This window comes from Paenibacillus castaneae, from assembly GCF_002884445.1.
Classification (GTDB): domain Bacteria; phylum Bacillota; class Bacilli; order Paenibacillales; family Paenibacillaceae; genus Pristimantibacillus; species Pristimantibacillus castaneae.
This window is the reverse complement of sequence record NZ_KZ614144.1, coordinates 5,953,263-6,010,933: the sequence shown is the minus strand read 5'-3', so window position 1 is coordinate 6,010,933 and position 57,671 is coordinate 5,953,263. Positions and strand designations below refer to the sequence as shown.

Sequence of the window (57,671 nt, the reverse complement as noted above, 5' to 3'; positions counted from 1 at the left end):
ATGCCTCTTGGTATAAGGGAGCCCAAGCTCAGAATGGCCAGGAGAGTGGGAACTTTGAGCTGAATGGCTCTTTATTTGTGTATGAACGTGTACAAACAGCAATAGCTGGCTGGACGATCGTCAAATGTATTCCGACGACTTCCCTTATCCAGCAGGCGAATGAAGCTGTTACGATTAGTCTACTGATCCTTGCAGTCTCGCTTATCGTTATCGTAACGGCAATCATTATAGTCTCGCTGCGAATTACAGCGCCAATCAAACAGCTTGTCCATTACATGAATCAAGTGCAGGCTGGTAATTTGAATATCCCGATTCAATCGTCTGGCAATGACGAGATTGCTCTCGTCGTCATTCGCTTCAGAGGAATGATGGATACGATTAACAATCTGATTTTACGGGAATATAAGCTGGAGCTGGCGAATAAGACGAATCAGCTGAAGGCGCTGCAGGCACAGATCAATCCGCATTTTCTGAATAATACGATACAGATCATCGGAACATTGGCGCTGGAGCTAGGGGTGCCGCGTATTTATGCCTTATTATCTGCGCTGGCTCGCATGATGCGCTACAGTATGGATAATGAGACAAGAACAATTACGCTGCGCGATGAATTATCCCATTTGAAGGCCTATATTGAATTGCAGAAGGAACGTTATGAGAACAGCTTTGAATTTCATACGGATGTCCAAGAAGAACTGCTCGATGCGGAAATGCCCAAAATGATTTTGCAGCCCGTACTTGAAAATTATTTCAAGCATGGGATGGACAAGTCCGGAAAAACCGGGAAAATGCTTCTATCCACTCAATCTATTGATGATGAATGGTTTGAGGTTGTGGTTGAGAATAACGGATATGCCATTCCTGACAAGCGATTAGCCGAATTGCGCCTTGAGCTGGCAAGCGCATCCTTAGTGAAAGAAACTCATCTGAATACCACGCCGTTAAATGACAATGAACCAAGAGAGTCGATTGACGGAGATATAGACGTAAACCATTTCATCAAAAAAGCGCAAGAAGGCGCCAATACAAGAATAGGCTTGCCTAACGTCTTCGCACGCATGCTTATGGTTTATGGAGATGGAGCGAAGCTTGAGATTGAGAACATTTCGCCTCAGGGCGTGCGAATAAAGCTAATGATGAAGAAAAAAATAGAGACGCAGCATGGCGGAAAGGAACAAGGATGAAGGTATTAATCGTTGATGATGAAGCACGCGTACGCAAAGCGGTGAGGCTTCTTGTGGAATGGGAGAAATACGGCATTAATGAAATCGAGGAGTCTGAGGGCGGATTTGATGCCATTGCGCGAATGCGGGAGAACAAGCCTGCCATTGTCATTATGGATATGATGATGCCGGAGGGAAGCGGAGTCGATCTAATGGAGGCGTTGAGTGAATTCGCAGGTTCGGTGAAATTTATTGTCGTCAGCGGGCGCGGTGATTTCGATTTCGTACGCGAGGCAGTACGCCATGGCGGGATTGACTATTTGCTGAAGCCGATTGAGCCGGAGGCGATCAATGCTGCGATTGCGAAAGCGGCTTCACAGTGGCAGCTGGAGGAACGGGAACGAACAGATCGGCAGCAGCAGAGAAAACAGCTGAACGAGTTCAAGCCTATGTATGGAGAAAAGCTGCTTACAGGATTAATAGACGAGCCGGTTACGGCACAGGCTGCTCTTCGAAGGTTGAAGTCGGAAGGGCTCGTTCCTGAGGAAACCGCCGATGTTCAGCTTGCGCTGCTGCAAATGGACTTAAACGATAAGCAGCTTCTTGAGCGGTTCGCTAGGGACAGTGATCTGCTTCTTTTTGCCATTATTAATATATGCAATGAGTTCCTGCTTCCGAAACAGCGCGGCGTAGCCTTTCGTCATTGGGGAGCACCAATGGAAATCATTATTGCGGTCTGGAATGAGACGGAGAAATTGCCGTCCATTCTCCATGACATTAATGAGGGCTTATTTGTAACGCTGCAGCGGCGGATGCAAATGGGAGTGAGCCAAAAAGGTTCATTTCCTGAGGAAATGCCCAGTCAGTACGAAGAAGCGCTATCCGCGTTATGGAATAGAAATGTATTGGATACTCATGTTTATATACATTCATCTGAAGAAACAAAGGCAGGGAAAATGGGTGTAATTTCGGATTGGGAGGAGCAGTGGAAGGTTGCTTTGCTTAGCGGCGATAATGCTCTCCTTGCGATAGCATCGAATAAGTGGCTCGAAGCGCTGCGTCTAGCTGGTACAATCACTCCGCATATGCTGGAGGAATATAAGACGCGGACAATGCTGTTATGCGAAAGGGTGCTGCGAGAAGAAGCGGGACGGCAAACAGAGGATGGAATGGAGTGGAATGATGAAGCTATAGCGATTCAAGCGCCTTATGCGAATGCAAGCACATTTTCAATACAGGCTTGGCGAGAATGGTCGCATCAGCTTATGCAGCGCTGCTCGCAAGCTATGCAGCAGCGTCACGTTCAGGAGAAGGCCAAGATGAGCGATATTGCGAGCTTCATTGAACAGCATTACCAGAAGGAATTGTCGCTGCAGGATATAGCCAAACGTTTTTTTGTCAGCCGAGAATATGTATCCCGTAAATTCAAGCTAGAATACGGCATTAACATTACAGATTATATATCAGGCGTTCGCATTGATAAAGCGAAGCTTCTTATGGTCAATCCTCATTTGCGCATTGCAAAAATCGCTGAAATGGTCGGTTTTCATGATGAGAAATATTTCAGCAAGGTGTTCAAAAAACAAGTGGGCATGTCTCCAAAAGCCTATCGCAATGATTTGTTGCCATAATGGGGCTCATTTTTTCTCTGGATATTGATTTGCAGTCCATTTTATTTTGCAGTACGATGGAAGGAATAACACAATTTCATTATTAAGGAGGCAGAATGCGATGCTGTTTTCTACAACATTCATCCAGGTTGGCTCGGTTGTCGTATCGATTCTAGCCGGCCTCATGCTAATCGTTATTAGACTGCGCGCAGGGAAAAAACCGACCACCTTGCGCAAAATTATTATACCGCCGCTTGGTATGGCGACTGGCTTTATGATGTTTGCAGTCCCGTATACACATATTCCGTGGATTTGGGGTTTATCTGCATTCGGCACGGGCATGCTGATCTTCTCCTTCCCGCTAGTCGTAACGACGCGCTTAGAACGGGTAGAATCCGACATTTATGTGAAACGATCGAAAGCATTTATCTTTATTCTGCTCATCTTGTTTGCAACAAGGCTATTCATGCATGGAATGGTTGAGCAATACTTATCCATCCCGCAAACCGGGGCAATCTTCTATCTGCTAGCTTTTGGCATGATTATTCCGTGGAGACTTGCGATGGTCAGTGATTATATGAGGCTGCAAAAAATACAAACATAAACGCATTTGTCATACACATCCTTGTTTGTTTGACACCATGTCTTCTGGCATGGTATTCTTTTTATATTAATCAATTGTATACAATTAAATTTCACGTAATTAATAAAGGGAGGTAATATTAATGAGTATTTATTCGTATGATGTAGAAACGATTCAAGGTAAACAAACGAGCATGGGGCAGTATAAGGGGAAAGTGCTCATCATCGTCAATACAGCAAGCAAATGCGGCTTTACGCCGCAGTATGCAGATCTACAAAAGCTGTATGAAGAGTATCACGATCAAGGACTAGAAATTCTCGGGTTTCCTAGCAACCAATTCGGTGAACAGGAGCCAGGGGCCAACTCGGATGTACAAAGCTTCTGTCAGCTTAATTATGGAGTAAGCTTCCCGTTGTTCAGCAAAACAGAAGTGCGCGATGAGAACGCTCATCCTTTATTCAGCTACTTAACGGAGGAAGCCCCTTTCGGCGGTTTCAATACAAACGAGGCCAGTGGGAAAATGCTAAATGCATTCCTTGAAGAAAAGCTTCCTCATTTCCTTGAGGGCAACTCGGTGAAATGGAATTTCACTAAATTTCTGGTAGACCGCGAAGGGAACGTCATAAGACGGTTCGAATCAACCGACGAACCGATGGATATGAAGGCGGATATCGAGCGCCTGCTTTAATGCTCCCTCAGTTAAAAATGAAATAGATGCGGCCTCCGGGCGACAAAAAGCCCAATTTATGGCTAATATCGTCGTTTTGAAGGAAAAGGTGACGGTTGTCGGTATAATGTGGTGCTTTATATGGAGGTAATTTGGAGAAGGCTGCTGAATCATGAGATGCGAAGCTTTGATTCTGTTCTCTCCTTTGCATGAACACAGTTCACCAGTCTTACTGCATTCTTAAATGAGCTTTCGTTTTTTTTCAGACCTCATGCAGGAATGAAACATCGGATATGATCAACGTGCACCATCTGCTCGACATACGGTCTTCTTATGCAGCTTCCTTATACAGCTTCTCTTCCTCTTTTCATCTAAATGCTCTACTAACATTAGAGGTTGAAAATGGACAGAAACGACATTGTCGTTCTGTCCATTTTTTTGTGTGGTGGGAAGAATGTGAATGAATGCTTTATTATGATACAACTCTTAAATTAATAGTTTAAAATATGCAAATTTATTTGAGTGATTTATATCTTTAATGTTGATTATAAAAGTTATTTGTTTAATTGTTATTATTTTTAATTGGTTTAAAATATATAAAAATAGGATTGGTGATTGTTCCAGATTTAATAAGGGAAAGATAACTTTCCTCTAAGGAAATTGCTGTGTGTGAAATCTGACGGATTATAAAACGAGGGGGTTCGCCGCGATTAGTCGTGCATAATCAGGGTATATAGTACTTATGCAGATTAATCTTACTTAATGGTCATACTACCTTAAAGAGTAAAGGCTGTAGGCTTAAACATAAAGCATGAGGTGAACGGTATATGAAGAAAAATCAGTCAGCATCATTGCAAAGCGGCGGCAAGGGAGCTGGCGAACGATTTTCTTCGTCTGGCTTTATTTTAGCGGCTATTGGAAGCGCAGTTGGGCTCGGAAATATGTGGAAGTTTCCATACATAACGGGTCAATATGGGGGAGCAGCTTTCTTCTTGCTCTTTGTTATTTGTCTGCTTATCGTCGGGCTGCCGGTGCTTCTCGCTGAGCTGGCAGTAGGGAGAGGTGGCCGCGGGAATGCATCAACATCGCTTATCCGTCTCAGCGGCCATAAATTGTGGGGCGGCTTCGGCTTTATAACCATACTAGGCGCTTTTGTGATCTTATCCTTTTATGCGATTGTGGCTGGTTGGACGATGCACTACGCCATGCTTTCATTTACAGGCAAATTATTTGCAAGTGAGGATTATGCAATGCTGTTTAGCCATTTCAACGACAGCTGGCTTCCTGTTTTCTGGCAATTTCTCGTCATTTTCTTAACCGGATTTATTATCATGCGCGGCGTGTCAGCCGGGATTGAGAAGTTTAATAAGGTGCTTATACCTGGGCTCGTTATTTTGCTGGTTGTTCTTGCGATACGTGCATTGTCGCTTGAAGGCGCAGGGGAAGGGGTTTCTTTTTTCTTAAAACCCGACTTTAGTAAATTATCGGCTGAATCAGCACTCGTTGCACTCGGACATGCCTTCTTCTCCTTATCGCTTGGCATGGGGACGATGATGACCTACGGGGCATATGTCGACAAAAGGCAGTCGCTGGGACTAGCCACACTCGCTGTAGGCGGAGGCGATCTGATTTACGCATTTCTTGCGGGCTTGATTATATTTCCGACCACTTTTGTGTTTGGCTTGGAGGCTTCACAAGGGCCAGGCCTTGTATTCGTCGCGCTGCCTGCGGCGTTCTCAGCGATGCCGTTCGGATCGCTGTTTGGCGGCCTGTTTTTTGTATTGCTTGCATTTGCGGCGCTCACCTCAACCGTATCGCTACTAGAGGTTCCGGTTGCTTTTGTCCGTGAGGCATTCAAATGGAGCCGCGGTGTGTCAGTATTTGTGGTTGCCAGCTTATGCTTTCTGATCGGCCTGCCTTCGGCAATGTCTCTAGGCAATAAAGTGTCGTGGCTGACGTTTGGCGGAAAATCTTTTTTTGATTGGATGGACTTTGTATGCTCCAATATCGTGCTCCCGATGGGAGGACTCGTGGTGACCTTGTTTGTAGGGTACGCCTGGAAAGGAGCTGCGAAAGAGGCTGGATTAAGGGGCTGGTGGCTGCAAACCTGGCTGTTTATGCTCCGTTATGTCGCACCCTTGCTTGTCCTTCTCGTATTTCTATACTCAGCAGGTATAATCAAGCTATAGGGCCTTTCGAGCCTTATTAATGAAGCTGAGTTTATACTAAATGGCTATCCTATTAGAGAGTATTATAATTTCAACCGATTTTGTGTATGATAAGAGGATAACTATTTTCCGTGGAAAGGTTGGTCGCGAGTGGAGAACACAATAGAAAACAAGTCCTCATCCTCCAATTTTATTAAAACCATCGTTATTGAAGATTTGAAGAGCGGGAACGTGCAGGAAGTCGTAACTCGCTTTCCGCCTGAGCCGAACGGCTATTTGCATATTGGCCACGCCAAATCAATATGCTTGAATTTTGAACTTGCAGACGAGTTTAAAGGAAAAACGAATCTTCGTTTTGACGATACGAACCCTGTGAAGGAAGATACCGAATACGTGGAATCGATTCAAGAGGATGTTCGCTGGCTCGGATTCGAATGGGACAGCCTTCGGTTTGCTTCGGACTACTTTGAAGAGCTTTATAATCGTGCGGTGCTTCTTATCAAGAAAGGCAAAGCATATGTATGCGATCTTTCTGCTGAACAAATGCGCGAGTACCGCGGTACGCTGACAGAGCCGGGCAAGGAAAGTCCTCATCGTGATCGCAGCGTGGAGGAAAATCTTGATTTGTTCTCGCGTATGCGTGCAGGTGAGTTTAAAGATGGCGAAAAAGTGCTTCGGGCCAAGATTGACATGGCTTCGCCTAATATTTCTTTGCGTGATCCTGTTTTATACCGTATTTCGCATTCGCATCATCATCGGACAGGCGACGCTTGGTGCATTTATCCCATGTATGATTACGCGCATCCGATAAGCGATGCGATTGAAGGCATCACGCATTCGATTTGTACGCTGGAATTTGAGGACCACCGTCCTTTGTATGATTGGGCTATTGCGGAATGCGAGATGGAGTCGGTACCTCATCAATATGAATTCGCACGTCTGAATGTAACGAACACCGTTATGAGTAAACGAAAGTTGAAGCAATTGGTGGACGAGTCAGTTGTAGACGGCTGGGATGATCCGCGCATGCCTACGATCAGCGGACTTCGCCGTAAAGGCTATACACCGGAAGCTATACGTACATTCTGCCGCGAGATTGGTGTATCGAAGAGCAATAGTCTTGTCGATGAACGGAATCTGGAGCATTTCATCAGAGAAGATTTGAAGCTTAAGGCGCTTCGTACGATGGCTGTCCTTCGTCCTCTCAAGGTTGTCATAACCAATTATCCAGAAGGCCAAACCGAGCTGCTGGATGCAGAGAATAACGCAGAGAACGAAGCGATGGGTATCCGTCAAATTCCGTTTTCACGCGAGATTTATATTGAGCAGGACGATTTCATGGAGAATCCTCCGAACAAATATTTCCGTCTCTTCCCTGGCAATGAGGTGCGTCTCAAGCATGCCTACTTCATTACATGCCAAGAAGTCATTAAGGATGAGAATGGTAATGTAATCGAGCTGCATTGCACATATGATCCTAAGACGAAGAGCGGTTCCGGCTTTAATGAGCGGAAGGTAAAGGGAACGATTCACTGGGTAGAAGCTTCACAAGCGGCTGCTGCTGAGTTCCGTTTATTCGAGCCTCTTATTACAAGTGAAGCGGAAGAAGAAGGCAAGCCATTCTTGGAATGCATTAATCCGAATTCGCTTGAAGTGCTGCAAGGCTTCGTTGAGCCGAACATGAAGAGTGCAGAAGGCGGCGATAAGTTCCAATTTTTCCGTCATGGCTACTTCAATGTGGATCCTAAGGATACGACGTCAGACAAGCTAGCTTTCAATCGAATTGTTTCATTGAAAAGCTCGTTCGACCCGTCGAAAGCATAACGAAAGACGTGAAAGCCCGCCAAGCATAATTGCTCGGCGGGCTTTCCTTATTTTATTCCTTCAAATGCCCTCTAATATGATATAATCTGTGAAAATTGGATGAGTAAGAGGTGGCGGTCATGTTTAGTCAGCACTATGATATTGATGATGCGCAGATTGAGGATTTGGAGCGGATCGTCGCTATTTATAATACAACAATAGCAAGCAGAATGGTGACGGCGGATGTGGAGCCGGTGACGGTTGAAAGCAGGCTGGCCTGGTTCCATGAGCATTCAGCAGAACTGAGACCGTTATGGGTGCTGCGCATCAATGGCGAAATCGCCGCATGGTTTAGCTTCCAATCCTTCTATGGAAGGCCTGCTTATCAAGCAACGGCAGAGATCAGCATCTATATCGCTGAGGAATATCGCTCGCAAGGGCTTGGCAAGATACTGCTTGAGAAAGCGATCAAGGAGTGTCCGCGTCTAGGCCTGAGCACGCTGCTAGGTTTTGTATTTGGGCATAATGAGCCCAGCTTAGCGCTTCTGCGGAAATTCGGCTTCGAAGTATGGGGGCAGTTGCCAAAGGTAGCGGTGCTTGACGGAGTGGAACGCGACCTCGTCATTGCAGGTAGACGCGTATGAAGCGTACATTAGTAGTCAGTGATATTCATGGCTGTTACTCACCCTTCAACGACCTGCTGGAGCTGATGAATTATCGTCCAGGAGAAGACCAACTGATCCTGCTCGGCGATTATGTCGATCGCGGACCAAGAAGCAGGGAAGTGGTAGAGCAGATCATCGGCCTTGTCGAGAAAGATGGCGCAATTGCAATTCAAGGCAATCATGATGAGCGTCTAGTTGACGTTATGCTGGAGCGGAGCGAGCAAGCGCTTATGAAGTTCTCGGGGCATGGCGGCAGGCAGACGGCGGAGAGCTATGCGGGTATCAGGCAAGGGACGATTGACCACGTCATTGAGCGCGCTAAACAAAATATCCAGCAACATTATATGCATCATATGAATTTTCTGGATGAGCTGCCCTACTATCATGAAGATGAGCATTTCATCTATGTGCATGCGGGTCTCAACCCGTCTTTCTTGAATTGGCGTGAGCAGCCGACTAGAGATTTCCTCTATATAAAGGAACCGTTTCTCAGCCGGCCTACTGTAGTGAACAAGACCGTTGTATTCGGTCATACGAAAACGATAGACATTCAGGGAAATGCCGGCATTTGGTTCGGAGATGGAAAGATTGGAATTGACGGCGGCTGTGCAACCGGTCATCAGCTCAATGGACTTGAGATTACGGGACCGAGCGACTTCCAATTCTACGCGGTGCCTTGGCGGCCGTAGAACATTTATGAGGAAGGGGCAACAAACCGAGTGTTCAAATCTGCTTATTTCAAAAGCTTGCCATTGAATGTCATTTTATTTGTGGCAGCGCTAATTTACGCATTGATCATGGGCTTCTTGTTGTTTCATCGCCCACGTTATTATGGCGACGGATTCATGTACAACCTTGTCCCATTTCAAACGATCAAGCAATATATATTTTCGAGAAACCACTATAATTCGGATATTTGGGTTAAAAATCTTTTCGGAAATATTGTTTTATTTATACCGATTGGCATATTCCTTCCCATGCTTCAACCTTTTTTTCGCAAAGGATTCGTACTACTTATTGCTACAATTGTTCTTATAACAGGCGTTGAGCTCACACAAATGCTAACAAGAGTCGGAAGCTTCGACATAGACGATATCATTCTCAATACGTTTGGAGCAATGGCGGGACTGCTGTTGATAAAGGCTGTTTTTCGCCGCTATTAGTGTTAATATATAAGCAATTGTGATAAAGACCAAGCATGAGAGGATGATCTTCCATTGAGTAAATTTTGGAACCCGCTGACCGCCTCGCTGGTGCCATATGTACCGGGCGAACAGCCTAAGGATAAATCGTATATTAAGCTGAATACGAACGAGAACCCCTATCCGCCGTCTCCGAAAGTAATGGAGGCTATAAAAGAAGCGGCGAATGCCGATTTACGCTTATATCCTGATCCTACCTGTGAAAGTCTTGTGCAAGCGACTGCGGACTATTATGGCTTGCCTGCTTCCCAAGTATTTGTAGGCAACGGCTCTGATGAAATATTGGCTTTCGCCTTTGCGGCTTTTTTTGATCCGAAGAAGAAGATCCTTTTTCCGGATATTACTTATAGCTTCTATAAAGTTTATGCCAAGCTATACGGCTTGGAAGCAGAGCTTATTCCGCTGGACGAGCAGTTTAAAGTGCAGATCGATCAATACCATTCGGATAACGGAGGTGTTATCTTACCGAATCCAAATGCGCCTACAGCACAATTAATTTCCCTTGATGAAATAAGAATGCTGTTGGATCGAAATTCAAATCAAGTTGTTATTATTGATGAGGCTTATATTGATTTCGGCGGGCAATCCGCTATAGAGCTGGTACAAAGCTTTCCGAACTTGCTAGTTGTTCAGACTCTTTCGAAGTCGCGTTCATTAGCTGGCTTGCGCGTTGGTCTTGCCTTTGGCAGCGAGGAGCTGATCGAGGGACTCAATCGTATCAAAAATTCATTCAACTCCTATACGCTGGACCGTCTTGCTTTAGAGGGTGCCGTCGCTTCGTTTCAGGATGAAGCCTATTTCCGGGAAATGACGGCTAAAGTTGTGGCTACACGGGAAAGGGTAATGGAGCAATTGGTAGCCCTTGGCTTCAAGGTAACGGATTCGAAATCCAATTTCGTATTCATATCACATCCGTCGATTGCGGCAAAAGGAATTTTTCAACAGCTGCGCGATAAGGGAGTGCTTGTCCGCTATTTCGACCAACCGCGTATTGATGAATATTTGCGTGTGAGCATCGGCACCGATGAAGAAATGGATGCTTTTGTTCATGCACTCAAAGAGATTGTAGAACCATAATGGAAAAAGCTCCGAAAGAGGAACTGCTGATCAAACGGTCGATGCGGTCGGTACTGTTATTGAGTGCGATATACGCAATAGTCAGCAATATCTATCTTTATACGGCTTACTATAACAACGTAATTATTAAGTGGAGCTATCCCATTTGCACAATCCTAGTGATTGCCTTCGCTTTCCCGATTGTAAAGTTGTTTCGCAATCGACACTGGTATTTTCCAGCCTTAATCTTTATATTCTGGATTCCAATTGGCGTTCTCCTTGGTTATTTGTTAAGTAAAATATTGCCTAATTCGACTGACAATTATGATTTTGGCCTTTTGCTTGTATACTTCTTCATTCTAAATGTCAGTGTTATGTTTCTTGGTGTAGCCTTAGGCATGTTGATTAATGCTTGCTGGATGCTGTGGGTAAAATTTCGATCGCGTTCTAAGTGAATATGATGTATTGAAGTAAGCAGGGCAGCTCTTGAGGTCAACCACCTTAATCGCTGCCCTGCTTTTTTATTGACTTTTTAATAAAACCGTTTTAAAATTCCAATAGACTAACTAACGTTCGTTAGGTTAATGTAAATGCTAATGCACAGAGGTGATCATAATGAGGGCTGGACCTACTACAGCGGAGCGAATTAAGCTGTCCGCATTAACGATGTTCACAGAATTAGGCTATGAAGGAGCATCTTTGTCCAATATTGCGAAAGCCGTCGGTATCAAGACGCCTTCTATTTATGCTCATTTCGAATCGAAGGAGCAGCTTTTTCTTCAGCTTATCGAGGATGTTATATCGGAGGAAAGAGAACAATATATGGCGCTCCTTCAAGAGATCCAGCAGGAAACGATAGAGCGGCAGCTTTATCAGCTGTTTGACTTTTTCACAAATTTCAACCATTTATCGACAGGTCAGACCTTCCTAAAGCGAACAATGCTTGTACCGCCGTATCATCTAAGGGATCAACTGCGGAAGGACATAATGGCGTATGAGCTGGAGCTCACTGAAGGAATTGTCTCCGTATTGCGCAGAGGAGTATCAGAGGGTGTTTTTCCTGTCTTTCATACGGATGACGAGGAGCGCTTGATTGCGGCTTTTTATGTGTGCGCTGATGGATTACTTGTTGAGTATCAGATATATGATGAAGTGCTGTATGGAAGAAGAAAGCAGATGATATGGCAATCATTATGGCAGCTTTGGACAATGACAGCTAGAGAGGGTTGAATAACAATGCAGTGGATTTTGTTATTGCTGGCGGGTATTTTGGAGGTAGGCTGGACGCTTGGGCTGAAATACTCCCATGGCTTCACGATTTTGGTTCCAAGTCTTATTACGGTGGTATTGCTTGTTTTAAGTTTTATGTTATTTGCTCGGGTTATGCGTACCATTGAAATCGGTGTTGCTTATGCGATGTTTACGGGAATAGGGACAGCAGGCACAGTTATTGTGGGTATCCTTGTGTTGAACGAGCCTGCTGATTTTTGGAGATTGTTTTTTATCGTGTTATTGGTTGGGGGCATCATCGGTTTGAAGCTCATCTCGGAGGAAAAGCCTTCAGAAGGCTCAGTTGGTATTGCAGCGAATAGCACCGGCAAGCCTAAACATGAGAAAGTAGGTTCCTAATATGTCATGGATTTTCTTAATTATATCCGGCTTAGGCGAGGTCGGCGGCGTTACGTTTATGAAAATGTCGGACGGCTTTAAGAAGTGGAAGGGTACAGTTGGGGCGATAGGAGCGGGCTTTGTCAGTTTTTTCTTTCTATCGAAGGCGCTGCAAACCATTCCGATCAGTACGGCTTACGGCATATGGACGGGTATTGGATCAGTTGGTAGCGTTGTGCTAGGCATGTTCGTATTCGGTGAATCAAGGAATTGGCGTAAAATGCTGTTTCTAGCGATGATTATTTCAGGAGTTATTGGCCTAAAGGTCGTTAGCGGAGGACATTAATGCCCACTGCTTGGGTATCTGCTTGTCCATGTTCTAGAGTGAAGCAACGGCTGCCTTGCAGGCAGCCGCTACGGCTGAAGCCTTTTTTTGAACGGTCGTGGTATTCATTAGTGTTCCTTGTCAAAAGCAGCAAGAAGCGACTCGGCCAACTCCGCATCCTTCTTAAGAACGTGAATCCGTTTTAAGGAGTTGCCTTCAGCAGTGATTTTTGTTTTCAGTCCGTTCGCTTTGAAATGAGCTTGCAAGCGATCAATGAGCTCAGACCTGGATCCGCCTTCTGCACGAACCGAAATCCAACGATTCCAAAATGCCACTATTCGTCACCTCCTTAAAGTTTTGCGAAGCAAAACTCACTTCGAAAGCAGTCGCTTAGTTTTGCGAAGCAAAACTCACTTCGAAAGCAGTCGCTTCGAAAGCGAAGCATCATTCATATGTATTCAGGGAAAGCGCTCTTGCATGACTGAAAATATTATAAATAGTCAATAATCTATGAAATATTTACATGGTGATTGACATCCGTCCCATTATCTAGCAGCGAATAAGAGCCGGAGCCCTGCGCATGCTAAGTAAGTGATTTGGTGAACATGGCTATTGACAAATGTAACTGTAACGTTTAAGATTACAGTACAAAGCAGGGAGGCCCGTTCACAGTGAACAGTGAATTTACAATTGCCGTACACAGTCTCGTTTACTTAGCTTATTTGCCGGAAAGAATGGCGAGCAGTGATATGATCGCCGAGAATGTCGGCACACATTCTGCACGTGTTCGGAAAGTGATGAGCGGTTTGCGCCGCAGTAAATATGTGGATACGCGTGAAGGCTCAGGCGGCGGATATAGGCTGACCATTGAACCAAGCGAAGTAACATTAGCCGATATTTATCGTGTGATGGCACAAGGCTCGCTAATTCCTAGCTGGTGCTCAGGCCATCCAGAGATGGATTGTGTAGTGGGCTCGAATATGAATCAAGTCATGTTCGGTATTTTTTGTACAGCAGAGAAGCAGCTTGAAAGCCATTTGAGCGCGATAACGATTGAGGATGTTCTTAAGCAAATCCACGCCTGTGGCTAGCAAGATGTTTCATTAAGCGGTGAGACGGGTATTCCCTTAATCATACAGATTGTTTAGAGAGGATGATTGAAATGGCAGTAGCATTGACGAAAGAAAACTTTAACGAAAGCATTCAAAACGGCGTTTCTCTTGTAGATTTTTGGGCACCTTGGTGCGGACCTTGCAAAATGCAGCTTCCTATCATTGAGGAGTTGTCAACTGAGCTTGAAGGCCAAGCTGTAATCGCAAAAATCAACGTTGACGAGCAGCCTGAGCTTGCTTCGCAATTTGGCGTAATGAGCATTCCTACACTCATTTTGTTCAAAGACGGTCAACCCGTTGACAAAATGGTTGGCGTACAAAGCAAAGACGCTTTGAAAGCGAAAATTTCTGGTCAACAATAAGCGCAGCAACCTTATTATAAGAATACACGTCTAAATATCGTCTGGAATCAGTCAAAGGCTGAAACTCCAGGCGGTATTTTTTTCTGATTACGAACAAATCTACTTAATGATGTTGGCATAATAGGAAGAAATTGTCATGTAAAAATCAAGGTAATTAAACAAGTAATTATGAAAACTTAAGGGAATCTTAAGCGTATAAAAGGACTTTATCTGTTGCTTTCTACTAATGAACTCTAGTAGAATTAATATAAATTGTGCACAGCGACGTGACAAAACTAAGAATTATGGAGTGGTGATGGAGTGAACGCAGTCTTGACGAAAAAGGACGGCATACGAACCGGAGAGTCTCTGCGGCAAGATCTTTCGTCTTCAAAAATATTAATTATTATACCTGCTTATAATGAAGAGCATAGCATTAGCCAAGTCATTCAGGATGTGAAGACGCATTGCCCGTCCGCTCATATTCTAGTTATCAACGATGGCTCGAAGGACAGGACTCGCGAGGTAGCGGAAGCAAGCGGTGCCTCCGTAATAACACTTCCGACCAATCTTGGGATCGGCGGTGCAATGCAAACCGGATATCGCTATGCACATCGGTATGGTTATGATGTAGCTATTCAAGTGGATGGAGATGGGCAGCACAAGGCGGAACAACTTCATCTCATTTTGGAGCCCGTACTAAGCGGTCAAGCAGATCTTGCAATCGGCTCAAGGTTTATTGAGCAAACTGGCTTTCTGTCGTCTGCTTCGAGAAGAGCAGGCATTAAAATATTGTCTACGATTGTTAGTGCGATGACACACAAGCGTGTACTTGATGTAACATCGGGCTTTCGTGCTGCCAACAAGCGTGCGATTGCCGTATTCCAAAGCGATTATGCGACAGATTATCCTGAAGTGGATTCCATTGTACTCATTCATCGCAGTGGACTGCGTACAAGCGAGGTCGCGGTCGTTATGGAAGCCCGCACAGGCGGTAAATCATCAATAAATGCAATGAGATCTGTGTATTATATGATTAAAGTTATTCTTGCGTTGTTCATTCGAAGCCTTAAAGCAATCAAGCCCATTGAGGCTTAAAACATAATAATCGTTTTGCTGTTCGAAACGAAGCTGCCCATTACGAAGAGATTTTTGCTTCGCAAATTTGAAGGAGGATACACAATGCAAGCCTTGTGGATTATCACAAGTGTCGTTTTCTTAATTGTGCTGATTATGTTAATTAATCGCAGATTGCTTCGTGAGCAGTATTCAATGCTATGGCTGTTGTTTGGTGTTGTCATGCTTATATTGTCTGTGCGTATTCAAATTATTGATTCACTGGCCCATGCGATCGGCATTGCCTATGCGCCGGCGTTATTGTTTCTGGTCGGTATTTTGTTCTGCATTATGTTAATTCTTCATCTTACCGTTATCGTTTCGAAGTTATCGGAAAAGGTCATTCGCCTTACCCAAGAGCTAGGCATTCTGCATCATGAATTGCATGAACGGAAGAGGTCGGATTCGTAATGCCATATATTGTTTTATTTCTGAATATATTGCTGCTGGTCTCAGGGCAGCTGTTATGGAAAGCGGGTATGAACAAGCTTGATACGACCAAAGGCGATTCTTGGGTTTCGCTGCTATGGTCGCCGCATATTTGGTCAGGTCTTGTATTGTACGGAATTGCGACCGTTTTATGGCTATACGTACTAAAGAAGCTTCCGCTAAGCTTAGCGTATCCACTGCAAAGCATGGCATATGTCATCGCTTTGGTTGCTGCAGTATTCATCTTTCACGAATCGGTGCCGATGCAAAGATGGATTGGTGCTGCAATTATTTTGCTGGGAGTTATTGTGCTCGCCTGGAAATAGGTCTTCTTTCATGCTGCACGGATTGAGGAGGATTAACGAACGTGGTGGAATGGGTAAAGAAAAACAAAATATTTTCGATTTTGGTCATTCTCATTTTTATTCTTGGTTTTTATCTTCGGGCTGATTTCTTAACGTCAGTTAGGCATACGGTCTCGCATGATACGAAGTATTATAATGAAATGGTGCATAGACTTCTTGATACAGGCGTCTACGCATATAAGGGAGAAATTCCCAATGCACAAGTAACGCCGGGATTTCCACTGTTTATGACAGGGATGTATATTGTGGCAGATCAGATCGGAGTAGAGCCTTTTCCGCTTATCCGCTGGGCACAGGTGCTGATAAGCCTAGGTTCCATGGCTTTAATTTATACAATCGCCATGCAAGCAACGCGAAATAAATGGGTAGCTATTGTTGCTTTATTTGTGAGTGCGATCTATCTTCCTTTTATTTGGGCGAACGGAGCTATTCTTACCGAAACGCTTGCGTTATTTTTATTAATGGCCTATTTATCTATGCAGATGTATGCCTTTCGTACACAGCGAAAGCGGGATGCGGCATTTGCAGGCATCATATTAGGACTAACTGTTCTTGTGCGAGCAGAGTTTATGCCGCTGTTCGTGCCCTTGTATGGTGTGTTTTTGTTACAGCAATGGTATAAACGGAGCACTGACGGGGCTGCGGTTAGAACATCAAAGCTAGCTGTCTTCAAAAAAGTGGCTTTATTAGGGGTTATTACGGGTCTTTGCTTGTCAGCAGTTATGCTGCCATGGTGGATTCGAAATGTGGTATCGCTGAATGAATTTGTACTCACTGCTTCGCAGTCCAATCCATTCAAAGCGGGCACATACCCCAACAAAGATTACACGGATAAGATTGTTGTGCAGAACGGCATGTCACAGAATGAATATGCATGGGCCCGCATCAAAGCTGGCTTTACGCAGCAAACTTGGAAGTATGTGAAATGGTTCACGGTAGGGAAGCTTGAATATACGTATAATCGTATGTTCTTCGGTTCTGGACATGAGCCGGGCTATTTTTATCCGAAGGCCCATAATTTCCATCAGCTCATCGTATACGGCAGTATTATTCCGCTGCTCATGCTCGTCTGGCGCTGGAGGCATCCTGCTGTGATGATTGCTGTTGTCATCATTATCATGTCTATGATCCGCCTGTTATTTGTGCCAGAGTATCGATATAACTTTACGGTCATGCCGTTGTTTATTATTTTAACATCCTGGCTAGGCATTACTATTTTGCAGAAAATAGGGACTTATACATCTCGGAGAAAAGCTGTTTAGCCGTTCACAAAAGCCAAGACCGACCAGTTGCGCACTGGATGGTCTTGGCTTTTGATTTTGACTAGTCGGTTTTTTTATTCTTTGATCTAAAGTTAGAGACGGACTTGGTATCCTCAATCGTGTCATTGACGAACGCCATATCTTGATTTTTTGCTTTCATGTGTGTTGTTCCTTTGTAGTTGCCCTTATGCGTCTGATTTTCCATATCGTCACCTCCTCCGAAAGCCTGTGAGTACAAGGCATATGGCATAAAGCACATGCACAAAGCATATGGCATATGCCATAACGCGCTATGGTAGTATTTCCTCAACCGCGCTGAACATCCTTAAAACCAGTTTAAAGCAGCGAGCAAATCTCAACCAATTAGGGGGTGGGTCGTTCCGGGCAGGTTGCCTATGCCCGCTGTCCCCTCATAACCCTTTCAATGTGGGTGCTTCTAGGGTATAATATCGGGAGTTGTTTACTTTCGGGAAAATAGGGGTGTCTAATAGATGGCTTTAAAAGCAGGTATCGTAGGTTTGCCGAACGTCGGCAAATCGACATTGTTTAACGCAATTACACAGGCAGGAGCAGAATCTGCCAACTATCCGTTTTGTACAATAGATCCAAACGTAGGCGTTGTTGAGGTTCCGGATGAGCGTTTGGACAAGCTGGTAGAGCTTGTTGTTCCGAAGAGCATTGTTCCGACAGCTTTCGAATTTGTTGATATTGCCGGTCTGGTAGCAGGCGCGAGCAAAGGCGAAGGACTGGGCAACAAGTTTCTGGCGCATATCCGTGAGGTGGATGCGATTGTTCATGTTGTGCGTTGCTTCCAGGACGATAACATCACCCATGTTTCGGGTAAAGTAGATCCGATCAGCGATATTCAAACGATTAATTTGGAGCTCATTTTGGCGGATATTGATTCCGTTGACAAAAAAATTGAGCGTTCACGCAAAAATCTTAAGGGCGGCGACAAGAAGGTTGCGCAAGAGATTGAAGTGCTTGAACGAATCAAAGAAGCTCTATACAACGATAAGCCTGCACGCAGCTTAGACCTTAGCGATGATGAGAAGCTGCTTGTTCGTGATTTGCATTTGCTGACGATGAAGACGGTACTTTATGCAGCTAACGTGAGTGAGGATGAGGTTTCGAACTCTGACGGCAATGAATATGTGCAGCGCGTTCGTGAATTCGCGGCAGAAGAAGGCGCAGAAGTTGTGCCGATCAGCGCGAAAGTAGAAGCGGAAATTGCTGAGCTTGAGGGCGAAGACAAAGAAATGTTTATTCAGGAGCTGGGAATGTCTGAATCCGGCTTGAATCGTTTAATTAGCGCTGCCTATAAATTATTGGGCTTGTACACTTATTTCACGGCAGGCGTACAAGAGGTTCGCGCATGGACGATTCGCAAAGGAACGAAAGCGCCGCAAGCTGCTGGTGTTATTCATACTGACTTCGAACGCGGATTTATTCGTGCTGAGGTTGTTTCCTTTACTGATCTTGCAGCTGCCGGCTCCATGGTGGCGGCTCGCGAGAAGGGACAGGTTCGTCTTGAGGGCAAGGAATATGTTGTGCGTGATGGCGACGTTGTCCATTTCCGTTTTAATGTGTAGATAGATTGGAAAAGCTATAGCCCTGTAGGTGCAGCATTTGCTTGCGCTTATGGGGTTTTGTTGCTGCTTTTAGGCTCTGGCTCCGGGCAGTAGCAAAAAGTGCTTGAAGAGCATATGAAGGGAAGAGCTATTAACGTTTTTTTAGACGTGAAATTGGCTCATGCGGTGGTGTGGTTTACCTATAGTTTTGTGCAAACCATCTGTCGATACTAAGCCGCTGATATGCTATAATAAACATATCCTAATGGAATAAACAGAGGTGAATGATCGTGTTTGACCGTTTAGAAGCACTCGCAGACCGGTATGAGAAGCTGAGCGAGCTGTTGTGTGATCCGGATGTATCCAGTGATCCCAAACGGCTTAGAGAGCTTTCCAAGGAACAGTCTGATTTACAAGAGGCATATGATGCCTTTACGGAATATAAACAAGTTACCGAGCAGCTTGCAGATGCCAAAGTAATGCAGGCAGAGAAGCTCGATGACGAAATGCGTGAAATGGTAAAGATGGAAATTGACGAATTAAGCGAGCGCCAAGCTGAGCTTGATGAGAAAATTCACATCCTATTGCTACCGAAGGACCCGAATGATGATAAGAACGTTATCGTTGAAATTCGGGGTGCTGCCGGCGGTGATGAAGCAGCATTGTTCGCATATGAGCTCTATCGCATGTATACGAAGTTTGCTGACACACAAGGCTGGCGCACAGAGCTTATGGACTTTAGCGAGAATGACGTCGGTGGTTTTAAAGAGGTTATCTTCATGGTGACGGGCAAAGGCGCGTACAGCAAACTGAAGTTTGAGAGCGGCGCACATCGTGTTCAGCGTATTCCGGTGACGGAATCAGGCGGACGCATTCATACCTCAACTTCGACGGTAGCTGTTATGCCGGAAGTTGAAGATGTGGAGATTGAAATTTTAGACAAGGATATTCGTGTTGATACGTTCTGTTCCAGCGGAGCAGGCGGTCAATCCGTTAATACAACGAAATCCGCGGTTCGTGTACTTCACGTTCCAACGGGTATCATGGCAACTTGTCAGGATGGCAAATCCCAGAACGAGAACAAAGCGAAGGCTCTTGCCGTGCTTCGCGCTCGTATTTCGGATGTACGCCGTCAAGAGGAAGAAGCGAAATATGCGGGCGAGCGGAAGAGCAAGGTTGGTACTGGCGATCGCAGTGAGCGTATTCGCACATACAATTTCCCGCAAAGCCGTGTAACAGATCACCGGATCGGATTGACGCTGCATAAGCTTGATGCGGTTATGAACGGCGATCTTACGGAAGTTATATCATCGCTCACGATTGCTGAGCAGGCTGATCTAATGGAACGTGAAATGGCTTAATGAAGATTGCGCTGGGTCGCTGGATGCTTAACACAAGCAGACAGCGGTCTGGCGCTTTGTTATGATTAGGGCAATGACGTGAGGGTTTTACCCGTTGAAGGAGCGGTGAAGGAATGAATGATATAAAAGACGGTCCTTGGTTCACGCTGCCATTGACGATTCGTGAGGCAAGTATGCGCGCCACTGCACTATTCAAAGCTGAGGAAGTAGAAGAGCCGCGCAATAATGCTGATCTGCTGCTCATGCATCTGCTCGGAATGGACCGCGGGGTACTGCTTCGTGACGGCGGCGATCCATTTCCCGCGGATAAGCTCGCCAAATGGGAACAGCTTGTAAGGCGCAAAGCGCTTGGGGAGCCCGTCCAATACATGATTGGTGAGCAATGGTTTTATGGACGGCCTTTTGCCGTCTCGCCAGCGGTGCTCATTCCTCGGCCTGAGACGGAGCTGCTTGTTGAGGCGGTGCTGGATGCAGCCGACCTTATTTGGCCTTCTGCGGCGGGCGGTTTAGCAATCGCCGCAGGAGAGCAATCGCCGACGATTGTTGACGTCGGCACAGGCAGCGGCGCCATCGCCGTGACGCTCGCTGCGCAGCGTCACGCTTGGCGCGTCAGCGCATCCGACCTATCGCCGGATGCGCTGGCAGTCGCCCGCACGAACGCGGTCCGCCATGAGGCGGCGGACCGAATTACATTCGTGCAGGGCGACCTGCTCATGCCGTTCATACCTCGGCATGAGCAAAGCTCTAACTCGCACGACTTGCTTCGCATAGACGTGCTCGTATCCAATCCGCCGTACATTCCGGCGGCGGATATGGCAGGCCTGCAGCGCGAAGTGCGCGACTATGAGCCGCATCTCGCGCTGGAAGGCGGGGCGGACGGCTTGGTGCCTTACCGCCGCATGCTGGAGCAGCTTCCGCTGCTCGCGCAAATGCCTAGCATCGTCGCATTCGAGCTCGGCATGGGCCAGCCGCGTATTGTCGCAGACATGATGCGCAGCATGGGGCAATGGGATGACATACGCATCATCAGCGATTACGCCGGAATTGAGCGTCATGTCATCGCGGTAAAGTCGCAGCTATAATTATATGCATAGAAAAAGAGCTGTCCCTTGGTCATGGTTGACCTTCCGGGACAGCTCTTTATTTATTTTAAAATTTATTCCGGCATCATATTCGTACTTATTGCGATACGGTTCCATGCGTTGATGGCAACGATCGCCATAATGATCTCCCCGATCTGCTTGCTATCGAAATAGCCTGCAGCTTCCTCATAAACCGCATCTGGTACATGCTCTTTTGTAATGACTGTAATCGATTCCGTCAGGGCAAGCACTGCCCGCTCCGCTGGCATGAAGTAAGGCGTATCGCGCCAAGCGCTGAGTGCGTATATTCGCTGCTCACTTTCTCCTAAGTCTCTAGCGTCCTTCGTATGCATATTAATGCAATAGGCACAGCCGTTTATTTGTGAGGCGCGAATTTTAATCAGTTCTTTCAGTTGGGCGTCAATACTAGTGGTGCCTAAATATTTCTCCAGCCCGAGCATAGCTTGATAAGCAGCGGGAATTTCTTTGGCTATAACGGTTCTTTGCTTCATGGTTGCATTCTCCTCTATCATCCAATTTGTTGGCATAATGGGCTTGCATGATCCTTCAACATTTAAGACAAAGTACCGTACCAGGTTGTGACAGAAGCCCCATGAAACAAAAAAATGAACTACACGCTTTTGGCTGCTATGGCTATGGAAGCTGAACATGCGTCAGCTTATCGGGGTTCATCATGACATATATGCGTTCTATCCTCCGCTCGTCCTGATCCAGCTGAAAGCTAATAACGCTTTTTGGCATGCCCCCCTGAATGAGGAGAATGCCGATCTGTCCATTAACATGAACGTACTGATAATCATCCCCAAGGAAGTGCTTGGGTATAACACCCTTCAAGAAAGCTATGACGCGAGCGCTGTTAAAGATGGGAAATATGGCTGCACGCACTTTGCCTCCGCCATCCGAAATAAGGATCGCATCTTCCGTCAATAGCGCAACCAGCTTCTCGATATGGCCAGAGCCCGCTGCCTCCATAAAGGCGTCTATGAGCGGTTCCGCTTTGACCGAATTGAGCGGAAGTGTTTCCCGTCTTTTTTGCAGCTTTTCCTTGGCCCTGCTGAGAATTTTCCGGCAATTGGCTTCTGTTTTCTGCAAGCAGGCTGCTATCTCATCATAATCATACTGCAGCGATTCCCTGAGAATGAATACAGCCCTTTCGACTGCCGTCAGCTGCTCCATAGTGACAAGCAGCGCGTAGGAGAGTGATTCTTGCTCAGCGTAAAGCTCTGCCGGATCCTGCAAGGCGAAGCTAACGTCCGGCACGGGCAGCCACTCTCCTGTATAAACCTCTCTTCTCTTACGTGCGGATTGACTGTAATTAATGGAACGGTTAGTTACCATTCGTATTAAGTAGGCTTTTTCATTATTGATATGACTAGAATCCAGTTGGCTGAAATCCGCAAATACATCCTGTACCAGATCCTCGGCTTCACTAAAGGAGCCCAGCATCCGATATGCGATCGAATGAAGAAGCGGCCGATAAGCTGCGTAGACTTTCTCCAAATCCATCCATGCATCCATCCTTGTCTAAAAGAATATCACTTTATTCATTATGCTTACTGCTATTACTATAGCGTACCACAGGTTTCTACGTTGTTCCGAGCTGATTATGCTGCTCATTGCCGCAGTTTATGCTATTTCTAAATAGTGATAGATTGCTAGGTTTATATATTCCCATTACCGGACATAATGATGGATAGTTACGTTCCGGAACGCAAGCAGACGCACCGACGGGGGCGACGAGAGGGGCTTGTGTGTATGTCCAGCTATTATTCCATTCATTCTTATTCCAATGTTACCGATTCAAATGAAAAAGCTACTCATCCTGTTCGCTTTGTGAAACCTTATCGTTTTCCTTATCGCAAATCATATGGGTTTATTCTATTTGCAATTATAATTTTAATTATGAGCTGGGAAACCCAGAAGATGGACGCGGCAGTCGCAGGCGGACAGATTCCGCAGGAAGCGATTCGCCTTCGTATATTAGCAAATTCCGATAATCCTGCCGATCAGCTCGTGAAGCGTCTGGTGCGGGATGAGATCGTTAAAGCGATGAATAGCTGGGTTGCTGGTCCTCAGACAATTGAGGAAGCGCGCCAGACGATCATGGCCAATATGCCGGAAATTAAACGGATCACGGCAAAGGTGCTGAAGAGCCGCGGCTTCCAGTATGGTTTCTCAGCTGAGCTTGGCATTGTTCCTTTTCCTACGAAAATGTACGGCAATCAGGTGTATCCTGCTGGTGATTATGAAGCACTGCGCATTACGCTTGGCGAGGGCGGCGGCCAAAACTGGTGGTGCGTGCTGTTCCCTCCGCTTTGCTTTATTGATGCGGTATCCGGCGAAGCATCAGCAGCATCAGCAGTGGATGCGGTCAGTATAGCAGCTCAAGCGAAGCTTGATCCAGAGAAAACGACGGCAGTGGAGAAAGCAGCCGCAGTAGACACAGCTGCCGAACAAGGAGCGCCGGAAGTGAAGTTCTTCCTCTGGGAAATGATTAAAGGATTATTGGATTGGATTAAATCACTTTTCTCTTAAAAAATATGGAGCGGCAGCCTCGTCTTATTTACTTGGATGAGGCTGCTGTTTATGCTCTTTTGTCGAACGCATATGCTATAATAACGGATGATTGCATCATATTATGATAAGGCAAGGATTGAGCATAGAGATGACAAAAACGAATATTTGGCGTGTCGAGCAGGCTGGTGACGATCAGCTTCCTTCGGAGCTTAAAGAGGCGGCTAGCCAGCTGCGCGAAGGTGGTCTGATCGCTTTTCCGACCGAGACGGTTTATGGCCTTGGCGCAGATGCTCGCAGCACGGCAGCCGTTGAACGTATATTTATGGCAAAGGGAAGGCCCTCGGACAATCCGCTCATTGTTCACATCGCGCAGCGAAGTCAGCTGGATGAACTGGTATTGCCCTATCCCGAGCTGGCTGCGGCGTTGATGGATCGATTTTGGCCCGGTCCCTTAACGATTGTGCTTCCTCTGCGAGGCGAGGTGCTGTCGCCGCTTGTGACAGCAGGACTGTCTACTGTCGGCATTCGTATGCCTAATCACCGATCGGCGCTGGAACTGCTTATGCAGGCTGGTTGTCCGGTTGCCGCTCCAAGCGCTAATCGTTCGGGCAGGCCAAGCCCCACTTTGGCCGAGCATGTGCTGGAGGATTTGAATGGGCGAATCGATGGCGTTGTAGATGATGGGGCAACAGGCGTTGGACTGGAATCGACGGTCATTGAGCTTGAGGGCGAAAAGATTATCAGAATACTGCGTCCCGGCGGCATTACGAAGGAAGCGCTGCAGCAAGCTGCGCCTCATGCGCTTGTAGACAGCGCATCAACAGAAGAGGAATCGAATGCTGCCCCGCGATCCCCGGGCATGAAATATACGCATTATGCGCCAAAGGGGGAGCTTGAGCTCGTGAACGGCGCACCTGAAGCGGTTGTCGCATATATTGCATCACAAGCGATGGAGGCGCAGCAGCGAGGTGAAATAACCGGTGTGCTTGCATTCGAGGAGAGGCTTTCCGCTTATGAGGCGAATCGCGTTATATCTTTAGGCAGCGAATTGGAGCTGGGTTCAGCTGCGCATCTGTTATATGCCGCTTTGCGTGAATTAGATGAAGCGGGCGTACAGCGCATCTGGGCAGAGGGCTGCACCGAGCAAGGAATCGGTGCGGCGCTTATGAACCGGATGGCCAAAGCGGCTGGAAATCGTATCATTCACGTCTAATAATCAAAGTGTTCATGACGCAATTGTTTTTCTAATTACTTAACATTCTCAATTAAAGTGATTGGTTTATCTTTAATCAGAGCTAGTATGTTTGTCCTAATGCCCGCATATGTTTGAAATAGACTATGCGCGGACATGGGGGAGATCGGCTGTGATTGAGGCAAATTTGCATGCTGGACAGTTTTTGACGCTGCTCATAATCGCGTTGGCGCTTGGGCTTGACGCTTTTTCTTTAGGGCTTGGCATTGGCCTGAAAGGTATACGACTGTTGGATATTTTGAAGCTGGGCTTCGTGATTGCCTTGTTCCATGTATTAATGCCGCTGGCAGGGATGCTAACCGGCCATTACGTAGGCGAATTGCTAGGAGATGTGGCAACGACCGCCGCTGGCATCCTGCTTGTTCTGCTGGGGGTGCATATGATATACAGCTCTTTGCGCGGTGAAGCGGTACAATCCTTCAATCATCGTTCCTTATGGGGGCTGCTGGTGCTTTCGCTTAGCGTAAGCATTGACTCTTTGTCGGTCGGCATAACGCTGGGCATGTTTGCGGCGAATATTTGGACGACCATTCTGTTGTTCGGTTTTTTTGGCGGGCTTATGTCAGTGCTTGGTTTAATGCTGGGCCGCAGAGTCAGCGGCAATCTAGGCGAATATGGAGAAGCTTGCGGTGGTGCGATTTTGCTCGTATTTGGCATTTTGTTTATTTTTTAATTAAAATGAAGGATAACCGGGTAGAAAAGGAGTTGGCAGTGTGAAACGTATATTATTTGTTTGTACAGGCAATACATGCCGCTCGCCGATGGCAGAGGCTATGCTTCGCCAGATGGCCGCTCAGAGAGGGATCACGGTGGCTGTGCGTTCAGCAGGCGTATCGACTGTAGATGGGCTGCCTGTCTCGGCACATGCGGTTGAGACATTAAGACAGCGGGACATTGAGCACAATAGCTCCTCGAGAGCGCTGACGAGCGAGGCTGTTAATTGGGCTGACCTGATATTAACCATGACCTCCAGCCACAAACGGGGACTGCTGCAATGGTATCCAGAAGCAGTAGACAAAACGCATACATTAAAGGAATATGCCAATCAAGATGCCGGCGTTCTTGCTGATATAGAAGAGCTGGAGCGGTTGTATTCGGAGCTTCATATGAAGCAGGCGCTAGGGCAGCAGTTGACGGCAGACGAAAGAAACCGGCTGCTGGAGCTGGAGAGACGCATTCCAAGCGTAGACATCGCAGATCCTTTCGGCGGCACGCTCGCTATTTACAACAGCAGCGCGCAGGAAATCGAAGCCGCACTTAGAAATCTGCTGGATAAGTTGACCAAGCGATAGCACTGTGAAAATCAGGCTGCTATGGATTGATTTTTTTAAACGGTTCGGCTATTATAAAAGGACATATTACGGTTTCCAATGTAACTGGCGACGGAAGTGGGTTAACCACGGTGGAGCATTGGAATATACGGCCGGTCGCCTGGGCAAAGAGCAGCATGCTATATAGCATGTCATGCTCTTTTTCGTCTTTTTACGCAAAAATAGGTATACTAGCATAGTGATGTTTCATTCAGAAGGAGGTCTTTTACGTTGAAAATTGCTATTGGTGCTGATCATGGAGGCTATCGATTGAAGGATGAGCTTGTTGCGTTCATTCAATCATTAGGCCATGAATTGGTAGATGTAGGCTGCGATTGCAGTCAATCGGTGGACTACCCCGATTATGCAGTGCCTGTTGCTGAGCTCGTTGCAAGCGGTAAAGCAGAACGCGGTATTCTGATTTGTGGAACAGGTATTGGAATGTCAATTGCGGCGAATAAGGTGAAGGGCATCCGTTGTGCATTGGTGCATGACTTGTTCTCAGCCAAAGCAACGCGTGAACATAATGATACAAATGTATTGGCTATGGGTGAGCGCGTTATCGGACCAGGGGTAGCCCAGGAAATTGTTCGCATTTGGCTGGAAACGCCGTTCTCCGGCGAAGAGCGCCATGTTGGACGCGTGAGCAAAGTGAAGCAGATCGAAGAACAGAACTAACATCAAGCCAATCCTAAATAGGGGGCTAAACAAGATGAGCACAAACGAGCAATTTTCTCATACCGGCATTGCGGATCAGGTAGAGACAATCGTACGCGAGCTTGCATCAGCGGGTAGAATCTCTAAGAGTCAACTCGTTGTGTTTGGTGTAAGTACTAGTGAAGTGCTGGGCCGCCATATTGGTACGGCGGGGACAATAGAGACGGCAGAACAAATCTTTGCCGGCATTGAAGCGGTACGTAAGGAAATTAATTTTTATCCGGTTTTCCAGTGCTGCGAGCATTTGAACCGTGCGCTCGTTATGGATCGTACTGCTGCTGAACATTATAATTTGGAGCTTGTGGGCGCGATTCCCGTACCAAGAGCGGGCGGATCAATGGCAGCGTATGCCTATCGCCAGCTTGATGATCCTTGCTTGGTTGAAACAGTACAAGCGCATGCAGGTATTGATATTGGCGATACATTTATTGGGATGCATTTGAAGCGGGTCGCTGTTCCGGTCCGTCCGTCTATTCGAATGATAGGGGCAGCTCACATTACGATGGCGGTTACGAGACCAAAGCTGATCGGCGGAGCTCGAGCGGTTTATGAGCTGGTGTCTGATATTGCGCCAGAACAAATGGTTGATACATGTGAATAGCTAATTTTCATGCTGATCCTTGCCAGTGATTCGTTCTTTAATCGCTGGAAAGAAGCAAATCAGCTGTTTGCATTCTTATACAGATATACCTACTATGAGGAGGAATAAGGAATATGGAACATTTACGCAAGCAAGATCCAGAGGTATTGAAAGCGCTAGGCCTTGAGCTTGGCCGTCAACGCGACAACATTGAACTAATCGCATCGGAGAATATCGTTAGTGAAGCCGTGCTGGAAGCAATGGGTAGCATTTTGACTAATAAATATGCAGAAGGTTATCCTAATAAACGTTTTTACGGCGGCTGTGAGCATGTGGATATCGTTGAGGATATCGCTCGCAACCGTGCGAAAGAGCTTTTCGGAGCGGAGCATGCGAATGTTCAGCCGCATTCAGGCGCACAAGCGAATATGGCTGTTTACCTTGCAGCGTTGCAGCCTGGAGACACCGTTCTTGGCATGAACTTGGCGCATGGCGGCCACTTGACGCATGGCAGCCCGGTTAACGCATCAGGCTTGCTTTATAATTTCGTAGCTTACGGCGTACAAGAAGACTCCTTCACGATCGATTATGAAGAAGTTCGCAAGCTTGCATTCAAACACCGCCCTCGTTTAATCGTGGCTGGTGCCAGTGCTTACCCGCGTATTATCGATTTCGAAAAGCTTGGCCAAATCGCTAATGATGTAGGCGCATTGTTCATGGTAGATATGGCGCATATTGCAGGCCTGGTTGCTGCCGGCTTGCACCCGAGCCCAGTGCCGCATGCACATTTCGTAACGACAACAACTCACAAAACCCTTCGCGGTCCTCGCGGCGGTATGATCCTTTGTCGCCAGCCATGGGCGGCGGCTATCGATAAAGCTGTATTCCCAGGTTCCCAAGGCGGACCTCTAATGCATATTATTGCGGCTAAAGCCGTTGCATTTGGAGAAGCGCTGCAGCCGGAATTCAAGCAATATGCAGCACAGGTTGTCAAAAATGCAAAGGTTCTTTCGGAAGAGCTAATGGCAAAAGGCTTCAATATCGTATCCGGCGGCACAGATAATCATTTGATGCTTCTTGACACACGCAGCTTGAATACTACTGGTAAAGCAGCGGAGAAAGTGCTGGATGAAGTGGGTATTACTGTCAACAAAAATGCAATTCCATTTGATCCGACAAGCCCGTTTGTGACATCCGGAATTCGTATCGGTACACCTGCAGCTACAGCGCGGGGCATGGATGAGAATGCGATGAAAGTAATTGCTGAAGTGATTGCTCTTGTACTGAACAACATAGATGATCAACAAGTTCATGAACAAGCTCGCAGCATGGTTCGCGATCTGACGGCCCAGTACCCACTGTATCCAGGAATGACTTATTAACTTCCAGTAATTTCAGCTATCTAATTAGACCTATTCGGTGTTAATATACCGAGTGGGTCTTTTTGTGTCGAATTATTGTGGCCGTTTGTATAAAAGCAGCGAGTTGAAAGCAATCTAATAGATGGAACTATACATTAGCGCTTCATACGACAATTGGAAAATTAATCAAGTTATTGCAAAGGCTTTGTTTATATTAGCTCCATACTTCACCGCGCATAAAAAAATGTATTTATTAAAAATAGCGAATAATTATTTTTATTAACTTAAAAATGATTGATTATTTGTAATCAAATGCAATAAATATTGACGAGTAGATTGTGATTACTTTTTTTGTAATTAAATATAAATAACGTCAGAAATTCCAGTTTAAAAAGACTATTCCCGATTAATATACTGATATTTTAATAAATAAACTCTGTAAAGCGTTAAAGTGTAACGTTAATTAATTGAATAAACGCGTCGAAGCGCTAAAGTAATGCGGTTACTCCCTCAAATTACATGAATTTACAGTTAGTAATTGTTGATAATATATTAAGTTGCATGTATAGTAAAAAATAATAATAAACTTTATTCTATAAGTTTGAAGTGGGAAGAGAAGTTGTGGAGCTTAGGATGATACGAGCATTTGCATATTGTATAAGCTGTTGACGTGCAAACGTTTGTATAAACATTAAGCGAGATGAGTGTATTTTCCCTAGTAGAACGCTGTAGACATAAAAAAATAGGAGGATCTCCATGCGAACAAGAAAGTCGGCTTTTACTTTTATGACAGCTTTGCTCATTCTTGCTATTGTAGCAGCAGGCTGTACGCCTAAGAATGAAATTGGTAACAAAGGTAGTTCGAATGCGAATGGCGAAACATCACAAGCGAAGGTATTCCGGATGAACATCCACTCCGAGCCATCGACCTTGGATCCTGCCCTTATGGAAGACAATGTGTCTGGTACACTTGCTACAGGTATTTACGAAGGTTTGACTCGCAAAGACGAGAACGGCCAAAGCGTTGCAGCAACTGCAGAGAGCTGGGTTAAGTCTGATGATGGACTAACCTACACATTTAAAATCCGCAAGGATGCTAAATGGAGCAACGGCGATCCTGTTACAGCTAATGACTTTGAATATTCATGGAAACGTGCGCTTGCTCCTGATACAGGCTCAACATATGCGTACCAATTCTATTACATCGTTGGTGCACAAGATTATAACGAGAGCAAAGTAGCGAATGCGGATGGCGTTGGCATTAAAGCGCTTGATGAGCAAACACTTGAAGTTAAGCTCGTTTCGCCTACACCTTATTTCTTAAGCCTGACTTCTTTCTATGTATACAATCCTGTTCATCAATCTGTGAAGGATAACGCGGCTTGGGCGGCAGATGCGAAAACGATCATCGGCAACGGTCCTTTCAAAATGAGTGAATGGCAGCATAACACATCCATCAAGCTAGTTCCTAACGAATACTATTATGATAAAGATCAAGTTAAATTTGCTGGCGTTAACTTTACTATGCTCGAAGAGTCCGCAACCGAGTTGGCGAACTATGAAACAGGCAAACTTGATTACACAGGTAAGCCGACTGGTGAAATTCCAGCTGAGCAAATCCCGGTTCTGAAAGAATCGAAAAAAGATGAGATCGTAACAAAAGGAATTGCAAGCTCGTACTATTACCAATTCAACACAAATGAAGTTCCTTTCAACAACGTAAAAGTTCGTAAAGCACTTGCAATGGCAATTGATCGTCAAGCCATCGTTGAGAGTGTAACAATGGCTGGAGAAGTTCCATCGTTTGGATTTGTTCCGCCGGGCATTATCGGTGAAAAAGAAGATTACCGTACAGAAGTGAAGGATGATTTCTTCACAGAGAATGTGGACGAAGCGAAGAAATTGCTCGCTGAAGGTTTGGCTGAGCTGAAATTAACGAAATTCCCTAAAGTTACATTGACTTTCAATACAAGCGACGGCCATAAGAAGATTGCTGAAGCAATCGTTGAAATGTGGCGTCAAAACCTCGGTATCGAGGTAGGAATCGAGAACCAAGAGTTTTCTGTTCTGCTGAAAAACCGTACTGCAATGAACTACCAAATTTCCCGCGCAGGCTGGGGAGCAGATTATAATGATCCGATGACTTACTTGGATATGTTCGTTACAAATGGTGGACAAAATAATACGGGCTTTGCTTCGGCTGAATACGATGCTTTGATCAAAAAAGCAAATGCAAGCGGAGATCAAAAAGAGCGTGTTGAGGCAATGACTAAGGCAGAGAAAATTCTAATGGATTACATGCCAATTATGCCAATCTACTACTACAGCAACGTTTACATGCTGAAACCTGGATTCAAGAACATCTTCTTGGATTATAAAGGCGATATTGACTATACAAGAGGTTATTACGAAGCTGAATAATCATCCTTCAAGTACCTGAAGCTAGGGATATATGCGGGGTGTCCGCATGTATCCCTTTCTTAATGAAAGGATTCAGACTTTAACTGTACAGCATTTTTTCGTTTTTATAATTTGTAAGGAGGTGTCCATTGCGTTGGTAAAATACATTCTAAAAAAGTTTTTGTCTATGTTTGTTTCATTGTTTGTACTTGCTTCGGCCACCTTCTTTCTTATGAAAATCATTCCTGGTGACCCCTTCTTAAAGGAGAAGGCGATTCCCGAGAAGATTAAGGAACACCTTTTCGCAATGTACGGACTTGATCAACCTGTGTGGAAGCAGTATCTGATGTATTTAAACAATTTGCTGCATGGCGATTTAGGTATGTCGATGAAGCAGCAATATATGTCAGTCGGTCGAATCATCAAGGACAGTTTTATTTATTCTGCTCAAATCGGGCTTTTTGCCGTCATTGTTTCATTAGCCGCAGGACTTATCCTGGGCATCATTGCTGCTCTTAATCATCGCAAATGGCTTGATAGCGTAACGATTATCATTGCGGTGCTTGGAGTATCTATTCCGAATTTCCTTGCAGCTTCTATTTTGCAGTATGTTCTAGGCAGCAAGCTGCAATGGCTTAATGTTTCCGGTCTTAATGACCCGACTGACTTTATTATGCCTGTGCTTGCGCTTTCGTTCCTTCCGGCGGCATTTATTGCGCGTCTAACACGTTCAACGATGCTGGAAGTGTTATCAGCAGATTATATTAAGACCGCTCGCGCAAAAGGTTTGAGCGGCCGTATTATACTGGTACGTCATGCATTACGCAATGCTATTCTGCCTGTTGTCACTTATATTGGACCGATGACTGCAAATATTATTACGGGATCTGTTGTGGTCGAGCAAATTTTCGGTATCGGTGGAATCGGTAAATATTTTGTCCAAAGTATTACTAACCGTGACTATACGCTCATAATGGGGCTTACTTTATTTTATGGCATTATTCTAATGGCTGCGCGGTTCGTGACTGACGTTGCCTATGGCTTTGTTGATCCGCGTATTAAGCTGACAAGAGGGGGTGGAAAAGGATGAAGGACCAATCTTTCACACCCGATCAATTTACCAAGCTTGGAAATGATAAGAAAAGTTCAGAACCAGTTGTTCGTGAAAGCATCTCCGCATGGAAGGATGCTTGGCAGCGCCTGAGTTCCAACAAAATAGCGATGCTTAGTTTGATCATTCTGCTGCTGGTCTCGCTTATGGCGATTATTGGCCCACATATATCCGGCCAGGATTTTCAGACGAATCACTTGAAGGAGAAAAATCTAAGCCCATCCGGAACCTATTGGTTTGGTACGGATGATCTGGGGAGAGATCTCTTTTCCCGTACTTGGATGGGCGCTGGCATCTCTCTTCAGGTAGGCTTATACGCTGCTCTTGCCGACTTGGCTCTTGGTGTTATTATCGGTGGAATTATGGGATACTTCGGTGGTCGCGTAGATGAAATACTAAACCGATTCTGCGAGATCCTGTACTCCATTCCGAGTATGTTGATTATTATTCTTCTCATCGTCATTATGAGTCCGAGTATGTTCACGATTGTTCTTGCCCTTAGTATAACGGGCTGGATCAGTATGGCGTGGATTGTACGAGGCCAAATTATACAGCTAAAAAACCAAGAGTATGTGATGGCTGCCCAAGCATTGGGTGCCAATACAGCTCGTATTTTGTTCAGACATCTTATTCCGAACGCTATGGGGCCGATTATCGTTACCCTGACGCTAACTGTTCCAAGCGCAATCTTTGCAGAAGCTTTCCTAAGCTTCTTGGGCCTTGGCGTACAATCGCCGGCTGCGTCTTTGGGTACGATGATCAATGACGCGATTAAGGCATGGACACTGTATCCGTGGAGAATGATTTTCCCTGCGGCAGTTATCAGCATTACAATGCTTTGCTTTAATATTTTTGGCGATGGTCTAAGAGATGCGCTTGATCCGAAGATGAAGAAGTAGGAGGTGCACAAGGATGGAGAAATTACTTGAAGTAAAAAATCTTCGTGTCAATTTCAAAGTTCGCGGCGGTATCGTAAAAGCGGTCCGCGGCGTTAATTTTCACGTTAACAAAGGGGAAGCTGTAGCTATTGTTGGGGAATCCGGATGCGGTAAGAGCGTAACGGCTCAATCGCTCATGCGTTTGATTCCATCACCTCCAGCGGAAACTAGCGGATCCATTCTTTTTAAAGATAAAGAAATATTGAAATTGTCCAATAGTCAGATGGAAGATATCCGCGGCAAGGAAATGGGGATGATCTTCCAGGATCCTATGACATCACTCAATCCAACGCTTACGATTGGCCGTCAAATTACAGAAGGACTGATTAAGCACCAAGGAATTAGCAGTTCAAAGGCGCGTGCTCGTGCCGTCGAAATGCTTGATCTTGTTGGGATTCCGAACGCTTCCGCGCGAGTCGATCAATATCCGCATCAGTTCTCAGGCGGAATGCGCCAGCGTGCGATGATCGCTATTGCGCTTGCCTGCAACCCATCGCTCTTAATTGCGGATGAACCGACCACAGCACTAGATGTGACGATTCAAGCGCAAATTATGCGTGTAATGAAGGATTTACAAAAAAAACTAGGCACTTCTATCATTCTTATTACGCATGATTTAGGTGTAGTAGCAGATATGTGCGACCGAGTTATCGTTATGTATGCAGGTAAAGTGGTTGAAACCGGTACGAAATGGGAAATTTTCAAAAATCCAAAGCATCCTTATACAAGAGGATTGCTTCGCTCTTTACCGCGTCTGGATCAGAAGAAGGACGAGCCGCTTGTGCCGATTTACGGCATGCCGCCAGATTTGATTAAACCGCCGACAGGATGCAGCTTTTGTGCGCGTTGTGATGAGGCGATGCGTGTATGCGTGGACAACGACCCTGAGCTTCTTCCGGTGGACGGTAACGAATCACATGCTTCCGCATGCTGGCTAGCTCATCCGTATGCTAACCGGGAGGTGTCAGTATGAGTCAGCCTTTAGTTGAAATTAAAAATTTGCGCAAGCTTTTTGATTTGGGTGGAGGAGAAATCCTCAAAGCGGTTAATGATATAAGCTTCTCGATTCAAAAAGGCGAAACGGTTGGCGTGGTTGGCGAGTCCGGCTGCGGCAAATCAACAGCTGGTCGTACGATTATGCGGTTATATGAGCCGACAAGCGGAGGAGTCAATTTCGACGGCCGAGACATTTATAGCTTAAAGGGACCGAAGTTGAAAGAATTGCGGCGCGATATGCAAATGATCTTCCAGGATCCTTATGCTTCATTGAACCCGCGTATGACCGTTATGGATATTATCGGAGAAGCGCTTGATATTCATAAGCTGGTAAGCAGCAAGAAGGAACGTAAGCATCGCGTGGAGCATTTGCTTGATGTTGTCGGACTTAATCCCGATCATGCAACGCGTTACCCGCATGAATTTTCTGGAGGACAACGGCAGCGGATTGGTATTGCACGCGCACTTGCAGTTGATCCGCGCTTTATTATTGCGGATGAGCCCATCTCGGCGCTTGACGTATCGATCCAAGCGCAAGTCGTAAACTTAATGAAAGATTTGCAGAACAAAATGGGCCTGACTTATTTGTTTATTGCTCATGATTTATCAATGGTCAAGCATATAAGCGACCGTGTGGCCGTTATGTATCTCGGAAAAATCGTAGAGCTTGCAGAAAGCAGCGAACTGTATGCAAGCCCAGCGCATCCATATACGCGTGCGCTGCTGTCAGCTATTCCTATACCGGATCCTGAGGTAGAGGAGACGCGTGAGCGCATTGTGCTGACTGGCGACCTGCCAAGTCCGATTAACCCGCCATCCGGCTGCCAATTCCATACTCGCTGTCCTATTGCAACAAACAAATGCAAAGTGGACGAGCCAGCGCTGCTGGAAGTGAGAAAAGGACATTTTGCCGCTTGTCATTATGCGTCCGTATAATTTGATATAAGAATAAGGCCGTAACGCCAGCGAAAGCTGCGGTACGGCCTTATTTGCTATAAGGCTAATTACAATTCCAATATAGAAAGGATGTGTTAATATATGGGGAAGACGAACATGCTTAGGAGGTTTACATGATTGAAACGGTAATCGTACTTATCATTTCGGCAATCGTAGTATTTGTAGTGGTGAATAAGAAGCCTGGCGATGGAAGAAGAGGCCGCGTTGGCCGAGCGAATGCCTTTGCGCCATGGCCGAATACTGAAATCCCTCCTGCGCTTGGCGTACCTTATGGGCATCCCGCTAGATCAGCAGCTGAGAGGCTGGAATCTGCTTTAGGTCTTGACTTCGAGAGCCGTGTGAAGGACCGGGTAATGAAAGAATACCCCAAAATGACAGATAAAGAATGGAATTGGACATGGTTCGAGCTTAAACGTTATTTCTTGATGTGCGGAATTTTGCGAAGTGTTCCGATGTATAGCGGGCAGGTGGATGCAGTATGGCATGAGATGCTCATGTTTACAAGAGAATATGAGCAATTTTGCTCACGCTTTTGCGGTGAAATGATTCATCACGCGCCGCATGCAGCTGGCGAACAGCCACTTCCTGATGAGAGGGCATGGTTTGATTGGGTATATGGCGAGCTATTCACAGGAACGCCGGCGAGTGGGAGAGTATGGGGGGCTTTCTTCCGTACGCAAATGTCAGAGCAGAAGCTGACTGAGCTTGCGCAATTAAGTGAGGCTTCGCTTCGAATGCAATGGTTTAATAAGAAAGCCGCAGCTTTCAACAATGATTTTAGTGTTACAGCAGATTATTTAATCGAACGGGCTAAATCGCAGCTCACTGCAGCGAGAAACAGCGGCTCATGGTCTGAAAGAGGCGATGCTCCGTCTGAACGAACTTATGGATACGATCCTGTTATGGGGGCGACAGGCATGCTTTCGGGACTGCTCATCTTTCATTCCATTTCCAATCCGAATGAGTTCGCCCGGCAAATGGATCTAGCTCAAACGGAAGCTGAGCGGAAAGCTTACGGCAGCGGGGGAACCTCTTACGGGTGTGCCAGTTCCTCCGACAACAGCAGGCATGACTCCAACGGTGATGATGGGGGCGGCTCATCAGACGGTTCCTCCTGCGGCAGCGGAGGCGGTGACAGCGGCGGCTCCTCCTGTGGCGGCGGCTGCAGCAGCTAATAGGTGATGGTTACAACAAAATAGTTGGAAATGCGACATATAAGAGTTTCTGTCCGTAAAATTATGTAATTTACAGTTTCAAGTCTAATTTATTGGTAGGTTACAGCCTATAAATCCATTTAATGTGCCAAATTTTGCGATAAATATGTCCTCCCTGGCTTTTACATAAAACTTCAGATGCAACGACTAGTTTACAATGCTATAATATACGGGATTGTGTTAGGGCCAACAACAACAAACGGGAGGAATAACGCTCCATGAGCAAACTAATCATTTGCGACCATCCGTTAATACAGCATAAGCTGACTTTTATTCGGGATAAAGAGACGAATACTAAAGATTTTCGGGAATTGGTTGATGAAGTAGCAACATTAATGTCTTACGAGATTACAAGAGAAATACCGCTTGATACGATTAAGGTGCAAACGCCGGTAGCACTGACCGATTCGAAGGTTGTATCGGGAAGAATGCTGGGCTTGGTTCCTATATTGCGTGCCGGGCTTGGGATGGTAGATGGCATATTGAAGCTGATCCCATCGGCCAAAGTCGGCCATATCGGGCTTGCGCGCGATCATGAAACATTGCAGCCGAAGGAATATTATATTAATCTGCCGACAGACGCTCCGAATCGAATGCTTATTGTTATCGATCCGATGCTGGCAACAGGCGGCTCTGCAATTGCAGCAATCAATTCGCTCAAAAACCACAAATGCGACCATATTAAACTGATGTGCCTCATCGCTGCTCCTGAAGGTGTGAAAGCCGTACAGGAAGCGCATCCGGATGTTGATATTTATATTGCTGCACTGGACGAGCGTTTGAATGAGAAGGGCTATATCGTACCAGGCCTTGGTGATGCCGGTGACCGCATGTTTGGAACAAATTAGTGCCATCGGCGCGAATTTATAATAGGAGTGGAATGTTTTGTCTAAACTGAAAGTAATGACTATTTTCGGAACACGACCGGAAGCAGTTAAAATGGCCCCTCTTGTATTAGAATTGCAAAAGCGTGAAACGGAAATTGAATCTATTGTCTGCGTCACGGCTCAGCATCGCCAGATGCTGGACCAAGTGCTGGATTTCTTTGAGATCCATCCTAATTATGATTTGAACGTCATGAAGGATCGCCAGACTTTGACGGAAACGACTGTTCGTGTGTTGGAAGGTCTTGATCCGGTGCTTACTCAAGCCAAGCCGGATATCGTACTTGTGCATGGCGATACGCAGACGACTTTTCTTGCCAGCTATGCATCATTTTTAAAGCAAATACAAGTGGGTCATGTTGAGGCTGGTCTGCGTACGTGGAATAAGCTATCTCCTTACCCCGAAGAAATGAATCGGCAGCTTGCCGGCGTGCTCTCAGATGTGCATTTCGCACCGACGGAATGGTCGGCGAATAATTTGCGCAAAGAGAACAAGCCGGATGCTGCCATTTATGTGACTGGCAATACCGCTACTGATGTATTCCAATATACGGTAGATGAATCATTCTCGCATCCCGTGCTTGACTGGGCGAAAGGCAAACGGATGATCTTGATGACCGCGCATCGCCGCGAAGCGCTCGGCGAGCCGCATCGCAACATTTTCCGTGCCGTCAAACGGATTGCTGATGAGCATGAGGACGTTGCCATCGTGTATGCTGTCCATCCGAATCCTGCGGTTAGAGAGCCGGCTAATGAGATTCTTGGCGACCATCCGCGCATTCGTTTGATTGAGCCGCTTGATGTATTTGAATTCCATAATTTTTATCCGCATGCCTATATGATCATGACGGATTCAGGCGGATTGCAGGAGGAGGCTCCTTCGTTTGGAGTGCCGACATTGGTGCTGCGCGATACGACCGAACGGCCAGAAGGAATTGAAGCTGGGACTCTTGAGCTTGTCGGTACGGATGAGGAGCAGGTTTACAGCCGCGCCCATGCGCTGCTGGTTGACTCGAAGCTGTACGAGCGGATGAGCCAGTCTGCAAATCCTTATGGGGATGGACGTGCTTCAGAGCGCATCGTGGATGCAATTTTGCATCATTTTGGAAGACTGAAGCAGCGGCCTGATTCGTTCACACAAAGTTCATAGTTTGGGTGTATTCAATAGCTTGCTAGGTGAATGTACAGCATACAGTAGTACTGTACGGTTTTCTCAGCGTGCAATACCTTATATATCAAGGGTTTTGCACGATCTGTTCACCGAAAATTTGTCGTTATTTCAATTGACAAACGTAGCGCCGCTTGGATAAAATAAATGAGGATTGACAGGGGTATGAGCCATGAATAAAAAGGACAGAAGAGACAATCCGTTGTTTGCCGCGGGACTCGTCGGCGCACTCGGAGTGCAAGTCGCTGTTTGTATCTTTTTAGGCTATTGGGCAGGATCCTATCTTGGAAGCCGTTACGGCAACGAGAAGGGTTGGGCGCTCGGTGGCATACTGGTCGGTCTGGCTGTCGGTCTACTCTCAGCCATTCTGCTTGTTAAGAAGGTTATGGAGGAAACCGATGGATAAAATAATGAAGACGGCGGTACGTGCGCTTTTTTATATGATGGCGGTATGCCTAATCCTATGGGCGTTGCTTCCAGAATGGCGTACTGTGTCTCTTGGCCTTCTTATGGGATTGGCGGCAAGTTCTATGAATGCGTTTTTACTGAGACGCAGAGTGGAAATGGTTACCCTAGGAGCAGCAGGGGTCGGACCGCGTAAGAGGGGCCTTGGTCTTGGAAGCCGCATCGCAACCGTGTTGCTGGTCGCCATGATTGCCTATCGTTTTCCAGAAGATTTCAGCATGCCGGCCGCGTTAGCAGGCTGTATGGTAATGCCGTTTCTACTTCTGGTAGCAGCATATATTCATAATAAACGACAATCTTAGCGGAAAGGGGTGAAATTTTTAGATGCATGAATTTCCGGTGATGCCACTCGGGCCGTTTCATATTGACATTTCGACCTTAGTAGCAATTGTGGTTTCAGTCATTGTTACGTTCTTGATCGCAAAGCTGGCTGTTCGCAATCTCTCGGTGGACAACCCTTCCAAGTTCCAGAACTTTCTGGAATGGGTCGTAGATTTCGTACACAGCTTCATTTCCAGTACAATGCCGGTAAACCGCGTCAAGCCTTTCTTATCGTTGGGGATGACACTCATTATGTTTATTTTCGTCTCTAACCTGCTCGGTCTTCCTTTCGGGATTGTGACGGAAACGCATCACGTTAATGAGAGTATCGGTGTAACTCAGGACCTATTGGACAGCAAAGGCGGAGAAGTAGAATTAGCATGGTGGAAATCGCCGACTGCCGACATTTCAGTAACTGCAGGACTTGCGCTTATCGTATTTGTTATCGTCCATTTCCTTGGTCTGAAACAAAATAGAAAGCACTATCTGAAGCATTACTTCCATCCGTTCCCGATCTTCTTCCCGGTAAACATTATTGAGACGATCTCGAAGCCGGTAACGCTTGCGCTTCGGTTGTTCGCAAACATTTTTGCGGGTGAAGTGCTTATCGCAACAATCTTAATGATGGGTTGGTACGGTACGCCGTTCCTAGCCGCTTGGCAGGCATTCAGTCTCTTCGTAGGCGGTATCCAAGCTTTCTTGTTCACTATTCTTACAATGGTATATATCTCACAAGCAGCCATTCATGAAGAGGAACATTAATTTACGCTTTATGCCTCGTATTGCATTCTAATAACGAGGTTGGTCATACAAACAAAAAACAACAATTTTCGAGGAGGATTTTAAAATGGAATTATTAGCAGCAGCTTTAGCAGTAGGTTTGGGTGCAGTTGGCGCGGGCGTAGGTAACGGTATGATCGTTAGTAAAACAGTTGAAGGTATCGCTCGTCAACCTGAGCTTCAAGGTAAGCTTCAAACAACAATGTTTATCGGTGTAGGTATCGTCGAAGTTGTGCCTATCATCGGCGTAGTTATCGGTTTCTTGGCTTTCTTCAAAGCATAATAAAGCAACTGGCGGGGAAGGCCTAGCCCTCTTCGCCTTCGTTATGATTATGACAATACTGTGGTGAGAAAGGAGTGACATCTATGTCATGGCATTGGGAATCGACAGTAATCGCGATGATCGCGTTCGGTATTTTGTATTGGCTGTTAAGTAAGTACGCGTTTGGCCCATTGTTCGAAGTCATGGAGAAGCGCAGACAGCTTGTACTTGAGCAAATGAATACAGCTGAAAACAGCCGGAAAGCGGCTGAGCAACAAATGGAAGAGCAGAAAGCGGCACTCCAGCAGGCTCGCAAAGAAGCATACGAAATTATTGAGCAATCCAGAACAACCAGCTCGAAGCAAGCGGAAGAAATCGTTCAATCTGCGAAATCGGAAGCATCCCGTCTGAAAGACGATGCGCTCAAAGATATCGAAAGCGAGAAGAACAAAGCAATTGCAGCACTTCGTACCGAGGTTGGCGGCATTTCTGTGAAAATCGCATCGAAAATTATTGAGAAGCAGGTCGACGAGAAATCTCAGGAGCAGTTGGTTGGTCAATACCTGAAAGAAGTTGGAAATAAATGAGCCGCGATACGGTCGTAGCGAAGCGCTACGCAAAAGCATTGTTCGAGCTGGCTGAGAAGCAACAAGCGGTAGCAGAGGTAGAGGGTCAGCTTAAGCTGATCGTTGGCGTCCTTGAGCAAGACCCGGAAATTGAAAAATTTCTTTCTCTTCCAAGTATTGATCCTGCAAGCAAGATTGCCGTTCTTAAAGCAGCATTCGGCGATCAAGTATCTGCATTAGTGCTTAATACGCTGGAAATTCTTATTACCCGCAGACGTCAAGGTGATATTGCTGATGTGTATGCAGCATATACGAAGGTTGCGGGGGATTCGCTAGGACAGGCGCATGCGACAGTGTATGCTGCGAAAGCGTTGTCTGACGAGGAGCTTGCTGGAGTAGCAGCTCAATTCGGACAAGTGACTGGCAAAACAATCATAGCACAGCAAATCGTTGAGCCATCTTTGCTCGGAGGCGTACAAGTACGCATCGGCGACCGTCTTTATGACGGAAGCTTGTCCGGCAAGCTGGATCGTTTACAAAAATCGTTTAAAATTTAATGCACTGTAGATAGGGGTGAACGAATTGAGTATCAGACCTGATGAAATCAGCACGCTGATTAAACAACAGATCGAACAATATAAATCCGAAATTCAAGTCGTAGACGTCGGCACCGTAATCAATGTCGGTGACGGTATCGCTCGCGTACACGGATTGGAAAATGCGATGCAGGGCGAACTGCTCGAATTCTCCAACGGTGTTGTCGGTATGGCTTTGAACTTGGAAGAAAGCAACGTCGGTGTCGTTATTCTAGGACCTTACACGGATATTCGTGAAGGAGATCAAGTAAAACGTACAGGCCGCATCATGGAAGTGCCTGTCGGCGAAGAGCTTCTTGGCCGCGTTGTTAACCCGCTTGGTCAGCCGATCGATGGCAAAGGCCCAATTAACACAACTCAATTCCGTGCAATTGAATCTCCAGCACCAGGCGTAATTGACCGTAAATCGGTACATGAGCCGATGCAAACCGGTATGAAAGCAATCGATGCAATGGTACCAGTTGGCCGCGGACAACGTGAGCTTATCATCGGTGACCGTCAGACGGGTAAAACGTCAATTGCGATCGATGCGATCATTAACCAAAAAGGCAACGGCGTTAAATGTATTTATGTTGCCGTTGGTCAGAAACAATCCACCGTTGCTAACGTTGTTGAAACTCTTCGCCGCCACGGCGCGCTTGAGTACACAATTATCGTTACAGCAGGTGCTTCTGAGCCGGCTCCATTGCTGTTCCTAGCTCCTTATGCGGGCTGCACAATGGGCGAGTACTTTATGTACAAAGGCGAGCACGTTCTCGTTATTTATGATGATTTGTCGAAACAAGCAGCAGCTTATCGTGAGCTTTCGCTCTTGCTTCGTCGTCCACCGGGTCGTGAAGCTTACCCAGGTGACGTATTCTACCTTCACTCCCGTTTGCTTGAGCGTGCAGCTAAGCTTAGCGACGCTAGAGGCGGCGGCTCAATGACAGCTTTGCCATTCATTGAGACACAAGCATCAGACGTATCGGCATACATTCCTACGAATGTTATCTCGATTACGGACGGTCAAATCTTCCTTGAAGCAGATCTGTTCTACTCCGGTCAGCGTCCAGCTGTTAACGTTGGTATCTCTGTATCCCGTGTAGGAGGCTCAGCTCAAATTAAAGCGATGAAGAAGGTAGCTGGTACGCTCCGTCTGGATCTTGCGGCTTACCGTGAGCTTCAAGCGTTCTCGCAATTCGGCTCCGACCTTGATAAATCGACGCTAGCCCGCCTTAACCGCGGTGCGCGCACGATGGAAATCTTGAAACAAGACGTTAACCAGCCGATGCCGGTTGAGAAGCAAGTTATTTCAATCTATTCTGCTGTAAAAGGTCACTTGGATGATATTCCAGTTGAGGACATTCTTCGCTTCGAGAAGGAATTCCATGCTTACTTGGATTCGAACAAACCTGAAATCGGTCAATCGATTCGCGATACGAAGGATATTGTTCCAGATAACGAGAAAGCTCTCGTGGAAGCTATTAATCAATTCAAGAAAAGCTTCGCAGTATCTGCATAAATAAGCACAACCAGCTGTCGCCGCTTCTGCGGCGAAGCTGGTGTTTCTCAGAGAAATATAAGTGTCGTATACAGGTGATGCTGATGCCCTCCTATATTTCTATATATGTCTACGCCCGATCGATCTGTCCGGGCTTAGGCCAATTTCTCCACCAACACCAGGCTTTGGAGCGGTCCAAAGCAACAAAGGCGGGTGAAACCAAATGGCAAAAGGTATGCGCGATATTAAACGCGAAATTAAGAGCAAACAAAACACAAAGCAGATCACGAAAGCGATGGAGATGGTTGCCGCTTCCCGCTTAAGAAAAGCACAGGAAGCCGCGCAAGCAGCTCGTCCTTACGCAGAGAAGCTGAAGGAAGTTGTAGCAAACATCGCTGCTGGAACCAGAAATGTTAAGCATCCTATGCTTGAGAATCGTCCGATCAAAAAAACGGGTTATCTCGTTATTACATCGGATCGTGGTCTTGCAGGCGGTTATAATGCGAACATCCTTCGTAAAGTTACTCAAACCATTCGTGAAAAGCATAAATCGACTGATGATTATGTGTTGTTCGTTATCGGTCGTAAAGGCCGCGATTATTTCCGCCGCCGCAACATGCCAATCGTTGAAGAAGTGACTGGCTTGCCAGATGCTCCTACATTCGCTGACATTAAGACGGTAGCGTACTCCGCGGTTACGAAATTTGCTGAAGGCGCGTATGATGAGCTTTACTTGTACTATAACGAATTCGTTAACGCGATTACTCAAGTTCCTACAGACCTACGTTTATTGCCGCTTGAAGAAGTGGGCGGTAACGGACCTGTCACTTCGTACGAATACGAGCCATCGCCGGAAGGCGTGCTTGAGGTACTGCTGCCTAAATATGCGGAAACACTTATTTACAGCGCAGTTCTAGATGGCAAGGCCAGTGAGTTCGGAGCACGTATGACTGCCATGGGAAGCGCAACGAAAAATGCAACGAAGATTATCAACCAACTGACGCTCACTTACAACAGAGCGCGTCAAGCTGCGATTACGCAGGAAATTTCCGAAATCGTTGCAGGGGCGAACGCCCAATCTTAATATATGCACTGCAAAGGACCAGGAGCTTGCTATAAGCTGACCGGTGTGCAGTAACAAGAAGGAACCAGGAGGGAAAACCATGAAAAAAGGACATGTTGTATCCGTCATGGGTCCGGTCGTAGACTTAGAGTTCGAACGCGGCAATTTGCCGGAAATTTTGAACGCTGTCAAAATCGAGCAAAAGGGCGAAGCAGGCGGCATTGATATTAACTTGACGCTTGAAGTAGCCGTTCACCTCGGTGACAATAAGGTACGTGCCGTAGCTATGAGTACGACTGACGGTCTTGTACGCGGTATGATCGCTGTAGATACAGGCGCACCAATTACTATTCCGGTTGGAGCTCCAACACTTGGCCGCGTATTTAACGTACTAGGCCAACCTATTGATGAAGCTGGCGATGTGGCATCGGCAATTAACCTTCCGATTCACCGCGAAGCACCTGCTTTCGACGAATTGTCCACACAAGCGGAAATTCTTGAAACAGGCATTAAAGTAATCGACCTTCTCGCACCATACGCAAAAGGCGGTAAAATCGGCCTCTTCGGCGGCGCGGGTGTAGGTAAAACGGTTACGATTCAAGAGCTAATCAACAACATCGCACAAGAGCACGGCGGTATTTCCGTATTCGCGGGTGTTGGTGAGCGTACGCGTGAAGGTAATGACCTTTACCACGAGATGAAAGATTCCGGCGTACTTAGCAAGACAGCAATGGTATTCGGACAAATGAATGAACCGCCAGGCGCGCGTCAACGCGTTGCTTTGACGGGTCTGACAATGGCTGAGTATTTCCGTGACGAAGAAGGAAAAGACGTTCTATTGTTCGTCGATAACATCTTCCGTTTCACGCAAGCAGGCTCCGAGGTTTCGGCCCTTCTAGGCCGTATGCCTTCCGCGGTAGGTTACCAGCCAACATTGGCAACTGAAATGGGTCAATTGCAAGAGCGTATCACGTCTACGAAAAAAGGTTCGGTTACTTCGATCCAAGCGATCTATGTACCTGCCGATGACTATACGGATCCGGCTCCTGCAACAACATTTGCCCACTTGGATGCTACAACAAACTTGGAACGTAAAATTTCCGAAATGGGTATCTTCCCAGCGGTTGATCCGCTTGCATCATCATCGCGTATCCTAAGCCCGGCTATATTGGGTGAAGAGCATTATAACGTAGCACAGGGCGTTAAGAAAATTCTTCAACGCTACAAAGAGCTTCAAGATATTATCGCAATCCTTGGTATGGATGAGCTTAGTGAAGAAGATAAATTGACCGTGTCTCGCGCACGTAAAATTCAACTCTTCCTATCCCAACCGTTCCACGTTGCTGAACCGTTCACAGGTATTAAAGGTAAATATGTACCTGTTAAAGAATCCGTTCGCAGCTTCAAAGAAATTCTCGAGGGCAAACATGACGACCTTCCGGAAGAATCATTCCGGTATGTAGGTGTGATTGAAGAAGCCGTGGAGAAAGCCAGCACGCTTTAATAGCGAAAGGCGGGAGGAATCCACATGAGTACGTTTTTGGTAGAGATCGTAACACCTGAGCGCAAGGTGTACGCAGAGACTGCGAATATGGTTAGTGTAACAGGCGTTGAAGGTGAACTTGGCATTTTGCCGAATCACATCCCGCTAGTGACACCGCTTCGTATCGCTCCTGTCGTCATCAAACGCGATAATAAAGTAGACGTGGTAGCCGTTAACGGAGGCTTCATCGAAGTACGCAAGGACAAGATTGTTATACTTGCTGAGAGCGCTGAAATTTCAACGGATATCAATATCGAACGCGCAGAAGCCGCTAAACAGCGTGCAGAGCAGCGTCTTGCTGCCAAACAGCAAGATCATATTGATTTCCGCCGTGCAGAGCTTGCTTTGCAGCGTGCCATGAATCGTCTGCATATCAAACAAAAATAAGAACAAATGAAGCACCGCTGCCTTTGCAGCGGTGCTTTTTCTATGTGAGGTTTTATTCGACATGTAGAAAGTATAACATGTATTCTACTTAATTTTACAATAATCTCTCGAATCCGACAGAGTTTCTTACAAAATTAGTGTATTATCCTTTCTTATATGTTAGTATAGTTAACATCATAAGTGATGAGCTGTCAGGGGGAGAGAGATATGTTTAATTGGTTAGGTGTGAAGGCAGGTTATCCACTCTGGTTTTCTTGGACATTGAATAGGGAACTCAAGACTGATGTGGAACAAAGCTTTGTGGGAATTGCAGATACGCGCAAAGAGCTGCTCTATTCTTGGGCGAACAGTTATTGGAATCATCTTGACCGTCTAGGTGAAAGATTGTCGGGCTTGCTTCTTCAGGATGAGACCTGCTCTGCTTATTCCATACAGTCTCAAATCAATGATTTATTTAACAGTACATATGCAAAAGCCATTGATTTAACTGAACTGTTCTTATTGAATACGGAGCAAGCTGTTGTCTATTCTACCTACGCGGAGCATATTGGACTGTCATATGCAGAAGGCAGCATTCTGCAAACGGGGCTTGCTTATTCGTGCGCGAATGGCCGTTTGAGCAAATGCTTGTTCGGGCCATATAGAGATCCGATTACGTTGAAGCTAGGTGCACGATCCTCGTCTTTTCACGATCAAATGACTCTTCTCTTCATGCTTCCTCTTATAGTAGGCGGCAGCTTTGCAGGCACATTATGCGGTCGAGTACCTAATGATGTGTTAGGTGATTTAATACAGCGTGAATCAGGCCATGTTTATCCGGATTCCGGCGACAATTATTTGTTTATGGCGAAAGCGAGCCTGCTCACACATATTGCTCCAGGGACAGCGTTATCTCGCAGCCGTTTCGAAGACCGAACGTTTACGCATGGCGAGAACTTAAAGGATGGGGTATCAACAGATTGGGGTACTGTTTCTGTCAATGAACATACGGAGCTCGAAATTATTTTCACGGATCCGGCCACTGGACAGCTGCACCCGGGCGTTGCGAATACGATACGCAGCGGCAGTCATCTATTCGTCGAATTTCCCGGCTACTCCGATTACAGACATATTTCTGTTATTGGCAAAGGTGTAACCTTCCAACTGCCGCATTGTCCAGATCAATGGGGCATGATGTGCGAAGGTGATTTAGAGGAAGTATATCGTATACGCAGCATAGGCTGGAGACAAAGCAAAACGCATCTCCTAACTACGGCAAGCTTAAGTCTATTTGTATCGTTCCTCGTTTACTTCATAGCCATCAATCAAGCACCGTGGCTTACAGGAGTCGCAGCAGGCGGGTTTGTTTTGTTGTTCGGCCTGTTCATCACAGGGAGAGTACAGCGCAAGGAATCGAAGCGCGTCGTTCAGCATCTGCGGGAAATTAATCGTTTTATCCGCATTAATGCCGAAGGCAAAGGTGATTTGACGCAAAGGCTGAACCTTAATGAATTTGATAATGATGAATCCAAGGAGCTCGCCAAATGGATTAATAATATGATTGATTCTTTGGAGGGCATTATGCTTCAGGTGAAGCTCGCTTCCGCTGATGTAAGTGCCAGTCAGCATGTATTGAACGAGTCGGCAGTAATAACAGCAGCTTCGGCTGAGGGGGTCAGCATTAAAGTACATGATATGATAAGCAGTATCAGGCTGCAGTTGAAAGATATAGATATGGCTAAGCATGCCGCAGACGAAATGAGCTCAACGCTTCGTATAATCGAAGAGCAGGCAGCCGAACAAATCGCGTTGGCTAAAACTGAGGTAAGTCGTATTGGTCATAAAATGGTTCATATATCCGCTAAAGTTGGAGAGACGAACGAGACCATTCATAGATTCATGGATACGGCGGAGGAGATTCAAGGCATTCTGCATGTTATAGAAGAAATATCTGCTCAAACTAATCTGCTGGCGCTTAATGCTTCTATAGAGGCGGCTCGGGTAGGAGAACAGGGAAAAGGCTTCGCAGTAGTAGCATCAGAAATACGGAAGCTTGCTGATATGACCAAGAGATCGACCGAAGAGGTCAATGCCATCACACGTCATATTTATGACGATGCAGTGCAGGCCCATACTTCCATGGATGAAGGGACACGTGTCGTAGAGGAAGGCAATCAGCTTGTGGCTGCGGCAGCTCAGACCTTGGCGGCGGCTCATAGAGAAGATCATCGGAAAATACAAATTGTAGACGGAATGGTAGAACTTATGGACAAGATTGCATTCATCAGCAGAGAAAATAGTAAAATATCTTCTGATGTAGAAGGCAAAGTTCTAGAGCTTACAGGTGAGATGGTTAATGTCCGGCAAACCTCTCAAAGTGTAGATGCCATTACAAAGCAGCTGCAGCAGCTTGTTGAACAATTTAAATTGACTGAGTCGCGTATCAGATAACAGAAACAGGCAATAAAACCGCAGCAATCCGCAGCCATACGGTGCTGCGGTTTTTTCTGCGTACATAATAATACCATCTGAGAGCAATCCTAAGCCTAATTCTATGTGCTGACTGGCAGGAAGGAGAGGCGAACATGTTTGGAGATTATTTGAAGGGTAAGAGCAAAAGCGACAGCAACAATGATAAGCGTTCTGTGAGAGCAGAAAAGCATGAGCAAGAGGGAATGAACCCATTCTCAAACAAGCCTCTATCCGCCTCACTGGAACAGAACATGGAGCTGCTGAAGCGAGAGCTGGGCGACGCCTCGGACATCATGTATCGCAATCTCGAGCTCGAGAACGCGGATCGGACCAAGCTGCTTATTGTATATGTGCAAGGCATGGTAGATGACGATATGATGAATGAATTTGTTATAAAGCCGCTGCTCAGCAAATTGTCATCTGATCAAGCCGAGAGCACATCCGGTAAGTTTCTTGAACTAATGAAGAGCAGCTTGCTGCCGACGGGAACGGTTAACGAGCTAGCCGACTGGAAGCAGTTTTTGCAAAAGCTGTTTATGGGCTATGCCATCATCATGGTTGAAGGCACAGATAAGGCGCTTGCAGCCGCTATCTCTGGCGGCGAGAAACGAGGCATTGAGGAACCGAAGACCGAAATGGCTATTCGCGGTCCCAGAGAGGGATTTACGGAATCTCTCCGTGTAAACACATCATTAGTTCGCAGGAAGCTTCGCAGCCCAAAGGTATGGATGGAGCAATGGACATTAGGTGAAATAACGCAAACGCCGGTATGTATCATGTATGTAAAAGGCTTGGCTGATGAAAAAATGTTGGAGGATGTTAGAGAAAGATTAAATGGAATTTGCATAGACAGCATCATGGAGAGCGGAAATATCGAGGAATTGATATCGGATCAGAAATGGTCGCCGTTTCCAACCATTATGTATACAGAACGGCCGGATACGGTAGCAGGAAATCTAATTGAAGGGCGAATATCGCTGCTAGTTGACGGGACGCCGTTTGCATTGATCGTCCCCTCTACCTTGAATATGTTTTTTCAGACGGCGGAGGATTATTATCAACGCTTTGATATAGCGACTTTTTTGCGAATGCTTCGTTTTGTTTCCTTTGTAATCGCGATTCTGATGCCTTCCGTATATGTAGCAATTGCAAGCTATCATCAAGAAATGATTCCAACTCGGCTGCTTCTTAAGCTGGCTGCACAGAGAGAGGGTGTGCCATTTCCGGCTTATTTAGAGGCGTTTATTATGGAATTTGTATTTGAAATATTGCGTGAGGCCGTAGTTCGAATGCCAAGCGCGGCAGGCAATACCATATCGATTGTAGGCGGTTTAGTTATAGGACAGTCGGCCGTTGAAGCTGGGATTGTGTCGCCAGCTGTCGTTATCGTCGTTTCGATAACAGCAATCGCAAGCTTTGTCGCTCCCGTATATAGTCTAGGGATTGCTGCTCGCTTACTTCGTTTTCTGCTGCTGTTTGCTGCGTCGACGATCGGTTTCTACGGCATTGGGATGGTCATGCTTTTATTGCTTTTGCATTTAAGCAATCTAAGGTCATTTGGAATACCATACCTTACACCATTCGCTCCTTTTAAATTAAAGGATTTGAAGGATACGCTTGTACGGGCGCCACTGTGGTTAATGCGTGAGCGACCTCAGTTACTTCCATCCAAAAACAAGATCAGGCAGCAAACAGAGATTGAGCCGCGGAAGGAGCCGACGCAATGAGCGGTCGTCAAAGTGATGGGAATGACGAGCTGCTGATGAAAATTGTTCGAACATCTATTTTGCTTTGGATGTCCTGCATACTTCTATTTTTAAGCGGCTGCTGGGATTTGCGCTATCTGGACAAGCTTGGTGTCGTTTTGGCCATGGGAATTGATGAGGACCTGTCAGGAAAGCAGAAGCTGCAGTTGACCGTCCAGGTTGTTTTAACGCAAAATGTGGCCGCGCTGAGCAAGGGCGGAGGTGGCGGGGAAAGTCCAGTGACAACCTATACGGATACAGGCGATACCATTTTTGAAGCTATTCGAAAAATGTCGGCCAAAACTTCGAGGCGGCTCTTCTTCTCCCATACTCAAATGTTATTAATATCGGAGGGTATGTCGAGAAAAGGAATTTACCCCTTACTTGATCTCATTGAGCGTAATCCGGATATCCGCACCAATATTTCTGTTGCCGTTACACGCGGCTCAACGGCGAAAGAGCTGCTGCAAGTAAAAACGCAAATGGAGGCGATTCCGGTCATCCAAATTCTTGATATGATCGAAATCAATCAAGAAAGCTATGGAATGAACTATCCTGTCTATGTGAAAGATTTGATCAAAACGGCTGGAAGAGGATTGATGCAAGCGTCTGTGCCTACTGTTCGAATGGAAGGCGATAAAGCGAAGAGCAATACGTCGGATAATACGAGCACCATACCTGCAGGCGCTATTCCGGCTTTAACGACGATGGCGGTTTTTCGTGATGGCAAGCTGGTTGAGTTCTTGAAGCCGAAAGAATCAAGGGGGCTTTCATGGCTGCAGGGCAAGGTGAAAAACACGGTCGTCAAGCTGGCATGCCCGGAATCTGAGGGATATTTAATTGTAGAGGTCTCAAATGCACATAATCGAACGACTGTAAGAAACGTAAAAGGAATGCCGGTTGTAGATATAACTTTATCATTAATTGGGAACTTGCAAGAAATCACATGTCCAGGTATTGATGTTGCGGATGAGAAGGCTATGGATAGAATCGGAATGATGACCAGCGAGGCGGTAAAGCAAGAAGCAGAAGCTGTCATTAATATACTGCAAAAAAAAGCAAAAACAGATGCGCTTGGGTGGGCTAAAGAAATTTATATACATCAGCCTAGCTTATGGAGAAGAATCGTACCAAATTGGGAAACGGAATTTCCTAAAGTGAAGCATGAAATAAAGTGTACCACCAAAATAAATGGATCAGGCATAAGGAGCCGATCTATCGTGAAATGAGTGATCGCCATGCTGGCTTCTATTCTGATTGTATTGCTTGCAATGGTTGTCGGGATATTAATATGGAAACACAATGGAACTAAACGCCGTTTTCGCGAAAGAAAATGGGCTATATTTATCCTGTTGATCGGCACCGTATATATGGTAGGCCAAGCATTACGGTTTCCTCTGCCCAATCCAGCAGATTGGATTATGGCTGTCTGCTCCCCGATATCTAATCCAATAATAAGCTGGATTAAGGAAGGCAGTGTACAAAAATGAGCAAAAACGCCGGAATTAACAATGCGGAAATTACGTCGGGGCAATGCGCAAAGCTGTATATATTGTTCGCGCTTGGCAGCTCGGCGCTCATCCTTCCGACTGTTGTAATCGAGATTGCGAAGCAGGATGCTTGGTTAACTATGCTGCTAGCGGGTCCGATCAATTATTTGGTATTGATGATCTACTTGGCATTGGCTGATCGTTTCCCTAATCTATCTCTGGTGCAGTATATGGAGAAGCTGATTGGCAAATGGGCAGCTAAGGCGCTAATGTTGACCTATGTTTTATTTTTTCTGGTCAATAGTGCTCTCGTGCTCCGTAATATTTCTGATTTCTTGGGCCTTTCTGTATTGCCGATAACGCCTACTTGGTTCATTGATGCCATATTTATGCTTGTCGTTATTTATGGTGTTTGTTTAGGAATCGAGACGATGGCTCGTACGGGAGAAATTTTATATTTTTGGAGTACATTTGTGATTTTCATTATTTTAATAGCTCTGCTGTATCAGCTTGATTATAAAAACTTTGAGCCTTTGCTCTATAATGGAATTTTGAGACCGATTAAAGGCCTGTATCCGATTCTAGGCTTTCCGATTGGAGAATTTGTTTTTATAACGATGATATTTCCGCTGGTAAGAAAGACGGACCGAAAAAAACTGCGCAAATCCTTGAAGCTGGCGACCGTCATGATTACAGCATACAGCGTTTTGCTTACGCTATTTCTGATAGGGGTAATGGGCGTCGATGAATCAAGCAGAAGTCCGTTCGCTGTCTATGATTTAGCGAAAAATATTAATATTGAAGAAATATTAGTGCGGGTTGAAATCTTGGTAGCGATGATCTGGATTGGAACGATATTTATGAAGCTGGTTCTCTGCGTATATGTACTTTCAGTCAGTACAGCGCAATTGCTTGGCTTATCCAACTATCGGCCGCTTGTCGTTCCTTTTGGTTTTGTTGTGCTGCCGTTATCGTTAATCATTTATCGCAACATCGCGCACGCAAGAGTCTTTTCTGCTGGCGTATGGACGGTATACAGTGTGTTTCAAGGCTATGTCCTGCCGCTATTGCTGCTCATAATTGCCGTTATTATGAAAAAACGCGATAACAGCGAGGGGAATAGTTTCGAGAATAGGTATCAAGCGAATGAATCGATAGGGGATAATAAAAGTGGGGATGAAACGGATAGCATAGCGACGAAGGAGCCAGCACCGACCTAACTCCATCATAGACGGCAGTGGCAGCATTTGTTATAATTGTGAGGAAAAATGAACAAGCGGCAACGGTCCATATCAAACCAATTAACGGGGGCGATCGCGTGGAAAACTACGCCAATAATTATGTCGTCGTAGTTATTTTTATCGTGCTTGGCATTCTGCTTCCAGTTACCGCACTCACTGTCGGTCGCTTTCTCAGACCGCATAAACCAACCGAGCTGAAACAAACAACCTACGAGAGCGGTAATGAACCGGTAGGTGAAGCGCAGGTTCGCTTTAACATTCGCTATTACTTGTTTGCATTGATGTTCGTTATTTTTGATGTGGAAACTGTATTCTTATATCCGTGGGCCGTCGCATATAATAAGCTCGGCCTATTTGTGTTAGTCGAAATGTTGATCTTTGCGGCAATGCTGCTCGTAGGTCTTCTCTATGCCTGGAAAAAGAAGGTGCTGAAATGGAATTCAATTTAGAGTCAATTTCATTAGAGGAACGCAAAGAGCTGGAACGCAATGTGTTTATGGGGACGCTGGAGCAATTGAAGGCATGGGCAAGAAGCAATTCGCTATGGCCTTTGACGTTCGGGTTAGCTTGCTGTGCAATTGAGATGATGGGAACCGGGGCATCGCATTATGATTTGGATCGGTTCGGGGTTATGTTTAGAACGTCGCCTCGCCAGTCAGACGTGATGATCGTAGCAGGTACGGTAACGAAGAAGATGGGGCCGCTTCTGCGTCGTCTGTATGACCAGATGCCGGAGCCGAAGTGGGTTATTGCAATGGGCTCCTGTGCAACAGCGGGAGGGCCTTATGTCAAGTCCTATTCCGTCATAAAAGGCGTGGATCAAATCGTACCCGTAGACGTATATATTCCAGGCTGTCCTCCTAATCCGGTCGCGCTTATCTATGGCATTAATAAGCTGCAAGAGAAGATTCGGTATGAGGCGAAAACCGGGAAGCGAGTGACAGGCCGATGACGGATGAACAGAAGAATAGAGAGAAAGCGCTTACGGATATTGGGAATGAGCAGAATGCAGAGCGCGAAGCGAAGCTGAAAGCAGCTGCTGAAGCCCGTGCAGCCCGTGCGGCTGCGAAGGAAAAGGCTGAAGCAGAAGCGGCAGAGGCCGCTTTAGCTGAGCCGCCGAAGCCGCCCTCGCCGAAGCAGCCGGAGCTGGATGCCCTCGTGGCATTATTAAAGGAGCAAATCAATGATTCTGTCATTGAGGATGCTTATGTGAATGAACTGAACAGTGATATGCCGACTATTATCGTTAATCATACATACTGGCGAGAAGCCGCTCAGCTGCTTAAGGAGCATGAGGGGCTGCAATTTAATTATTTACGCAACGTATCCGGCGTAGATTACGAAACGCATATGGAAGTGGTGTATCATCTCGTATCGCTTGCCAGCAAGCGTGAAGCAGCGGTCAAGGTGAAGACGGATCGCAAAGAGGCTGCCGTCTATTCCGTTACGCCAATCTGGGCGACTGCGAACTGGAATGAACGAGAAATTTACGATCTGCTGGGTATTAACTTTCCTGGCCATCCTGACATGAGACGCATTATGATGCCAGATGAGTGGGTGGGCCATCCGCTTCGCAAGGATTATGAACCGTTAGATTCGGAGGTGTAAGCAGCCCTTGATTCGTACAGAAGAACTGCTATTAAATGTTGGCCCTCAGCATCCAAGCACACATGGTGTATTCCGAATTATTGTTAAGCTAGATGGGGAAGTCATTACAGAGGCGACGCCGGTCATGGGTTATTTGCATCGCGGCACGGAGAAAATTGCCGAAAATTTAAATTTCACTCAAATCATACCTTATACCGATCGAATGGATTATGTTTCTGCAATGACAAACAATTATGTGCTTGTGCACGCCGTTGAAACGATGATGGGGCTTGAAGTACCGCTTCGTGCTGAATTTCTGCGGTTAATCGTGATGGAGCTGCAGCGGATTGCCAGTCATCTCGTCTGGTGGGGGACATATTTGCTGGATATTGGGGCGATGAGCCCATTTTTATATGCTTTTCGTGATAGAGAAATGATAATTGATTTATTCAATGAGCTTTGCGGCGCACGTTTGACTTATAATTATATGAGGGTCGGCGGCGTGAAATGGGATGCGCCTCCGGGTTGGATGGATAAGGTAAGGGACTTTATCCCTTATATGGAGGGTAAGCTGCAGGAATACGATAAGCTTGTGAGCGGTAATGAAATTTTTCTCGCGCGCATCAAAGGTGTTGGTCAATACGATGCAGCAACAGCGATAGATTACGGTCTGTCTGGCGCTAATCTGCGCTGTACGGGCGTAGATTGGGATATTCGCAAAGCGGAGCCTTACAGCCTTTACAGCCGATTTGAATTCGACGTGCCGCTTGGCAAAAACGGTGATTGCTATGATCGTTATCGCATCAGACTGGAAGAAATTCGTCAAAGCCTGCGCATTCTCAAACAAGCGCTTCAGCAGTTCCCTGAGGGCGGAGAAACGATGGGCAAAGTGCCTAGGGCAATTCGGCCGCCTGTCGGAGAGGTATATGTCCGCATTGAATCACCACGCGGCGAGATCGGCTGCCACATCGTTTCCAAAGGGAAAGCAGAGCCATATCGCTTGAAGTTCCGCAGACCCTCATTCGTTAATTTGCAAATTCTTCCGAAGCTGCTTGTCGGTGAAACGATGACGAATCTCATTACGATACTGGGCGGCATCGATATTGTTGTCGGGGAGGTCGATTGCTGATGGGACCTTGGCTGAACGAAGCGATGACTTGGGGAAACGCACTTATCCTATTTCTATGGGCGGTCGTATTTCTGTTCATCGTGCTTGGCTTTGTGACTTATGCCATTTTTTTTGAACGGAAAGTAATCGGCTGGATGCAGCTGCGAATCGGCCCGAACAGGGTCGGACCGTTCGGCATGCTTCAGACAGTAGCTGATATTTTCAAGCTGCTTATCAAGGAAGACACGATTCCGCGAAAGGCTGATCGTGTATTATTTATCCTTGCGCCGGCTCTTGCTTACATACCGGCATTCTCCGTACTTGCGGTTATTCCTTATACACAAAAGCTTTACTTTGCTGATTTGAATGTCGGCCTGCTCTATTACGTAGCCTTATCCGGCCTTTCAACGCTTGGGATCGTATTAGGCGGATGGGCCTCGAATAATAAATATGCGCTGCTAGGCGGTATGCGATCGGCCGCTCAAATGATAAGCTATGAAGTACCGCTCGTCATATCTGTAGTCGGAGTTATTTTACTCAGTGGAAGCTTGAATTTACGGGTTATCGTAGAAGCGCAAAGCGGAGGATGGTTCTGGAATTGGAATTTTATTCCTCAAATTATTGGCTTCGCCATCTTTATCATTGCAGCAGTATCAGAGCTTAACCGGACTCCCTTCGATTTGCCTGAGGCGGAATCGGAGCTCGTAGCCGGCTATCATGTTGAGTATAGCGGCTTTCGCTTTGCCTTCTTCATGCTGTCGGAATATGTGTATGTTTATGCCATTGCAGCGTTAACGACGGTTCTGTTTCTTGGCGGCTGGAACGCTCCAGCGCCTTTTCTTGATTTTGTACCGGGAATGATATGGTTTCTGCTCAAATTCACTTTTATCGTGTTCAGCTTGTTTTGGATTAGGGCCACCTTTCCGCGTATTCGTGTAGACCAGCTCATGGGGCTTGGCTGGAAGGTGCTGCTGCCTGTTTCGCTGCTCAATGTATTTCTGACGGCTGTTTATTTGGAGCTGTTTATCAAATGATAGCAAGGGAGCGAGCAATATGAAGGGATTGATTCAAGGATTAGGCGTTACGCTCAAGTCAATGACGGCCCCTAAGGTGACTACCTCCTATCCGGATGTGCCTTTTGTCATGCCGGACCGGTTCCGCGGCATTCAGCACTTCATACCCGATTTGTGTATTGTCTGCAATCAGTGCGCCCGAATTTGTCCGACAGATTGTATTACGCTGACAGGCAAGCCTAATCCGGACCCAGACAAAAAAGGAAAAGTGATAGATACATTTGATATTAATTTTGAAATATGCATTTTGTGTGACCTGTGCACCGAGGTATGTCCGACTGAAGCGATTGTTATGACCAATCATTTCGAGCTGTCTGCTTTCAGCCGGGATGATTTATTCAAGGACGCGCAGTGGTTGAGCGATAACAATACGCTCGTTCGAGAGGACAATAACAATATCGGTGCTCCGGCCAAAGGGGGCGGCAAATAGTTGTTCAATATTGCATTTACAGGCGAGTTTGTTGCATTCTTCGTCTTGTCGGTCATTATGATTTGCGGCGCGGTTCTCATGATAAGTCTGGAGAAGGTCGTTCATATGGTCATTTCAATGGCGGCTGTGTTTCTTGGCTTGGCGGGTATGTTCGTGCTGCTGGAGGCG

64 protein-coding genes and 1 riboswitch (2 of these 65 cut by a window edge) are annotated in these 57,671 nt (G+C 46.1%); of the genes, 60 read left to right on the top strand and 4 right to left on the bottom strand.

The window, feature by feature from the left end:
* The 14 genes from CEF13_RS27020 to CEF13_RS26955 form a co-directional block, all read left to right on the top strand.
* A protein-coding gene (locus tag CEF13_RS27020; RefSeq protein WP_102715676.1) for a cache domain-containing sensor histidine kinase crosses the window boundary here: on the top strand, positions 1–1,184 show its 3' portion. It extends 724 nt beyond the left edge of the window; the window shows 1,184 of its 1,908 coding nt (coding positions 725–1,908); the start codon falls outside the window, past its left edge; its stop codon occupies positions 1,182–1,184.
* The gene (locus CEF13_RS27015) at positions 1,181–2,794 is read left to right on the top strand and encodes a response regulator transcription factor (RefSeq protein WP_102715674.1); all 1,614 of its coding nucleotides are present in this window, start codon (positions 1,181–1,183) and stop codon (positions 2,792–2,794) included. Before CEF13_RS27020 ends, CEF13_RS27015 begins: the two co-directional genes overlap by 4 nt.
* A gap of 100 nt (positions 2,795–2,894) precedes the next feature.
* Positions 2,895–3,377, top strand: coding sequence for a CcdC family protein (locus CEF13_RS27010; RefSeq protein ID WP_102715672.1), 483 nt, complete (start codon positions 2,895–2,897; stop codon positions 3,375–3,377).
* Positions 3,378–3,498: 121 nt separating this feature from the next.
* Positions 3,499–4,044, top strand: a complete 546-nt coding sequence (locus tag CEF13_RS27005; RefSeq protein ID WP_102715670.1) for a glutathione peroxidase — start codon at positions 3,499–3,501, stop codon at positions 4,042–4,044.
* An 806-nt stretch (positions 4,045–4,850) separates the two neighbouring features.
* Complete coding sequence (locus CEF13_RS27000) at positions 4,851–6,212, top strand: sodium-dependent transporter (protein WP_102715668.1); 1,362 nt, start codon at positions 4,851–4,853, stop codon at positions 6,210–6,212.
* A gap of 141 nt (positions 6,213–6,353) precedes the next feature.
* A complete protein-coding gene (locus CEF13_RS26995) occupies positions 6,354–8,015 on the top strand; it encodes a glutamine--tRNA ligase/YqeY domain fusion protein (RefSeq protein WP_102716588.1) in 1,662 nt (553 codons plus the stop codon).
* A gap of 119 nt (positions 8,016–8,134) precedes the next feature.
* Positions 8,135–8,638 (top strand): GNAT family N-acetyltransferase, encoded by a 504-nt coding sequence (locus tag CEF13_RS26990; RefSeq protein WP_102715666.1) that lies wholly within the window; start codon positions 8,135–8,137, stop codon positions 8,636–8,638.
* Positions 8,635–9,348 carry a metallophosphoesterase family protein gene (locus tag CEF13_RS26985; protein ID WP_102715664.1) on the top strand — a complete coding sequence of 238 codons (714 nt, stop codon included), beginning with the start codon at positions 8,635–8,637 and terminating at the stop codon, positions 9,346–9,348. Before CEF13_RS26990 ends, CEF13_RS26985 begins: the two co-directional genes overlap by 4 nt.
* A 30-nt stretch (positions 9,349–9,378) precedes the next feature.
* A complete protein-coding gene (locus CEF13_RS26980; protein WP_244917137.1) occupies positions 9,379–9,822 on the top strand; it encodes a VanZ family protein in 444 nt (147 codons plus the stop codon).
* Positions 9,823–9,876: 54 nt separating this feature from the next.
* Entirely contained in the window at positions 9,877–10,938 is a 1,062-nt protein-coding gene (hisC, locus tag CEF13_RS26975) for a histidinol-phosphate transaminase (RefSeq protein WP_102715662.1), read from the top strand.
* Positions 10,938–11,372, top strand: a complete 435-nt coding sequence (locus tag CEF13_RS26970; protein ID WP_102715660.1) for a hypothetical protein — start codon at positions 10,938–10,940, stop codon at positions 11,370–11,372. Before hisC ends, CEF13_RS26970 begins: the two co-directional genes overlap by 1 nt.
* Before the next feature lie 160 nt (positions 11,373–11,532).
* Entirely contained in the window at positions 11,533–12,147 is a 615-nt protein-coding gene (locus CEF13_RS26965) for a TetR/AcrR family transcriptional regulator (RefSeq protein ID WP_102715658.1), read from the top strand.
* 6 nt (positions 12,148–12,153) lie between these two features.
* Positions 12,154–12,546, top strand: a complete 393-nt coding sequence (locus CEF13_RS26960) for a DMT family transporter (protein WP_102715656.1) — start codon at positions 12,154–12,156, stop codon at positions 12,544–12,546.
* Position 12,547: 1 nt separating this feature from the next.
* Positions 12,548–12,871: a DMT family transporter gene (locus tag CEF13_RS26955; RefSeq protein ID WP_102715654.1), complete on the top strand. Its 324-nt coding sequence runs from the start codon at positions 12,548–12,550 to the stop codon at positions 12,869–12,871.
* Positions 12,872–12,978: 107 nt separating this feature from the next.
* On the opposite strand, the gene CEF13_RS26950 is transcribed toward CEF13_RS26955, so the two are convergent.
* Positions 12,979–13,185 carry a hypothetical protein gene (locus tag CEF13_RS26950; protein WP_208414753.1) on the bottom strand — a complete coding sequence of 69 codons (207 nt, stop codon included), beginning with the start codon at positions 13,183–13,185 and terminating at the stop codon, positions 12,979–12,981.
* Positions 13,186–13,521: 336 nt separating this feature from the next.
* Between CEF13_RS26950 and CEF13_RS26945 the strand changes: the two genes are divergently transcribed.
* From CEF13_RS26945 to CEF13_RS26920, 6 genes are all read left to right on the top strand, one after another.
* Positions 13,522–13,941 carry an RrF2 family transcriptional regulator gene (locus tag CEF13_RS26945; RefSeq protein ID WP_102715650.1) on the top strand — a complete coding sequence of 140 codons (420 nt, stop codon included), beginning with the start codon at positions 13,522–13,524 and terminating at the stop codon, positions 13,939–13,941.
* 71 nt (positions 13,942–14,012) lie between these two features.
* The gene (trxA, locus tag CEF13_RS26940) at positions 14,013–14,324 is read left to right on the top strand and encodes a thioredoxin (RefSeq protein WP_102715648.1); all 312 of its coding nucleotides are present in this window, start codon (positions 14,013–14,015) and stop codon (positions 14,322–14,324) included.
* Between the two features lie 300 nt (positions 14,325–14,624).
* Positions 14,625–15,401 (top strand): glycosyltransferase family 2 protein, encoded by a 777-nt coding sequence (locus CEF13_RS26935; protein ID WP_244917136.1) that lies wholly within the window; start codon positions 14,625–14,627, stop codon positions 15,399–15,401.
* Positions 15,402–15,485: 84 nt separating this feature from the next.
* Entirely contained in the window at positions 15,486–15,830 is a 345-nt protein-coding gene (locus tag CEF13_RS26930) for a DUF2304 domain-containing protein (protein WP_102715646.1), read from the top strand.
* Positions 15,830–16,174, top strand: a complete 345-nt coding sequence (locus CEF13_RS26925; protein WP_102715644.1) for an EamA family transporter — start codon at positions 15,830–15,832, stop codon at positions 16,172–16,174. The genes CEF13_RS26930 and CEF13_RS26925 overlap by 1 nt, the downstream gene beginning before the upstream one ends.
* Before the next feature lie 41 nt (positions 16,175–16,215).
* Entirely contained in the window at positions 16,216–17,475 is a 1,260-nt protein-coding gene (locus tag CEF13_RS26920; protein WP_102715642.1) for a phospholipid carrier-dependent glycosyltransferase, read from the top strand.
* 61 nt (positions 17,476–17,536) lie between these two features.
* Here CEF13_RS26920 and CEF13_RS28980 read toward each other — a convergent pair whose 3' ends face one another.
* Complete coding sequence (locus CEF13_RS28980; RefSeq protein ID WP_166742934.1) at positions 17,537–17,680, bottom strand: hypothetical protein; 144 nt, start codon at positions 17,678–17,680, stop codon at positions 17,537–17,539.
* 286 nt (positions 17,681–17,966) lie between these two features.
* Here CEF13_RS28980 and ychF point away from each other — a divergent pair, with 286 nt between their 5' ends.
* From ychF to prmC, 3 genes are all read left to right on the top strand, one after another.
* Positions 17,967–19,067, top strand: coding sequence for a redox-regulated ATPase YchF (gene ychF, locus CEF13_RS26915; protein ID WP_102715640.1), 1,101 nt, complete (start codon positions 17,967–17,969; stop codon positions 19,065–19,067).
* A gap of 269 nt (positions 19,068–19,336) precedes the next feature.
* Positions 19,337–20,407, top strand: coding sequence for a peptide chain release factor 1 (gene prfA, locus CEF13_RS26910; protein ID WP_102715638.1), 1,071 nt, complete (start codon positions 19,337–19,339; stop codon positions 20,405–20,407).
* Between the two features lie 113 nt (positions 20,408–20,520).
* The gene (prmC, locus tag CEF13_RS26905; RefSeq protein ID WP_102715636.1) at positions 20,521–21,489 is read left to right on the top strand and encodes a peptide chain release factor N(5)-glutamine methyltransferase; all 969 of its coding nucleotides are present in this window, start codon (positions 20,521–20,523) and stop codon (positions 21,487–21,489) included.
* A 74-nt stretch (positions 21,490–21,563) separates the two neighbouring features.
* Here prmC and CEF13_RS26900 read toward each other — a convergent pair whose 3' ends face one another.
* Positions 21,564–22,001: a carboxymuconolactone decarboxylase family protein gene (locus tag CEF13_RS26900; protein WP_102715634.1), complete on the bottom strand. Its 438-nt coding sequence runs from the start codon at positions 21,999–22,001 to the stop codon at positions 21,564–21,566.
* Positions 22,002–22,143: 142 nt separating this feature from the next.
* Complete coding sequence (locus CEF13_RS26895; RefSeq protein ID WP_102715632.1) at positions 22,144–23,016, bottom strand: RNA polymerase sigma-70 factor; 873 nt, start codon at positions 23,014–23,016, stop codon at positions 22,144–22,146.
* A gap of 249 nt (positions 23,017–23,265) precedes the next feature.
* Between CEF13_RS26895 and spoIIR the strand changes: the two genes are divergently transcribed.
* The 37 genes from spoIIR to CEF13_RS26710 form a co-directional block, all read left to right on the top strand.
* A complete protein-coding gene (gene spoIIR, locus CEF13_RS26890; RefSeq protein WP_102715630.1) occupies positions 23,266–24,045 on the top strand; it encodes a stage II sporulation protein R in 780 nt (259 codons plus the stop codon).
* Between the two features lie 130 nt (positions 24,046–24,175).
* Positions 24,176–25,240 carry an L-threonylcarbamoyladenylate synthase gene (locus CEF13_RS26885; RefSeq protein WP_102715628.1) on the top strand — a complete coding sequence of 355 codons (1,065 nt, stop codon included), beginning with the start codon at positions 24,176–24,178 and terminating at the stop codon, positions 25,238–25,240.
* A gap of 151 nt (positions 25,241–25,391) precedes the next feature.
* Positions 25,392–25,952, top strand: a complete 561-nt coding sequence (locus CEF13_RS26880; RefSeq protein WP_244917135.1) for a manganese efflux pump MntP — start codon at positions 25,392–25,394, stop codon at positions 25,950–25,952.
* A 40-nt stretch (positions 25,953–25,992) separates the two neighbouring features.
* Positions 25,993–26,571 carry a low molecular weight protein arginine phosphatase gene (locus tag CEF13_RS26875; RefSeq protein WP_102715624.1) on the top strand — a complete coding sequence of 193 codons (579 nt, stop codon included), beginning with the start codon at positions 25,993–25,995 and terminating at the stop codon, positions 26,569–26,571.
* 70 nt (positions 26,572–26,641) lie between these two features.
* Positions 26,642–26,723: riboswitch (ZMP/ZTP riboswitch) on the top strand.
* A 97-nt stretch (positions 26,724–26,820) separates the two neighbouring features.
* Positions 26,821–27,267, top strand: coding sequence for a ribose 5-phosphate isomerase B (rpiB, locus tag CEF13_RS26870; protein WP_102715622.1), 447 nt, complete (start codon positions 26,821–26,823; stop codon positions 27,265–27,267).
* A 34-nt stretch (positions 27,268–27,301) separates the two neighbouring features.
* Entirely contained in the window at positions 27,302–27,907 is a 606-nt protein-coding gene (locus CEF13_RS26865) for a TIGR01440 family protein (RefSeq protein ID WP_102715620.1), read from the top strand.
* A gap of 113 nt (positions 27,908–28,020) precedes the next feature.
* Positions 28,021–29,268 carry a serine hydroxymethyltransferase gene (locus tag CEF13_RS26860; protein ID WP_102715618.1) on the top strand — a complete coding sequence of 416 codons (1,248 nt, stop codon included), beginning with the start codon at positions 28,021–28,023 and terminating at the stop codon, positions 29,266–29,268.
* Positions 29,269–30,003: 735 nt separating this feature from the next.
* Positions 30,004–31,668: a peptide ABC transporter substrate-binding protein gene (locus CEF13_RS26855; RefSeq protein ID WP_102715616.1), complete on the top strand. Its 1,665-nt coding sequence runs from the start codon at positions 30,004–30,006 to the stop codon at positions 31,666–31,668.
* Between the two features lie 133 nt (positions 31,669–31,801).
* Positions 31,802–32,737, top strand: a complete 936-nt coding sequence (locus CEF13_RS26850) for an ABC transporter permease (RefSeq protein ID WP_102715614.1) — start codon at positions 31,802–31,804, stop codon at positions 32,735–32,737.
* The gene (locus CEF13_RS26845; protein WP_102715612.1) at positions 32,734–33,657 is read left to right on the top strand and encodes an ABC transporter permease; all 924 of its coding nucleotides are present in this window, start codon (positions 32,734–32,736) and stop codon (positions 33,655–33,657) included. Before CEF13_RS26850 ends, CEF13_RS26845 begins: the two co-directional genes overlap by 4 nt.
* A gap of 13 nt (positions 33,658–33,670) precedes the next feature.
* Positions 33,671–34,669, top strand: coding sequence for an ABC transporter ATP-binding protein (locus tag CEF13_RS26840; RefSeq protein ID WP_102715610.1), 999 nt, complete (start codon positions 33,671–33,673; stop codon positions 34,667–34,669).
* On the top strand, positions 34,666–35,628 hold the full coding sequence (locus tag CEF13_RS26835; protein ID WP_102715608.1) for an ABC transporter ATP-binding protein: 963 nt from the start codon (positions 34,666–34,668) through the stop codon (positions 35,626–35,628). Before CEF13_RS26840 ends, CEF13_RS26835 begins: the two co-directional genes overlap by 4 nt.
* A gap of 134 nt (positions 35,629–35,762) precedes the next feature.
* Positions 35,763–36,824, top strand: a complete 1,062-nt coding sequence (locus tag CEF13_RS26830; RefSeq protein ID WP_102715606.1) for a glycine-rich domain-containing protein — start codon at positions 35,763–35,765, stop codon at positions 36,822–36,824.
* A gap of 257 nt (positions 36,825–37,081) precedes the next feature.
* Complete coding sequence (upp, locus tag CEF13_RS26825; protein WP_102715604.1) at positions 37,082–37,711, top strand: uracil phosphoribosyltransferase; 630 nt, start codon at positions 37,082–37,084, stop codon at positions 37,709–37,711.
* A gap of 37 nt (positions 37,712–37,748) precedes the next feature.
* Positions 37,749–38,897, top strand: a complete 1,149-nt coding sequence (wecB, locus tag CEF13_RS26820; protein ID WP_102715602.1) for a non-hydrolyzing UDP-N-acetylglucosamine 2-epimerase — start codon at positions 37,749–37,751, stop codon at positions 38,895–38,897.
* Positions 38,898–39,087: 190 nt separating this feature from the next.
* Positions 39,088–39,321: an AtpZ/AtpI family protein gene (locus CEF13_RS26815; RefSeq protein ID WP_102715600.1), complete on the top strand. Its 234-nt coding sequence runs from the start codon at positions 39,088–39,090 to the stop codon at positions 39,319–39,321.
* Positions 39,314–39,682, top strand: a complete 369-nt coding sequence (locus tag CEF13_RS26810) for an ATP synthase subunit I (RefSeq protein WP_102715598.1) — start codon at positions 39,314–39,316, stop codon at positions 39,680–39,682. The genes CEF13_RS26815 and CEF13_RS26810 overlap by 8 nt, the downstream gene beginning before the upstream one ends.
* A gap of 22 nt (positions 39,683–39,704) precedes the next feature.
* Positions 39,705–40,463 (top strand): F0F1 ATP synthase subunit A, encoded by a 759-nt coding sequence (atpB, locus tag CEF13_RS26805; RefSeq protein ID WP_102715596.1) that lies wholly within the window; start codon positions 39,705–39,707, stop codon positions 40,461–40,463.
* Between the two features lie 85 nt (positions 40,464–40,548).
* Positions 40,549–40,764, top strand: coding sequence for a F0F1 ATP synthase subunit C (gene atpE, locus CEF13_RS26800; RefSeq protein WP_102715594.1), 216 nt, complete (start codon positions 40,549–40,551; stop codon positions 40,762–40,764).
* An 83-nt stretch (positions 40,765–40,847) separates the two neighbouring features.
* Positions 40,848–41,330 carry a F0F1 ATP synthase subunit B gene (gene atpF / locus CEF13_RS26795; protein WP_102715592.1) on the top strand — a complete coding sequence of 161 codons (483 nt, stop codon included), beginning with the start codon at positions 40,848–40,850 and terminating at the stop codon, positions 41,328–41,330.
* Complete coding sequence (locus CEF13_RS26790) at positions 41,327–41,866, top strand: F0F1 ATP synthase subunit delta (protein ID WP_102715590.1); 540 nt, start codon at positions 41,327–41,329, stop codon at positions 41,864–41,866. The genes atpF and CEF13_RS26790 overlap by 4 nt, the downstream gene beginning before the upstream one ends.
* Positions 41,867–41,891: 25 nt before the next feature.
* Positions 41,892–43,406, top strand: coding sequence for a F0F1 ATP synthase subunit alpha (gene atpA, locus CEF13_RS26785; protein WP_102715588.1), 1,515 nt, complete (start codon positions 41,892–41,894; stop codon positions 43,404–43,406).
* 202 nt (positions 43,407–43,608) lie between these two features.
* The gene (gene atpG, locus CEF13_RS26780) at positions 43,609–44,469 is read left to right on the top strand and encodes an ATP synthase F1 subunit gamma (protein ID WP_102715586.1); all 861 of its coding nucleotides are present in this window, start codon (positions 43,609–43,611) and stop codon (positions 44,467–44,469) included.
* 79 nt (positions 44,470–44,548) lie between these two features.
* Entirely contained in the window at positions 44,549–45,952 is a 1,404-nt protein-coding gene (gene atpD / locus CEF13_RS26775) for a F0F1 ATP synthase subunit beta (protein ID WP_102715584.1), read from the top strand.
* Between the two features lie 24 nt (positions 45,953–45,976).
* On the top strand, positions 45,977–46,378 hold the full coding sequence (locus CEF13_RS26770; protein ID WP_102715582.1) for a F0F1 ATP synthase subunit epsilon: 402 nt from the start codon (positions 45,977–45,979) through the stop codon (positions 46,376–46,378).
* A gap of 207 nt (positions 46,379–46,585) precedes the next feature.
* Positions 46,586–48,808, top strand: a complete 2,223-nt coding sequence (locus CEF13_RS26765; protein ID WP_102715580.1) for a methyl-accepting chemotaxis protein — start codon at positions 46,586–46,588, stop codon at positions 48,806–48,808.
* Positions 48,809–48,942: 134 nt separating this feature from the next.
* Positions 48,943–50,556, top strand: a complete 1,614-nt coding sequence (locus CEF13_RS26760; RefSeq protein WP_243864820.1) for a spore germination protein — start codon at positions 48,943–48,945, stop codon at positions 50,554–50,556.
* Entirely contained in the window at positions 50,553–51,803 is a 1,251-nt protein-coding gene (locus CEF13_RS26755) for a Ger(x)C family spore germination protein (protein WP_102715578.1), read from the top strand. The genes CEF13_RS26760 and CEF13_RS26755 overlap by 4 nt, the downstream gene beginning before the upstream one ends.
* 9 nt (positions 51,804–51,812) lie before the next feature.
* Positions 51,813–52,064 (top strand): hypothetical protein, encoded by a 252-nt coding sequence (locus CEF13_RS26750; RefSeq protein WP_146022764.1) that lies wholly within the window; start codon positions 51,813–51,815, stop codon positions 52,062–52,064.
* Positions 52,061–53,284: a GerAB/ArcD/ProY family transporter gene (locus CEF13_RS26745; protein ID WP_102715574.1), complete on the top strand. Its 1,224-nt coding sequence runs from the start codon at positions 52,061–52,063 to the stop codon at positions 53,282–53,284. The genes CEF13_RS26750 and CEF13_RS26745 overlap by 4 nt, the downstream gene beginning before the upstream one ends.
* A 98-nt stretch (positions 53,285–53,382) precedes the next feature.
* Positions 53,383–53,754 carry an NADH-quinone oxidoreductase subunit A gene (locus tag CEF13_RS26740; protein ID WP_102716584.1) on the top strand — a complete coding sequence of 124 codons (372 nt, stop codon included), beginning with the start codon at positions 53,383–53,385 and terminating at the stop codon, positions 53,752–53,754.
* The gene (locus tag CEF13_RS26735) at positions 53,739–54,257 is read left to right on the top strand and encodes a NuoB/complex I 20 kDa subunit family protein (RefSeq protein ID WP_102715572.1); all 519 of its coding nucleotides are present in this window, start codon (positions 53,739–53,741) and stop codon (positions 54,255–54,257) included. The genes CEF13_RS26740 and CEF13_RS26735 overlap by 16 nt, the downstream gene beginning before the upstream one ends.
* Positions 54,254–54,913 carry an NADH-quinone oxidoreductase subunit C gene (locus CEF13_RS26730; protein WP_102715570.1) on the top strand — a complete coding sequence of 220 codons (660 nt, stop codon included), beginning with the start codon at positions 54,254–54,256 and terminating at the stop codon, positions 54,911–54,913. Before CEF13_RS26735 ends, CEF13_RS26730 begins: the two co-directional genes overlap by 4 nt.
* Positions 54,914–54,920: 7 nt before the next feature.
* Positions 54,921–56,021: an NADH-quinone oxidoreductase subunit D gene (locus CEF13_RS26725; RefSeq protein WP_102715568.1), complete on the top strand. Its 1,101-nt coding sequence runs from the start codon at positions 54,921–54,923 to the stop codon at positions 56,019–56,021.
* A complete protein-coding gene (gene nuoH, locus CEF13_RS26720) occupies positions 56,021–57,034 on the top strand; it encodes an NADH-quinone oxidoreductase subunit NuoH (protein WP_102715566.1) in 1,014 nt (337 codons plus the stop codon). Before CEF13_RS26725 ends, nuoH begins: the two co-directional genes overlap by 1 nt.
* Positions 57,035–57,053: 19 nt before the next feature.
* Complete coding sequence (gene nuoI / locus CEF13_RS26715) at positions 57,054–57,503, top strand: NADH-quinone oxidoreductase subunit NuoI (protein ID WP_102715564.1); 450 nt, start codon at positions 57,054–57,056, stop codon at positions 57,501–57,503.
* Positions 57,504–57,671, top strand: the 5' end (the start) of a protein-coding gene (locus CEF13_RS26710; protein ID WP_102715561.1) for an NADH-quinone oxidoreductase subunit J. The gene runs 351 nt beyond the window's last position; 168 of the gene's 519 nt are visible here — the first part of the coding sequence; its start codon is at positions 57,504–57,506; the stop codon falls past the right edge of the window.

Excerpts from the sequence above, each read along its gene's own strand:
- CEF13_RS26955 (WP_102715654.1), top strand. The coding sequence starts at position 12,548 with ATGTCATGGATTTTCTTAATTATATCCGGCTTAGGCGAGGTCGGCGGC.
- CEF13_RS26865 (WP_102715620.1), top strand. The coding sequence starts at position 27,302 with ATGAGCACAAACGAGCAATTTTCTCATACCGGCATTGCGGATCAGGTA.
- CEF13_RS26990 (WP_102715666.1), top strand. The coding sequence starts at position 8,135 with ATGTTTAGTCAGCACTATGATATTGATGATGCGCAGATTGAGGATTTG.
- CEF13_RS26760 (WP_243864820.1), top strand. The coding sequence starts at position 48,943 with ATGTTTGGAGATTATTTGAAGGGTAAGAGCAAAAGCGACAGCAACAAT.
- atpB (WP_102715596.1), top strand. The coding sequence starts at position 39,705 with ATGCATGAATTTCCGGTGATGCCACTCGGGCCGTTTCATATTGACATT.
- nuoI (WP_102715564.1), top strand. The coding sequence starts at position 57,054 with ATGAAGGGATTGATTCAAGGATTAGGCGTTACGCTCAAGTCAATGACG.
- CEF13_RS26925 (WP_102715644.1), top strand. The coding sequence starts at position 15,830 with ATGCCATATATTGTTTTATTTCTGAATATATTGCTGCTGGTCTCAGGG.
- CEF13_RS26885 (WP_102715628.1), top strand. The coding sequence starts at position 24,176 with ATGACAAAAACGAATATTTGGCGTGTCGAGCAGGCTGGTGACGATCAG.
- CEF13_RS27015 (WP_102715674.1), top strand. The coding sequence starts at position 1,181 with ATGAAGGTATTAATCGTTGATGATGAAGCACGCGTACGCAAAGCGGTG.
- CEF13_RS26755 (WP_102715578.1), top strand. The coding sequence starts at position 50,553 with ATGAGCGGTCGTCAAAGTGATGGGAATGACGAGCTGCTGATGAAAATT.
- CEF13_RS26730 (WP_102715570.1), top strand. The coding sequence starts at position 54,254 with ATGACGGATGAACAGAAGAATAGAGAGAAAGCGCTTACGGATATTGGG.
- trxA (WP_102715648.1), top strand. The coding sequence starts at position 14,013 with ATGGCAGTAGCATTGACGAAAGAAAACTTTAACGAAAGCATTCAAAAC.
- CEF13_RS27010 (WP_102715672.1), top strand. The coding sequence starts at position 2,895 with ATGCTGTTTTCTACAACATTCATCCAGGTTGGCTCGGTTGTCGTATCG.
- CEF13_RS26970 (WP_102715660.1), top strand. The coding sequence starts at position 10,938 with ATGGAAAAAGCTCCGAAAGAGGAACTGCTGATCAAACGGTCGATGCGG.
- CEF13_RS26750 (WP_146022764.1), top strand. The coding sequence starts at position 51,813 with ATGCTGGCTTCTATTCTGATTGTATTGCTTGCAATGGTTGTCGGGATA.
- CEF13_RS26765 (WP_102715580.1), top strand. The coding sequence starts at position 46,586 with ATGTTTAATTGGTTAGGTGTGAAGGCAGGTTATCCACTCTGGTTTTCT.
- CEF13_RS26930 (WP_102715646.1), top strand. The coding sequence starts at position 15,486 with ATGCAAGCCTTGTGGATTATCACAAGTGTCGTTTTCTTAATTGTGCTG.
- CEF13_RS26845 (WP_102715612.1), top strand. The coding sequence starts at position 32,734 with ATGAAGGACCAATCTTTCACACCCGATCAATTTACCAAGCTTGGAAAT.
- CEF13_RS26965 (WP_102715658.1), top strand. The coding sequence starts at position 11,533 with ATGAGGGCTGGACCTACTACAGCGGAGCGAATTAAGCTGTCCGCATTA.
- CEF13_RS26815 (WP_102715600.1), top strand. The coding sequence starts at position 39,088 with ATGAATAAAAAGGACAGAAGAGACAATCCGTTGTTTGCCGCGGGACTC.
- CEF13_RS26960 (WP_102715656.1), top strand. The coding sequence starts at position 12,154 with ATGCAGTGGATTTTGTTATTGCTGGCGGGTATTTTGGAGGTAGGCTGG.
- atpG (WP_102715586.1), top strand. The coding sequence starts at position 43,609 with ATGGCAAAAGGTATGCGCGATATTAAACGCGAAATTAAGAGCAAACAA.
- CEF13_RS26900 (WP_102715634.1), bottom strand. The coding sequence starts at position 22,001 with ATGAAGCAAAGAACCGTTATAGCCAAAGAAATTCCCGCTGCTTATCAA.
- CEF13_RS26985 (WP_102715664.1), top strand. The coding sequence starts at position 8,635 with ATGAAGCGTACATTAGTAGTCAGTGATATTCATGGCTGTTACTCACCC.
- spoIIR (WP_102715630.1), top strand. The coding sequence starts at position 23,266 with ATGTCCAGCTATTATTCCATTCATTCTTATTCCAATGTTACCGATTCA.
- CEF13_RS26830 (WP_102715606.1), top strand. The coding sequence starts at position 35,763 with ATGATTGAAACGGTAATCGTACTTATCATTTCGGCAATCGTAGTATTT.
- CEF13_RS26835 (WP_102715608.1), top strand. The coding sequence starts at position 34,666 with ATGAGTCAGCCTTTAGTTGAAATTAAAAATTTGCGCAAGCTTTTTGAT.
- CEF13_RS26735 (WP_102715572.1), top strand. The coding sequence starts at position 53,739 with ATGGAATTCAATTTAGAGTCAATTTCATTAGAGGAACGCAAAGAGCTG.
- CEF13_RS26895 (WP_102715632.1), bottom strand. The coding sequence starts at position 23,016 with ATGGATTTGGAGAAAGTCTACGCAGCTTATCGGCCGCTTCTTCATTCG.
- CEF13_RS28980 (WP_166742934.1), bottom strand. The coding sequence starts at position 17,680 with ATGGAAAATCAGACGCATAAGGGCAACTACAAAGGAACAACACACATG.
- CEF13_RS26810 (WP_102715598.1), top strand. The coding sequence starts at position 39,314 with ATGGATAAAATAATGAAGACGGCGGTACGTGCGCTTTTTTATATGATG.
- ychF (WP_102715640.1), top strand. The coding sequence starts at position 17,967 with ATGGCTTTAAAAGCAGGTATCGTAGGTTTGCCGAACGTCGGCAAATCG.
- upp (WP_102715604.1), top strand. The coding sequence starts at position 37,082 with ATGAGCAAACTAATCATTTGCGACCATCCGTTAATACAGCATAAGCTG.
- CEF13_RS27000 (WP_102715668.1), top strand. The coding sequence starts at position 4,851 with ATGAAGAAAAATCAGTCAGCATCATTGCAAAGCGGCGGCAAGGGAGCT.
- atpD (WP_102715584.1), top strand. The coding sequence starts at position 44,549 with ATGAAAAAAGGACATGTTGTATCCGTCATGGGTCCGGTCGTAGACTTA.
- CEF13_RS26770 (WP_102715582.1), top strand. The coding sequence starts at position 45,977 with ATGAGTACGTTTTTGGTAGAGATCGTAACACCTGAGCGCAAGGTGTAC.
- CEF13_RS26840 (WP_102715610.1), top strand. The coding sequence starts at position 33,671 with ATGGAGAAATTACTTGAAGTAAAAAATCTTCGTGTCAATTTCAAAGTT.
- CEF13_RS26860 (WP_102715618.1), top strand. The coding sequence starts at position 28,021 with ATGGAACATTTACGCAAGCAAGATCCAGAGGTATTGAAAGCGCTAGGC.
- CEF13_RS26790 (WP_102715590.1), top strand. The coding sequence starts at position 41,327 with ATGAGCCGCGATACGGTCGTAGCGAAGCGCTACGCAAAAGCATTGTTC.
- atpF (WP_102715592.1), top strand. The coding sequence starts at position 40,848 with ATGTCATGGCATTGGGAATCGACAGTAATCGCGATGATCGCGTTCGGT.
- atpE (WP_102715594.1), top strand. The coding sequence starts at position 40,549 with ATGGAATTATTAGCAGCAGCTTTAGCAGTAGGTTTGGGTGCAGTTGGC.
- CEF13_RS27005 (WP_102715670.1), top strand. The coding sequence starts at position 3,499 with ATGAGTATTTATTCGTATGATGTAGAAACGATTCAAGGTAAACAAACG.
- CEF13_RS26855 (WP_102715616.1), top strand. The coding sequence starts at position 30,004 with ATGCGAACAAGAAAGTCGGCTTTTACTTTTATGACAGCTTTGCTCATT.
- nuoH (WP_102715566.1), top strand. The coding sequence starts at position 56,021 with ATGGGACCTTGGCTGAACGAAGCGATGACTTGGGGAAACGCACTTATC.
- prmC (WP_102715636.1), top strand. The coding sequence starts at position 20,521 with ATGAATGATATAAAAGACGGTCCTTGGTTCACGCTGCCATTGACGATT.
- CEF13_RS26745 (WP_102715574.1), top strand. The coding sequence starts at position 52,061 with ATGAGCAAAAACGCCGGAATTAACAATGCGGAAATTACGTCGGGGCAA.